This is a genomic window from Mesorhizobium sp. WSM4829, from assembly GCF_055811475.1.
Genome location: NZ_JBVVQJ010000038.1, coordinates 1 through 56,546, shown reverse-complemented (window position 1 = coordinate 56,546; position 56,546 = coordinate 1). Strand labels below are relative to the sequence as shown.

The following is a 56,546-nucleotide window of genomic DNA, read 5'->3' as shown; positions in this document are numbered from 1 at the left end:
CCTGGGTGTCGGTGATCGACCGCAGCGCCAATGTCAGGCGATCCGCCATCTGCTGGGCGACGGTGATGATTTCCGCCTGCTGCGGTGTCAGTTCCAGCGTCGCGGTCTGGCCGACCCTGGTCCGCTTGCCTTCCTCGTCCTCCTGGATGGTCTGGTCGATCGCCAGGACGCGAATGTTCTTGAGGATGGTCTCGGTGGTAAAGCCGCTGCCGCCGGCTGCCGGATCGGCCCTGCGGGTCATGATGACGTCGACGAAATCATTGGGAAGAATGAAGCCGCCGGCCGACGTGTCGGCCGATACGGCTGTGGCGACGGCCCGCATGCCGGAGGGCAGGATCGACGACATGAAGCTCTGTCCCTCGCCGATCAGCTTGGAGCGCCGCAACGGCTCACCGGCATACATCGCCACACGGGCGACGCCGCCTTTCAGCTTCTCCAGCGCATCGGGCTCCGCGGCGCGGGTTATGAAATTCGCGTTGATGCCGTCGGCCGGCCAGGACTGCCAACTGATGTTGTTCTCCAGCGGACTGCCCATCGGAACGTCGCCGGACAGGACAAGCACGTCCTGCAGCGCGATTGCCGGCGCCTGGGGGCCGGAATCGACGATTTGAGGCGGCGGCGTCGCCACCATGTTTTTTGCGACATATCCTGCGCCACCCGCCGCGGCGACCGCCACGCCCAGAATGATCAGTCGGGATGCTGGCATCTGTCCGAACCTCGTCCTTGGCAAACAAACTAGCCAAGCCGGACCATGCAGCGGCAATCGTCAAAACAAGGTTAATTTAATACTTACGATCGTGATTAATTTAAGGTTTACATAAATTTGAGGCATCGGTCCGGACCGCAAAAAAGGCGGCCAAAGCCGCCTGTTTAAACGCCAAATCGAATGTGAAAGGCAGGCCTGACGCGGGAAGAATCAGGCCGTCAGGCTTGCGAGCGCCCATGCCATCAACGGGGAAGCCGGAAAGGTGAGCAGGCCGCCAATGCCAAGCGCAATGCCATAGGGAACGCCTGATGTCTCGTCGGCGAAATGGCGTAAAAACGGATTGTGGCTTGTGACGGCCGCAAGCGGCGATTTCCGATAGACGAGGATGGCGAGCGTCAGCAGGCCACCGATGACGGTCGAAACCAGGAGGTATTCGACGAGGTGGATGTTCAGCCCCATCCAGACGGCGCTGGCGGCCAGCAGCTTGGCGTCGCCGCCGCCCATGCCGCCGAGCGCGAACAGCCCGAAGGTCACGGCGAGGACCAGGCCGCCGGCGGCAAAATGCCAGCCATAGCTTGCCCAGTCCATGCCAGTCAGCGGCGCGACCAGGGCGAAGACGGCGACAAGCAGCACCGGCACGCGATTGGCGATCGTCATCGACAGCATGTCGGAGATCGCGGCGAAAAGCATGCAGAACGGAAAGACAACGAAGATCAGGGCTTCAAGCATGGGCGCGGCGCCTGTGGTCGAACTGTGCCTGGCCCCAGCCTAGGCATGTCCGATTAACGATTGGTGAGGCCGAAATTTCAAATGGTCCGATACGATTAGATAAGGGCCGCCAGTGCGGCGGCCCTTATCTGGAAACAGCTGAACGCAGTTAGGGGGCGACGGGGGCGTTGGTCACCGCGTTTCCGATCACGTTGAACTTGGTGTTCAGGGCAGTGCCGAGCTGGCCGGCGCCGACCATGATGGCGAGCGCGATGAGAGCGGCGATTAGACCGTATTCGATAGCGGTCGCGCCGGATTCGTCTTTCACAAAACGTGCAATAAGATTAGACATTCGAGAGCTCCTACTCCAGGTGTTACAGCACTTCCGTCAACTTCTCTGTTGGTTGATCGGATGCTGACAATCTATCGAGAAGCTCTTTCGATCGACTTAATAAACAGCCTTACCGATTCCTTTCCGGCTTCGATGACATTGCGTGGTTAACCGCAGACTAAGTGACGCCTATGGACCCGACAGGCGCGGCAGGCTGCGAAAGGCGCAACTTGGCGACGGTGCAGAACCGTTGATGGCGGAGCGAGGCGCCCCCCTCTGTCCTGCCGGACATCTCCCCCACTTGGGGGAAGATCGGCCGTCATGGCGGCTTTCGCCAATGTCCAACGTTGATAAAAAGGCGCGGTCAGCGAAGCTGCCGATCTCCCCCCTCGTGGGGGAGATGCCCGGCAGGACAGAGGGGGGCGCGAAGGATCGCTACATTTATCCTGGGCCGTTGCATTCCTCGGCTGAGGTAACGGCATGGATCCCAGGGTCTCCGCGACGTCGCTTCGCTCCTGCTCCGCCCTGGGATGACGAAGGGAGGGGTGTTTCGGCTAATCCTGGAGGTTTGCGATTGCCACTGAGATTCGCCGCTGAAAGTGCTGTGGACCTTCGCTGCGGTCCGGGCCGTGAGCGAAGGACGGCTGCATCAAAATTCCTGTGTGCGCGCAAAATACGGGATGATCGTGGCAGCAAAACATTGATGAAACGTATCGGCACCACTTGCCGAATCGATGATCGTTCGATTGGCGCGCGGCTGCCGGTTCAGTGAACCCGGTAGAGGACGAGTGGCTGGTCCAGCGTCTCCGATATCGGCTCAAGCCAGGACGGAGCGTCCCCCTTGACGATATCCGCCATCAGGCCGTTGGGCGCCCAATCCACCAGCGACCCGGTCTCGTCATTTCCGGGACAGAAGGCGAGCAGTCCGATCTTCTCGCGTCGCATGACTGCATGCGCCTGATCAGGCGTTCCCATGAAGGCATCGAGCACCGCGATATTGCCAGCATTGTTGCGGTGATAAGGCCCTGCGAGAACCCGGTGAGGCGTCGTCGCGATCATCGGTGCGCCAAGGTTCGAGATCGTCAGCACCGTGGTCGGCGGCTGTTGGGCCAGCAAGGCATAAGTTGCATCGGCGGTACAGGACAGTTTGCCCTTGCCGGCGGTTGTGGCGCCAGCGTTCTGCTTCGGCGCGATGGCATTGGCGATCGCATGCGAACCGGCGCTCCATACCAGCGTCAGCGAAATCAGCCAGGCGAAGACCATTTTGAGCGTCGCCTTGGCGGTGCGCCCCTGCGCATCGCGCCTCGCGGCCGCCACCATTGCGGCTAGCGGGATGATGGCGAACGGCAGCGAGAAACTCGTACCGCGTATCTGCCAGACGCTGACGGCGGTGGCTGCCACCAGGAAGCCGAGAAGCATCACTTCAGGCCGTCGCACGCCGTGCCGCAGCGTCGCCGTGACAAGTATCCCCACAGCAATGGCCGGCGTCGCATAATTCTGGGCGACATTCTCGGGTTGCAACGCGACTATGTTCCATAGCGGTTGCGCCTCGGCCACAGAATTCAGCCAAAAATCGCGCATCCTTGGATCGAGTCCGACAAAAGGGTCGCCCAAGCATTGCGGGGCGATCAGGATCGCGGCGGCGCCGACGGCGATCACCAGGATCAGGAGACCGGCAAGCCGCGCCGGCATCCCCTTCGAAATAGTGACGGTGGCAGTGGCGGCAAGCCCAAGCCCGCCCAGCAGGGCGACCACAGCCAGCCGTGCCGAATAGGCGTCGCACTGCGCGATCCACCATGACGATGGCGGCACGGTCGCAACGAGCGCGAGAGCGGCCGCGCCGGCGAAGCCAAGGCCGAAACCGATCGCATCGCCGGGACCGTCCTTGCGTGAAAACAACAGCGCCGCCGCCACGCAAGCGCCTGCCACCGCGACATAAGGCGCGGTCTCCATGCCGATCGCCAGCATCAGGGCAGCGCAAACGCCGCTGCCCGCTGCCCTGCGCCATCCGGGCGCCAGCAGCAGCGTCACCATGGCCAGGGCGAACACGACCTGGAGGTTGTGATGGTCCAGCGCCCGCGCGGTAAACAGGCCCATGGCATTCAGCGTTATGGCGCCGATCACCAGCGCCGGAAGCATTGTGTGCGGACCGGCCAGCAACCGCGCCGCCCGGACGATGAGAAACAGCGCCGCGATGCTGAGCAAGGCCGGCCAAAGTATCTCGGCAACCACCTCGCCCGCGGCCATGCTGCCGGTCAGCGCCGCCACTGCCAAAACGATCGCCGCGATCGGCACATCGACGATGCGCGACCAGTGCATGACGAAGCCGCCGTCCGGCCCCATGCGGTACTGGTGGAGGTCGAACCACGATTGTCCGCCCAGCCAGTCGCGGATCTGCGCCAGCCGCATCATGCTGTCGTTATCGCCGCCAGAATCGAACAATGTTGGGAAACCGGTCGCGGCCTGCGCACAGACCATCACCAGCGCCGCGAGCAGGCTCGCGGCGAGGTCGGCCTTCCAACCTTCAAGACGCGACGGCCGCGCGATAGCGAGCGTGGTGGCGTTGGACATGTCGATGGTTCCGGTGAATTCGTCCCAACTTAAACCTAGCCTTAACGGCTTCAATAAATAGTAAACCTCCAGGTGCGGAGCGGACGCGGACCGGTCGCGGCCCATTCCACCCCGCCGGAGTTCCACGATGCCACACAGCACGCGTCCCGACCTGACAATCGCGATCCTGATTCCTTGCTACAATGAGGAACAAACCATTGGCGACGTCGTGCGTCGCTTTCGCGAGACGCTGCCGGCCGCAACAGTCTACGTCTACGACAACAATTCGCGCGATCTCACCGCGCTCAAGGCGCGCTCCGCCGGCGCCATCGTGATCCGCGAAGCGCGGCAAGGAAAAGGCAATGTCGTACGGCGCATGTTCGCCGATATAGACGCCGATATCTATCTCATGGCCGATGGCGACGGCACCTATGCGCCGGAAGACACGCCGCTTCTCATCAACACGCTGATCACCGAGCGCTGCGACATGGTGGTCGGCACGCGTCGCGGCGTGACCGCGGATGCTGGCCGATCCGGACATGCCTTCGGAAACCGCATCTTCAACAGCCTCTACAAACGCCTTTTCGGACGCGACTTTACCGATATCTTCTCCGGCTATCGCGCTTTTACGCGACGTTTTGTGAAGAGCTTTCCGGCCGTCTCCGGCGGATTCGAGATCGAGACAGAAATATCCGTCCACGCCTCGCAGCTCAAACTGCCGGTCGTCGAAATCCTGCTCGACTATGGCCGCCGGCCGGAAGGGTCGTCGTCGAAACTGTCCACCGTCCGCGATGGCGCCAAAATCCTGCTGATGTTCGCGATGCTGATGAAGGAGACACAGCCTTTCCGTTTCTTCGGAGCCATCGCCGCCGTACTCCTGGTTGCCAGCCTGATCCTGATGGCGCCGGTGTTGGTCGAATATTTCGAGACCGGCCTGGTCCCGCGCATGCCGACCTGGGTGCTGTCCATCGGCTTGCTGCTGCTCTCGGTACTGATGGCCGTGACCGGGCTCATTCTCGACTCGGTGTCGCGCGGCCGGGCGGAACAGAAGCGTATCTTTTATCTCTCCCTTCCGACTTTCGGCGCGGGCAAACCCGACGCGATCATCCGCGCCAACCGCCGCGACGTAGCCTGACGTCCACCATCGGAGCCGCACCCGTGAATAGAGAAACCACAAACCGCATCCGCTTCGTCCTCGAGGATGTGCTGCCGCCGATCGTGCGGGACTCCGCCCTGTTCCGGGGCGTCGCCAGTATGGCCTGGGGCAGCCACATCACCCGGCTTGCGGCCTTCCGTGAGCGTGCGCCGTTCCTGACGGCCGATGAATACGAAACGCTCTATCGCGAGCATCCGCGCGTGCATGAGGGCACGGACAATTCCGAAGCCTGCATCGAGCGCATCATCGCCGACACGGTCGGCGACAGCGTCTGCGATGTCGGCTGCGGCACCGGCGTATTGATCAAGCGCATCCGCGAGGCGCGGGATGGCGCCGGCCATTATACCGGCGTCGACTTCGTGGTGGCGGACGCGGCGGCGATCCCCGGCGTCGACTACGTTGCCGCTCGTATAGAATATCTGCCCTTTCCAGATGCGGCCTTCGACACGGTCATTTGCACGCATGTCATCGAACACGTTCTGGAATACCGGCAGGCGATCGCCGAACTGCGCCGCATCTGCCGCACGCGCCTGATCATCGTCGTGCCGCGCGAGCGCGAATACCGCTATTCGTTCAACCCGCATTTCAACTTCTTCCCCTACACGCATTCCTTCCTGCGGGCCGTGCATCCGGTGCCGCGGAATCATGCGTGCGTGGATATCGGCCGCGATATCTATTACTCTGAAGACCGGCTGGAAGCCTGAAGCCGTGGGAGTCTATTCGTTTCCCGTTCTCGCAGGGCTCGTGCTGACGCCTCTGCTGATCTCGGCGGGTCAGGTGCTGTTCAAACTGACCAGCGCGCGGGCCGGCGGCACGGACGTTCCGAGTGTGCTCGCGCTGTTCGCCGACCCTTACCTGATCGCCGCCTTCGCCATATACGGCTTTGGCACCATCGTCTGGATCTATGTGCTGAAATCTGTTCCGCTGACGGTCGCCTATCCGTTCATGGCGCTGACCTTTTGCGCCGTGCCGCTGCTCGCCTGGTCGCTGCTCGGCGAACAACTCAGCCTGCGCTACGGGCTCGGTGCCGCGCTGATCATCGCCGGACTGCTCGTCGTCAACGGTTGACGCCCCTTTACCTAATCCCCAGCGTCAGACATGGCGGCTGCAGGCCGGCCGGCAGCGCGACCGTCAGTCAAAGAACCTAATTCCCTGTGCAGAGGAACCAGGAGAGGGCGGGCCGCTCCAGGCGATCAAACTGCCGACCCGACATCATCACGGCTCCCCTCCGCTTAACCCTTGCTTCACCAATCTCGTTCATGTTCCGTTGAGCAAATTGCCGCCGTGGAGCGCTTCAATGACCGGGCCGAGATCGTCCTTTCCGATTGCCGCGCTGCTTGCCGCCACCGCCTTCGTCGTGACGGCCAAGGCCGGCGCCGGCATCGAGGTCACCATGAACCAGGCGAAGATCGTCAAATTGTCGCGCGCCGCCGATACGATCGTCGTCGGCAATCCGGCGATCGCCGACGCCTCGGTGCAGGATGCTTCGACGATCGTACTGACGGGCAAGGGCTTCGGCGTCACCAATCTCGTCGTCCTCGATCAGGAGGGCCGTCCGATCGTCGACGAGCAGATCACCGTCGTGCGACAGGACGCATCCTCGGTGCGCATCTATCGACGCGCCGAAATACAGACCATGTCGTGCACGCCGTATTGCGAAAGCTCATATAAAAGCGAGGCGGAGAAGACCTCGGAAGCCGAGATGAGCGCCGGCCAGTAAGCGACCCGACCGTTTCGTCTCGCTGAAAAAGGCCGCTTCGGTTATCGGCCTGTTAAAACCTCCCCTTCGAATTTAACGATCATCAAAACCGCACTTCAATGGGTTTGCGCTAATGTTGCCCGACACCCCCTAAGGGATCGGCAGGCACGGGACATGAGCAAAGCAGGACAATCAAGCCTTTCAGCGCGCTTCCTTGGCGACCGGCACGGCAGCACCGCTTTGGAGTTCGCGATGCTTGCGGTGCCATTTGCGCTCCTCGTCTTTGCCATACTGGAGAGCTGCATTTCATTTGCCGGGCAAGAGGTGATGGCCAATATCACCGACGATGTCGCGCGCCAGCTGCGGACTGGCCAGATAAGGCAGGCCAACCTGACCGAGGCGACGCTGAAGTCCATGATCTGCAGCCGGCTGGAGATCATGGTCGCCAAGGACTGCCCGGGATTGGAGGTGGATCTGCGCGCGTATACGAGCTTCGCCGCCGCAGCCCAGGCAGGCTTCAATATCCAAGACGGCGAAATCGCGTTGACCGGCACGACCCCCTCGACTTTTACGGTATCCCCGGGCTTGGCTGAATCAATAAACATGCTGCGGGTTTTTTACAAATGGCCCGTCATGACCGATTTCATGGCCAAGTCGATGGCCAATCTGAAAGACGGCAACACGCTGCATTTCGCATCGATGACCTGGAAGAACGAGCCGTTCGACGACTGAAAATGCAAACCGCTGCGTGGGAAAGGACGATAGCATGGGGCGTGCGGGGGCACAAATGAGGACCGCTGGGATATGCTCGAAAGCCATACGGTTCTGCCGTGATCGCCGCGGTGTCGCGGCGGTTGAGTTTGCCTTCATCGTGCCCGTCCTGCTGATGATGTACTTCTTGACCATGGAAGCCTCGCAAGCCATCGAGACCAACAAGAAGGTCAGTCGCATCGGCAGCATGGTGGCGGATCTCGTCACCCAGCAGCAGACCGTCACGCCGGCCGAACTCGATGCGATCATGCAGATCGGCAACTCCACCCTTCAGCCGTACAACCGATCGGACCCGGAAATCATCATCACCGCGATCCAGGTGACGAACGAACCGACGCCGCGGGTGCTGGTCGCCTGGTCACGCAAGATGGTCGGCGACGCCTTCAGCGCCGGCGCCGCCAAGGAATCCATCACCACGGTTCCACCGCAGCTTGGGGTCAAGGGCACGTTTCTCGTTCGCGTCGAAAGCAATCTGGCATACGAGCCGATCATCACCTGGTCGGCGGATAGTGAAAAGCGGCTTGGCTTCAGTTCGGCTTTCAACTCGATATCGATGGGCGAAACTTATTATCTCAGGCCCCGCAGGAGCCCGACGATTACCTGCGACACCTGCTGAACGACGGCGCCCGATCGCCATTGCTATCGGCCTGACACCAGGCGCTCGATAGCCGCGGGATGCCTTGCATGTCGCATGTGAGTTCCCTCTCGTTTCCGTCGATCCACGCCGATGCCGGCGACAATTCCACCATCGCGCCCGGATGTGCACACAGCCGTCTGGTTCCGAATTGCCAATGGCGGCGCGGCCGCCTATGTCTGGGCGGACAGACAAACGATAATAATGATCCCCTGCAATGGCGCGCGCCTTCCTTTTTGTTCTCGATTCCTTCGGCATCGGCGGCGCGGCCGACGCCGAGCGCTATGGCGACACCGGTTCCAACACGTTCGGACACATCGCTCGAGCCTGCGCGGATGGCCGGGCGGATCGCGAGGGGCTGCGCAAAGGCCCGCTTTTCGTACCCAACATGCTCTCGCTCGGCCTGGCGCACGCGGCGAAAACCGCGACAGGATTCTGCTTCGACAGCGGCGGCCTGCTTGCCTCCGCCTTCCACGGCGCGGCGCAGGAGATTTCCAGCGGCAAGGACACGCCGTCAGGCCATTGGGAAATCGCCGCCTTGCCGGTCCGCTTCGACTGGGGCTATTTCCCGGACACGGTTCCCGCCTTTCCAGCCGACCTGACCGAAGCGATCATTCGCGAAGGAAAGGTGCCGGGCATTCTCGGCAATTGCCATGCTCCGGGCACCGAGATCATCGAGCGGTACGGCGAGGAGCATGTCCGCACCAGCAAGCCGATCTGCTACACTTCGGTCGACTCCGTCCTGCAGATCGCCGCGCATGAAGTTCACTTCGGCCTGGAGCGGCTCTACGAATTCTGCAAGGTGGTGCGCAGGCTGGTCGATCCGCTGAACATCGGACGGGTGATCGCACGGCCTTTCATTGGCGAATCCGCCGCCAGCTTCGAACGGACGCACAACCGCCGGGACTATTCGGTGCCGCCACCCGAACCGACCCTGCTCGACCGGCTGACGGCGCGCGGCAGCCGGGTGATCGCGGTCGGCAAGATCGGCGACATCTTCGCCCATCGCGGCATTTCGGAAGTGCGCAAGGCCGCCGGCAACATGGCGATGTTCGACAAGGCGCTCGGCGCGATGGACGACACGGGCGACGGCGATCTCGTCTTCGCCAATTTCGTCGATTTCGACACCGAGTTCGGCCATCGGCGCGACGTTGCCGGCTATGCCGCCGCGCTCGAGGCCTTCGACCGGCGGCTGCCGGAGGCGCTTGCACGGCTGAGGGAAGGCGACCTTCTCATCCTCACGGCCGACCATGGCAACGATCCGACCTGGCACGGCACCGATCATACGCGCGAACGCATTCCGGTGATCGGTGCCGGACCAGGCTTAGGCGGCGACATCGGGTTGAGAGCGACGTTCGCCGACATCGGTGAAACCGTCGCCGAGCATCTTGGGTTGGCACGCGGCCGTCACGGCACCTCCTTCTACACAGCGATAGGCGGCCATGCCTGAGTTGCCTGAGGTCGAAACGGTGCGGCGGGGCCTGCAGCCGGTTCTGGAAGGCGCCCGCATCGCCCGCGTCGAGGCGCGCCGGCCCGACCTGCGCTTTCCATTTCCCGAGAATTTTTTGGAGAGGCTGACCGGCAAGACGATTACGGCGCTCGGCCGCCGGGCCAAATACCTGACGATGCACCTGGAAGGCGGTCCGGTGCTGATCTGCCATCTCGGCATGTCCGGCTCGTTCCGCATCGAAACCTCCGATGGCGGCGAAATGCCCGACAGCAGCGAAATGCTGCGCGCGTTCTATCATGAGCGCCCGAAAAGCGCGGTGCACGACCATGTCGTCTTCCATGTCGTCTCTCCCCAAGGCGCCCGGTCCCGGGTGACCTTCAACGATCCGCGCCGTTTCGGCTTCATGCTGTTTTCCGAAGGAGCGCCTGACACGCATCCGATGCTGGCGGGGCTTGGCGTCGAGCCGACAGGCAATGCGTTGGACGGCGAGCTGCTCGCCTCGCTGCTGAAAGGCCGGAAATCGCCGCTAAAGGCAGCACTTCTCGATCAGCGGCTGATCGCCGGGCTCGGCAATATCTATGTGTCGGAGGCGTTGTGGCGCGCCGGCCTGTCGCCGTTGCGCGAGGCGGGCACCATCGCAAAGCCTGGAAAGAAGGCCAAACAGCAGCGCGACGCCCTGGCCGAAGCAATCCGGGCGGTGATCGCCGATGCGATCGCCGCCGGTGGATCGTCGCTGCGCGACTATGTGCAGACCGACGGGTCGCTGGGCTATTTCCAGCATTCGTTCGCGGTCTATGATCGCGAGGGCGAGCCCTGCTCCAAGCGCGGCTGCAGCGGCCATATAGAACGCATCGTGCAAAGCGGGCGTTCCACCTTCTATTGCCGGACCTGTCAGTTGTGACTTAGGTGGGGGTGTAAGCCAGGTGCCGGGTGTGAGTTGGACGCCTGATGCAAGGAGATGACCGAGTGAGGAGATACAGTCATGGCCTATGAAACGATTATCGTCGAAACCCGCGGCAAGGTCGGGCTGATCACGCTGAACCGGCCGAAGGCGCTCAATGCGCTGAACTCGCAGGTCCTGGCGGACGTGGTCGCGGCCGTGAACGGCTTCTGCGCGAATGCCGACATCGGCGCGATGGTCATCACCGGCTCCGAAAAAGCCTTCGCGGCAGGTGCCGACATCAAGGAAATGCAGGCGATCTCCTTTGTCGACGCCTATGTGCAGGATTTCTTTATCGGCTGGGAAGAGCTCACCCGGGTGCGCAAGCCTGTCATCGCGGCGGTGGCCGGCTATGCGCTCGGCGGCGGCTGCGAACTGGCGATGATGTGCGATTTCATCATCGCCGCCGACAACGCCAAGTTCGGCCAGCCCGAGATCACGCTCGGCGTGATGCCCGGCATGGGCGGATCGCAGCGCCTGACCCGTTTCGTCGGCAAGTCGAAGGCGATGGACATGTGCCTGACCGGACGGATGATGGATGCGGCGGAAGCCGAGCGTTGCGGCCTGGTGTCGCGTGTCGTGCCCGCCGGCGAATTGCTCGAGGAGGCGTTGAAGGCGGCGGCCAAGATAGCCGATTTTTCGCTGCCGTCGGTGATGATGGCGAAAGAGGCCGTCAACCGCGCCTATGAAACGACACTGGCCGAGGGGCTGCGGTTCGAGCGCCGGCTGTTTCACTCACTGTTTGCGCTCGATGACCAGAAGGAAGGCATGGCGGCCTTTGTCGAGAAGCGGAAGCCAAATTTCTCGAACCGGTAGCCAAATTTCTCGAACTGGTAGATGGCGACGACATCAGCCGGGAGCGAGCGACAGCAGCGGCCCAAAAAGAAGGCGAAGCAGCGTTGACGCGCCGGAAAAGCTGAACTATAAGCCGCACCAACCGAGGCGGCCCTGTGGCTGCCCGTTTGTTTTTTGCGCCTTGCGGCATCCCGCATGCGCCCACCAGATCAGAAGAGAGGCATCATGGCCAATACCTCCTCGGCCAAAAAGGCAACGCGCAAGATCGCCCGCCGCACGGCGATCAACAAGAACCGCCGCTCGCGCGTGCGGACCTACATCCGCCAGGTCGAAGAGGCGCTCGCCTCGGGCGACAAGGCGGCCGCGCAGGCTGCTTTCAAGGTGGCTGAGCCGGAATTGATGCGCGCCGCGAGCAAGGGCGTGGTGCACAAGAATACGGCATCCCGCAAGGTGTCGCGCCTGGCCCAGCGCCTCAAGGTGTTGTCGGCCTAACCCGGATAGCCGGGCTGATATACCTTTACTAAACTTGTCCTTTTCAGACCCGGCCGCTCGTGCCGGGTTTTTTCGTTTGCCGGCAAGTACTTAAAAAGAAAGCCCGCAAGCAACACCCCGCACGATTTCGAAGTTCGAATTGCTTTGCCGGCATATACATGCCGGCTGACAGGCGCAGCCGCTGAAAGCGTTCACGGCGAAAATATCAACTGTCGAAAATCACCTTTATTTTTCAAACGGTTGCGGACGGTCATCCACAGCTTGTTCACATCGGGTGCGGGGGATGGGGGACAATTGCCTGTCAAGAAAATTATTTGATAAAATTTCGCGCGACGCGGCCTTTTTCACATTCGCCGGAAAAGGGTTTGAATCACAATGGGTTTGTCAAAACAAGCCAGTGCAACGCAGGCTCCGAACACGTTTGCGCTAACCACATTCCTTAAAAATCCGTTAGTCATGGCCTTGCCCTATCCACAGCGATTTCGCTAAGGTCTGTCTATCGAGAGGGACGGGCCGTTGGCCCTTAACCCAGCCTGAATCGGCCAGCACAAAATGGCAGAATTCATGACGCGGATCATCTCCGCGTACGGGTTTGGTTTGCCTTTTCGATACGGTAGGGGAATGGCGTAATTGTACATGGCAGATCAATGACGCGCCGGCGTTTCGCCGGGCGGAATTGTATTGCCCTGACATGACCAAAGCGGGCTGGCTCCGAGGAGCTGGCGCCGGTTCCCCGACAATGAGGCGACATCAGCTGCCGGCGGCGGCGATGGTGTCGCTGTGAGGACACGGTCGCCGGAAACATGGATGCAGGAGGCGCATTCCCGGCGGAAAAAGGTACAAAAGGACAAGGAACTCGATCATGCAGAGCGGCATCGAAAGGGAGCTTACGGGCGACCTCCCATTCCCTGGGACCTTAACCGGAGGGGACGCTATGTCGGCTTCCATCGACGCGGAACAAAAGTTCGACCGGGTCAAGGCCCAGTTGAAGGCGCGTCTGGGAACCGAAGTCTATTCGAGCTGGTTCGGGCGCATGAAGGTCGCCGAGGCGTCCCGGGGCATTGTCCGCATCTCGGTGCCCACCGCCTTCCTGCGCTCGTGGATCAACGGCCACTACCTCGACCTCATCGCCGAGCTGTGGAAACACGAGGATCCTGAAATCCTCAAGATCGAGATCGTCGTGCGCACCGCTACCCGCCCGGGGCGCAACGGCGTCGAGCCCGAAGTGGCCCCGGCGCGCAAGATGACCAGGCAGGCGCAAACGGCGCTGGCCGCGGGAACAGCGGCCCCCGGCAGGGTGGAGCGGGTACCGGCACCTCGCCCGGGAATGCCTGCCGAGACCGAGTTCCGGCACAATGTGCTCGGTTCGCCGCTTGACCCGCGCTACACGTTCGGCTCCTTCATCGAAGGACCGTCGAACCGGGTGGCCTTCGCCGCCGCCAAGGCGGTGGCGGAATCGCAGTCGAGCGCGGTGCGCTTCAATCCGCTGTTTCTGCACGCGACGGTGGGGCTGGGCAAGACGCACCTGCTGCAGGCGATCGCGGCGGAATCGCTGAAGCAGAATCCGAAATCGCGCGTCGTCTATCTCACGGCCGAATATTTCATGTGGCGGTTTGCCACCGCGATCCGCGACAACAACGCGCTGACGCTGAAGGAACAATTGCGCGACATCGACCTCCTCATCATCGACGACATGCAGTTCCTGCAAGGCAAGTCGATCCAGCATGAATTCTGCCATCTGATCAACATGCTGCTCGACAGCGCCAAGCAGGTGGTGGTCGCCGCCGACCGGCCGCCGTCGGAACTGGAATCGCTGGAGCCCCGAGTCCGCTCGCGCCTCAACGGCGGCGTCGCGCTCGAAATGTCGGCGCCGGATTTCGCCATGCGGATCGGCATGCTCAAGCTGCGCCTTGCCACCGCCAAGGCCGACGATCAATCGCTCGACATTTCGGAGGAGATCCTCAACCATGTCGCCCGCACGGTGACCGGCAGCGGGCGTGAACTCGAAGGTGCGTTCAACCAGCTTCTGTTCCGCCAGTCGTTCGAACCGCAGATCACCATCGACCGCATCGATGAGATCCTCGGCCACATCTATCGTTCGGGCGAGCCGAAGCGGGTGCGCATCGAGGACATCCAGCGCATCGTCGCGCGCCACTACAATGTGTCGAAGACGGAACTTCTGTCCAACCGGCGCACCCGCACCATCGTCAAGCCGCGGCAGGTCGCCATGTACCTGTCGAAGGTGATGACACCGCGCTCCTTGCCGGAGATCGGCCGGCGTTTCGGTGGCCGCGATCACACGACGGTACTGCATGCCGTGCGCAAGATCGAGGATCTTTCAGGCGTCGACAACACGCTGGCGCAGGAGCTCGAATTGCTGAGAAGACTGATCAACGATCAGGCCTGACCGGCCCGAAAAAAACAAAAGCGTGTCGCGTCTGGATGGCCGCGACGCGCTCGTTATCTTCGTCCTTATGCACGTCGTTGCCGCAAAACCGCTGCGCACCCTCGGGCCTGACTCGGGCCTGACCCGAGGGCATACTTTTGGGCGACGAGCATTGGCTTGCGGGCTTCGCCGGTTTTATCCCAAGAAAGCCCGCGTAACCGGCCCGAACCGTCAGCGCGGGCTTGCGTTCACCGGTTTTTTCCTGTCAGTTTGTGGAGATTCTGACCTGTTCAGACCTTTCGCGGGTTGCCGCTTGCCGGAGACCCGCTCATTCATTCAAGCGAGCCTGTTTCGTCATGCGTGTTATCCTGGAACGGTCAAATCTCCTGAAGTCGCTCAACCACGTTCATCGCGTGGTCGAGCGGCGCAACACCATACCGATCCTGTCGAACGTGCTGCTGAGCGCCGAAGGCGCCACCCTTGAAATGAAGGCGACCGACCTCGACCTGGAAGTGACCGAAGCCACGCCCGCCAAGGTCGAGCGCGGCGGCGCGACGACGGTTCCGGCGCACCTGCTCTACGACATCGTGCGCAAGCTCACCGACGGCGCCGAGGTCATGCTGAAGACTGACGAGGACGGCAACGCCATGACGGTGACCTCGGGCCGCTCGAGCTTTCGCCTCCAATGCCTGCCGCAATCCGATTTCCCGGAGCTTTCGGCCGGATCGTTCTCGCATATCTTCCGGCTCGATTCGGTCGCGCTCAAGGGCCTGATCGAGAAGACCCAATTCGCTATCTCCACCGAAGAGACCCGCTACTACCTGAACGGCATCTACCTGCACACGCATGACGCCGACGGCAAGCTGAAGCTGCGCTCGGTAGCGACCGACGGCCATCGGCTGGCGCGCGCCGAGATCGACGCGCCGGCAGGATCGGAAGGCATGCCGGGCATCATCATTCCGCGCAAGACGGTCAGCGAATTGCAAAAGCTCGTCGATGACCCGGATATCGCGGTGACCACCGAATTGTCCGACACCAAGATCCGCTTCACCATCGGCAGCGTCGTCTTGACCTCGAAGCTGATCGACGGCACCTTCCCGGACTATCAGCGGGTGATCCCGACCGGCAACGACAAGAAACTGATCATCGACCGCCAGAGTTTCGCCGCCGCCGTCGACCGCGTCTCGACCATTTCGTCCGAACGCGGCCGGGCGGTGAAGCTTTCGATTGGAGAAGGCCAGGTCACGCTTGCTGTCAACAATCCGGATTCGGGCAGCGCCACCGAAGAACTGGCCGCGGATTATTCGTCCGACGCGATCGAAATCGGCTTCAACGCCAAATATCTGCTCGACGTCGCCGCCCAGTTGACCGGCACCGAGGCAAAATTCATGCTGGCGGATGCCGGCTCGCCAACGCTGATCCACGACATGGCCGACGAAACCACGCTCTACGTGCTGATGCCGATGCGGGTCTGATGTCGCGCAAAGCATGCCCTCGGGCTTGACCCGAGGGTGCGCCGCGGTTTTGCGATAACGACGTGCATAAAACAACAACCTAAAGCGCCTCGCGTGAGGCCGGTCAAACGCGGCGCGCTTTAGGCCCGAACGAGGCCATCTTGCTGTCATGACCGGAGTTGCGAAGCAGCCTGAGCGCGATCAGCAGACTCATATAAGTAAGCTTTCGCTTACCAATTTCCGCAATTACACAACACTGTCGATCGATCTCGATCCCGGCCCGGTGGTTTTTTCCGGTGACAATGGTGCCGGCAAAACCAATCTGCTGGAGGCGATTTCCCTGTTGACGCCGGGGCGCGGCCTGCGCCGTGCGCCTTATGCCGAATTGGCGCGCGAAGGCGGCGACGGCGGCTTTGCCATCCATGCCCGGCTCGATGGGCCGGACGGCCCGGTCGAGATCGGCACCGGCATCGCAGGCGGCGACGCCACTGAGGGCGGCCGGCGGGTGCGGATCAACGGCGCGGCGGCGCGCTCGGCCGAGGACATGCTGGAATGGCTGCGCGTCGTCTGGCTGACACCGGCAATGGATGCATTGTTCACCGGACCGGCCGCAGATCGGCGGCGCTTTCTCGACCGGCAGGTGCTGGCGATCGATCCGGGCCACGGCCAGCGCGCGCTCGACTACGAAAAAGCGATGCGCGGCCGTAATCGACTGCTTGCCGAAGGCTCGCGCGACGGCGCCTGGTTCGATGCGATCGAGACGCAAATGGCCGAAACCGGTGTGGCGATTGCCGCGGCGCGTGCCGAACTGGTGCGCCTGCTCACCGCCATGATCGACAGGCTGCCAAGCTCCGGTCCGTTTCCGCAAGCCGACATCGGCCTGTCCGGCGGGCTGGAAAGCGAGGTCGGCACCTCCGCGGCTGTCGATGTCGAGGAGCGGTTCCGCCGCGCTCTTGCCGAAGGCCGCGATCGCGACCGCGCCGCCGGGCGCACGCTCGACGGCCCGCACCGGTCGGATCTCGTGGTGCGGCACCGGCCAAAGGCGATGGCGGCCGAACTCTGTTCGACCGGCGAGCAGAAGGCGTTGCTGGTCGGCATGGTCCTGTCGCACGCCCGGCTGACCGGCGAGATGTCTGGCATGACGCCGATCCTGCTGCTCGACGAAATCGCCGCCCATCTCGACGCGGGCCGACGCGCCGCGCTGTTCTCGATCCTCGAAGAGCTGAATTGCCAAGCTTTCATGACCGGAACCGATGCGGCGCTGTTTTCCAGTCTCAGCGGACGCGCGCAGTTTTTGACGGTCGATCATGGCACGGTTCGGTGAATGGTGAACGGTGAATGGTGAATGGTGAATGGTGAATGGTGAATGGTGAATGGTAGTGAGAAGCGCCCTCACTTCACTGTCCACTGTCCACTGTCCACTGTCCACTGTCCCCCGCCACCCATTACCCATTACTCACTATTCACTATTCACTATTCACCATTCACCATCCACCGCTATATGGTCCGGCGATGATCACCACCGCGCTCACCAACGAAGAACTCGAACGCTACGCCCGCCACATCGTGCTGCCCGAGATCGGCGGCGCCGGCCAGCAGCGACTGAAGCGGGCTCGCGTCGTGGTCATCGGCGCCGGCGGGCTGGGAGCGCCGGTGCTTGAATATCTTGCCGCAGCCGGCGTCGGCACACTCGGTATCGTCGACGACGACAGCGTCTCGCTGTCGAATCTGCAAAGGCAGGTGATCCACGGCACCGGCGCTGTCGGCATGGCGAAGACCGACAGCGCCAAGGCGGCGATCGCCCGCATCAACCCCAACGTCGCCGTGGAACTGCACAATCTCAGGCTGACGGCGGACAACGCCCCTGCCCTTGTCGCCGGTTATGACATCGTCGTCGACGGCTCCGACAATTTCGAAACCCGTTATGCGGTGGCCGACGCCTGCGCTGCGGAAAAGCGGCCGCTGGTCCATGCCGCCGTCGGCCGCTTCGACGGCTCGGTGACCGTGCTGAAACCGTTCGAGACGGGCACGGATGGCAGGCCGAATCCGAGTTATCGCGATCTGTTTCCGGAACCGCCGCCCCCGGGCCTGGTGCCATCCTGCGCCGTGGCCGGCGTGCTCGGCGTGCTGACCGGCGTCGTCGGCACGCTGCAGGCCATGGAGGCGATCAAGCTGATCGCCGGCATCGGCGAGCCGCTGGTCGGCCGGCTGCTTCTTTACGATGCGTTGGCAGCGCGCTTCGACACGATCCGCTACGGGCGCAGCTAGATTTTGGGCAGCCTGGATTCCGTCGCGCAGCTTCCGGCCGATTTCGACCGTTGGGACGAGGTGCTGGCGCTGATTATGCGCGCCTTCGCTGCCATGGATGGCGTCATCGATCCGCCATCCTCGACGCATCGGCTCACGGTCGAAAATCTCCGGGACAAGGACCGGCAAGAGACGGGCTTTGCGGCGCTGAAGGGCGGCAGGATTGTCGGCTGCGTTTTTGTCCTGGAGCGGGCCAACGATTTCTATGTCGGAAAGCTCGCGGTCGAACCGGACTTTCAGGGACAAGGCATTGCCAGGCGGCTGATGCAAGCTGTCGAGAATTTTGCCCGCAACCGCGGTAAGCCTGCGATCGAGCTTCAGACGCGGATCGAATTGACCGCGAATCACGCGGCCTTTGCCCGCCTCGGCTTTCGCGAAACGGAACGGACGGCGCACAGTGGCTATGACCGACCGACCTCGATCACCATGCGCAAGGTGCTTTCGTAAGCCTACGCTAACTTACGATGGTAGCCGGTCACGTCCGCAGCGGCAGCACGCGATCCGGCGGCCGATGGCCATCGAAGAAGGCGCGGATGTTGATGATCACCTTCTCGCCCATGTCGATGCGGCCTTCGAGCGTCGCCGACCCCATATGCGGCAACAGCACGACCTTGCCCTTGGCGGCGAGCTTCAGTAATTTGCTGTTCAGCGCCGGCTCATGCTCGTAGACGTCGAGCCCGGCGCCGGCGATCTTGCCGTCCTGGATCAGCTTGACCAGAGAGTCCTCGTCGATGATGTCGCCGCGCGCCGTGTTGACGATGTAAGCGGACGGTTGCAGAAGCGCCAGCCGCCGCGCCGAAAGCAGATGGAAGGTCGCCGGCGTCGACGGACAATTGACCGAAATGATGTCCATGCGGGCAAGCATCTGGTCGAGGCTTTCCCAATAGGTCGCCTCCAGTTCGTCCTCGACCGCGGCAAGCACGCGATGGCGGTTGTGATAGTGGATCGACAGGCCAAAGGCCTTGGCTCGCCGGGCGACGGCGGTGCCGATGCGGCCCATGCCGACAATGCCGAGGCGTTTGCCCCAGATACGCCGGCCGAGCATCCAGGTCGGCGACCAGCCGGCCCATTTCTTGTCGCCGGTCAGCACATTGGCGCCTTCCGCCAGCCGCCGCGGCACCGCCAGCATCAGCGCCATGGTCATGTCGGCGGTATCTTCGGTCAGCACGTTCGGCGTGTTGGTGACGGTAATGCCCTTCTTCGCTGCTGCTGACACGTCGATCTTGTCGACGCCGTTGCCGAAATTGGCGATCAGCTTGAGGTTGTCACCGGCCTGGGCGATTAGCGCCGCGTCGATTTGATCGGTTATGGTCGGCACCAGCACGTCGGCTTCCTTGACCGCCGCGACCAGTTCCGGCTGCGTCATCGGCCGGTCTTCGACATTCAGCCGGGCGTCGAACAGCTCACGCATGCGGGTCTCGACCGGGTCGGGCAGCTTGCGCGTGATGACGACGAGGGGCCTTTTTCTGCCTACCATTGTTTCCTCGAACCCGACCTCGTTGAGACCTCTTTAACCAAGACAGGCGAAACTGCAGGCCGGTCGCGGTGCCAGTTCTCCATGTAACAAGAGGTTCCGCCGAAGACAAAGAAAAAGGGGCGCCAGGGCCGATGAGCCGGCGCCGAAAGGGAACGAAAGTGTCTGGTTTCGCGTCGCTCCGCCTGGCCCTCAGCGCAGCATTTCTCGGCGCTCTGCTTTATTCCCCGGATGTGGCGGCACAGAATGCGGCAGCACCGACCCAGAGCGTCACGCTCGGGCCGAGCGGTCTGCCGCTGCCGCGCTTCGTCAGCCTGAAAGCCGGCCGCGTCAACTCCCGCGTCGGACCAGGCGTCAACTATTCCGTCGACTGGATGTATATGAAGCCCGGCCTGCCGATGGAGATCATCCAGGAATTCGATACCTGGCGTCGTGTGCGCGATGCCGACGGCTCGGAAGGCTGGATCAACCAGTCGCTGCTTTCCGGTCGCCGCACGGCGATCGTGGCACCCTGGCAGCGCGGCAAGGATGCCCGAATCAACCTGCTCGACGACCCGCAAAAGGACGCCGGCATCGTCGCAATCGTCGAGCCGGGCGCCATGGGCACGATCAAGTCCTGTGACGGCCAGTGGTGCGAAATGACCTTCAATGGCCACACCGGCTGGCTCGCCCAGTCGCTGGTCTGGGGCGCCTATCCGGGCGAACGGGTCAAGGACTGACCTCTTCTTGCCGGCTGATGGTCCAGAGGTTGCTAAAGGCGAGACGGTATCTCGCGGCCTTATGACGAGCCGATCACTCGCAGCGTTTGGGGCGCAGCCTCACGACGATATCGACATTGGCGATCTCCATCCCCTCCGGTGGCTCCGGCAGGTTGGAAACCGTGACAGGACCGCTGGCGATGTCGAAAATCCTGTTTTCGCCCTCAATGTAGAAATGATGGTGATCGGAGGTGTTGGTGTCGAAGTAGGTCTTCGACCCCTCGACGGCCAGGATGCGCAGAAGGCCCGCCTGGGTGAATTGATGAAGGGCGTTGTAGACGGTGGCGAGCGATACCGGCACGCCGGCGGCGATCGCCTCCTCGTGCAGTTCCTCGGCCGACAGATGGCGGTCGCCTTTGGCAAAAAGCAGATCGGCCAGCGCAATGCGCTGACGCGTCGGCCTCAGGCCAGCTTCGCGAACCCGCTTGTCCACAGCGACATTTTCCTTCCGGCAGCCCAGATCCATCTATCCGTCCAAGCTCAAGTTTCGCCTCAAGACCTGCCCAGAACGGCAAAAAACCAACATTGACCGAACCTGGACATAACCCGACATATATTCTGTCGGCCGAATACGATCAATAGCGCGCATTGACCCCGGCAGGCGGGCGGGTTAAGCGCAAACGCCGGTTTCCGGCCTGAAATAGATTGTGTTAGGAAACCAACGACAAGGGCGCGCTACCGCCCGGACGATTATTGGGGACGGAGACTGATGGCGGTTTCGAAATCCAGCTACGATTACGAGGAACTGCTTGCCTGCGCCCGCGGCGAGCTGTTCGGACCTGGAAACGCCCAGCTCCCCTATCCGCCGATGCTGATGTTCGACCGCATCACCGAAATCAGCGAGACCGGCGGCGCCTTCGACAAGGGCTTCATCCGCGCCGAGTTCGACATCAAGCCGGACCTGTGGTTTTTCGCCTGCCACTTCATCGGCAACCCGATCATGCCGGGATGCCTGGGCCTCGACGCCATGTGGCAATTGACGGGATTCTACCTCGGCTGGCTCGGCGAGCCGGGCAAGGGCATGGCGCTGTCGACCGGCGAAGTGAAATTCAAAGGCATGGTGACGCCGTCGGTCAAGAAGGTAGAATATGGCGTGGATTTCAAGCGCGTGATGCGCGGCCGGCTGGTGCTGGGTATCGCCGATGGCTGGCTGAAGGCGGATGGCGAACCCATATACGCAGCAACGGATCTCAAGGTGGGTCTGTCCAAGCAATCGGCCGCCGCCTGACCGGCGCCTGCGCAGCGCGGCGAGTCCGCGGGAGGCGCAAAGGAAGCTGTAGAACTTAATTTGCGCATCCTTGTCCGGCAGGTTTCGGTCCGGCAGGTTTCGGGTTCATGCGCTGGAAGGAGTTGCGAATGAGACGGGTCGTAGTGACAGGCCTCGGCATCGTGTCGTCGATCGGCAACAATGCCAACGAGGTGCAGGCCTCGCTGCATGATGCCAGATCCGGCATCAGCTTCTCCGATTCCTTCGCCGAACACGGCTTCCGCTGCCAGGTCTGGGGAGCGCCGACGCTCGACCCCTCGGCGCTGATCGATCGCCGCGCCATGCGCTTCCTGTCGCAAGGTGCGGCCTGGAACCATGTCGCCATGGACCAGGCGATCGTGGACGCTGGACTTGGCGAGAACGACATCACCAATGAGCGCACCGGCATCGTCATGGGATCGGGCGGACCATCGACCAGAACCATCGTCGAAGCCGCTGAAACCACGCTCAAGAACGGCAGCCCCAAGCGAATCGGCCCGTTCGCGGTGCCGAAGGCGATGTCGTCGACCGCTTCGGCGACGCTCGCCACCTGGTTCAAGATCCACGGCGTCAATTATTCGATCTCTTCGGCCTGCTCGACCTCGGCGCATTGCATCGGCAATGGCTACGAACTGATCCAGTGGGGCAAGCAGGACATGGTCTTCGCCGGCGGCCATGAGGACCTCGACTGGACGATGTCGGACCTGTTCGATGCGATGGGCGCCATGTCCTCCAAGTTCAACGACCGGGCATCGGCTGCCTCGCGCGCCTATGACGTCGATCGCGACGGCTTCGTCATTGCCGGCGGCGCCGGCGTGCTGGTGCTGGAAGAGCTCGAGCACGCCAAGGCGCGCGGCGCCAAGATCTACGCCGAGGTCGTCGGCTATGGCGCGACCTCCGACGGCTTCGACATGGTGGCGCCCTCGGGCGAAGGCGCGGTGCGCTGCATGCGGCAGGCGCTGGCGACCGTCTCTTCGCCGGTCGACTACATCAACACGCACGGCACCTCGACGCCGGTCGGCGACTCCAGGGAAATGGGCGCGATCCGCGAGGTGTTCGGCGAAAACATGCCGTTCATCACCTCGACGAAATCGCTGACCGGCCACTCGCTGGGTGCGGCCGGCGTGCAGGAATCGATCTACTCGATCCTGATGATGCAAGGCGGCTTCATCGGCGAGAGCGCCCACATCGAGCAGCTCGATCCGGAATTCGAGGGTATGCCGATCGTGAGAGAGCGCATCGACGATGCCAGGATCGACACCGTCCTGTCCAACTCGTTCGGTTTCGGCGGCACCAACGCAACGCTGATTTTCCAGCGCTATTCCGCATAAGGACAGCCGACCATGGACGGATTGATGAAGGGCAAGCGCGGGCTTGTCATGGGTGTCGCCAACGACCATTCGATCGCCTGGGGCATCGCCCGGAAACTGTCCGAACATGGGGCGGAACTCGCCTTCACCTATCAGGGCGAAGCCTTCGGCCGCCGGGTCAAGCCGCTCGCCGACAAGCTAGGCTCCTCGCTGGTCGTGCCTTGCGACGTCGAGGACAGCGCATCGGTTGCCGCCACCTTCGAGACCTTGGGCGAGGCCTGGGGCGGCCTGGACTTCGTCGTCCACGCCATCGGCTTTTCCGACAAGAACGAGCTGAAAGGCCTTTACGCCGACACCAGCCGCGACAATTTCATCCGCACCATGGTCATCTCCTGCTACTCCTTCACCGAGGTCGCCCGTCATGCGGCCGCGCTGATGAAGGACGGCGGCTCGATGATCACGCTGACCTATGCCGGTTCCGTCCGCGTCATGCCGAACTACAACGTCATGGGCGTCGCCAAGGCCGGGCTTGAAGCCAGCGTCCGCTATCTCGCCAACGACTACGGCCCGCGCGGCATCAGGGTGAACGGCATATCCGCCGGACCGGTGCGGACACTGGCCGGCGCCGGGATTTCCGACGCACGCCACATGTTTTCCTACCAGCAGCGCAACTCGCCGCTGCGCCGCACAGTGACCATCGACGAAGTCGGTGGTTCCGCGCTCTATCTGCTGTCCGACCTGTCGTCGGGCGTCACCGGCGAAATCCACTATGTCGATTCCGGCTACCACATCGTCTCGATGCCGGCGCTCGACGAGCTGAAGCGGACCGACAGCGGACGAGAGTAATTTAATTTCGGCCGCAGAAGATGCCTTAAAGCGCGTCGCGTTTGAATGGATTCATGCGGCGCGCTTTAAGTTCTTGTTTATGCATGTCGTTATCGCAAAACCGCTGCGCACTTTTGCGCGACATGCATTGGTCCGCGTGAACCAGCCTTCAGCGGCGCGCCGCGAAAACCTTGAACATGCCGTCGCGGGCAATCTCGGCATGGCTGGAGAAGGCGGCCGCCAGCACCGGCTCGTAGGGAAGCTGGCGGTTCGCCACCACGAACAGCCGACCGCCCGGCTTCAGCGCCTTTGCCGCGGCGCGGATCATGCCGGCGCCGATCTCGGGCTCGGCCGCCCGGCTGCGATGGAAGGGCGGGTTCATGGCGATGGCGTCATAGCGCCGCTCGACCGGCTCGCTCAAAAGATCGATCCAGAAGAAGTTGGGTTCCGCCGCTGTGTTGCCGATATTGAATTTCGCCGCCTCCAGCGCATCGAACTCGGCCTCGTAGAGATCAAGCGCCGACATGCCAGGTGAGCGGGCGGCGACCTCGGCCGCCACATAGCCCCAGCCGGCGCAGAAATCGGCAACGCTGCCACGCAGGTCGCCGGGGAGATTGTCGACCAGCAATCTCGAACCTGCATCGACCTTATCGAAAGAAAACATGCCTGGTGCGGTGCGGAACCGATCCTCGACCAGAAGGGCGGGATTGGCAGCGCGAAGCGCTGCCGCGACCGCAGCATCGGCAGGTCGATGAAACCAGAAGGCGATGCCGTGATGTTTCGGCAAATGGCCGTCGAGCGGCACAAGCTCGTCGATGCGCTTGCGCAGGCTGGCAATGCCATCGTCCTTGGCGCCGGCAACGACAATCGATCCGCCCGGCCGCACACGCTCAATCGCCTCGGCGATGCGCAATTCGTTCTGCCCGCGATGGCGGCCGGCAAGCACCAATGCCGCATCGAAACCTTCGCCCTCCAGGCGCGGCGTGACGGTGAAACCGGGCGCCTGCAGCGCGCGAAAGTGCGGCCGGAAGCCTTGCACAAGATGCAGTGCTGCATCAAAACCTTCGGGCAGGCGGAAGCCCGGCTCAGCGCCCAGAAAGAGGACAGGCTCGCCCTTACGCGGCAAGGAAACAGCCTCCGCCTCGAACGGATGGAACAGTGTCTTCAGCGGCTCAGCGGACATTTTTCGATCTCGAAGTGCAGCTGGCTTGACCAGAAAATGAAAGCGGGCGCGACCTGTCGGCGCGCCCGTTTCGATTGTTCGGTCAGATCGCTCAGGCGGCGTCTTCTTCGCCGTCGGCCTTCTTGTCGCGGGCGATTTCCTTGCCGGTGGCCTGGTCGACGACCTTCATCGACAGGCGGACCTTGCCGCGCTCATCGAAGCCCATCAGCTTGACCCAGACCTTGTCGCCTTCCTTGACGACGTCCGAAGTCTTGGCGACGCGATCATTGGCAAGCTGCGAGATGTGGACGAGGCCGTCACGCGGACCGAAGAAGTTGACGAAAGCGCCGAAGTCGGCGGTCTTGACGACCGTGCCCTCGTAGATTTCGCCGACTTCCGGCTCGGCGACGATGGTGTGGATCCACTTCTTCGCCGCCTCGATCTCCTTGGCGTTGGACGAAGCGATCTTGACCGTGCCGTCGTCCTCGATGTTGATCTTGGCGCCGGTCTTTTCGACGATCTCGCGGATGACCTTGCCGCCCGAGCCAATCACGTCGCGGATCTTGTCGGTCGGGATGTGCATGACCTCGATGCGCGGCGCGAATTCGCCGAGTTCGGAGCGCGCGCCGGACAGCGCATGGCCCATTTCGCCGAGGATATGCTGGCGGCCGTCCTTGGCCTGATCCAGCGCGATCTTCATGATCTCCTCGGTTATGCCCTCGATCTTGATGTCCATCTGCAGCGAGGTGATGCCGTTGGCGGTGCCGGCAACCTTGAAGTCCATGTCGCCGAGATGGTCCTCGTCGCCGAGGATGTCGGAGAGCACCGCGAAGCGCTCGCCTTCCTTGATCAGACCCATAGCGATGCCGGCGACCGGCTTGGCCAGCGGCACACCGGCATCCATCAGCGCCAGCGAGGTGCCGCAGACGGTAGCCATCGACGACGAGCCGTTGGACTCGGTGATCTCCGAGACGACGCGCAGCGTGTAGGGGAACTGGTCCGATGTCGGCAGCATCGGGCGGATCGCGCGCCAGGCGAGCTTGCCGTGGCCGATTTCGCGGCGGCCGGGCGAACCCATGCGACCGGTTTCACCGACCGAGTAGGGAGGGAAGTTGTAGTGAAGGAGGAACTTTTCCTTGTACATGCCGGTCAGCGAATCGACATACTGCTCGTCCTCGCCGGTGCCGAGCGTGGCGACGACCAGCGCCTGGGTCTCGCCGCGGGTGAACAGCGCCGAGCCGTGGGTGCGCGGCAGGACGCCGACTTCGGAGACGATCTTGCGAACCGTCTTCAGATCGCGGCCGTCGATGCGCGAACCGGTGTCGAGGATGTTCCAGCGCACAACCTTGGCCTGGAGCTCCTTGAACACGGTGCCGATCTGCTCGGACGTATACTTGGCTTCTTCGCCTTCGGCGGGCGCGAACGCAGCCTTGACCTTCGCCTTGACGGCGTCGACGGCGGCATAGCGCTTCTGCTTGTCGGTGATCTTGTAGGCATCGCGAAGCTCGCCTTCGACGATCTTCAGCATCTCGGCTTCAAGCGCCGAATAATCCGGCGCGGTGAAGTCACGCGGATCCTTGGCGGCGACTTCTGCCAGCTTGATGATGGCGTCGATCACCGGCTGGAAGCCGCGATGGCCGAACATGACGGCGCCGAGCATCAGATCCTCGCCGAGTTCCTTGGCTTCGGACTCGACCATCAGCACGGCGTCGGAGGTGCCGGCGACGATCAGGTCAAGCTTGGATTCCTGCATCTCGTCGACATGCGGATTGAGCACATATTCGCCGTTGATGTAGCCGACGCGGGCGCCGCCGATCGGACCCATGAAAGGGACGCCGGACAGCGTCAAAGCCGCCGAGGTGGCGACGATCGACAGGATGTCCGGGTCGTTTTCGAGATCATGCTGGACGACGGTGACAACGATCTGCGTGTCGTTCTTGTAACCGTCAGCGAAGAGTGGGCGGATCGGACGGTCGATGAGACGGGAAACCAGCGTTTCCTTTTCGCTCGGACGGCCTTCGCGCTTGAAATAGCCGCCCGGGATCTTGCCGGCGGCATAGGTCTTTTCCTGGTAGTTGACGGTCAGCGGGAAGAAATCGAGGCCGGGTTTTGGTTCCTTCATCGAAACGACGGTGGCGAGAACCTTGGTTTCGCCGTAGGTGGCGAGCACCGCGCCGTCAGCCTGGCGCGCAATCTTGCCGGTTTCGAGGATGAGCGGACGGCCGCCCCATTCGATTTCCACTTTGTGGTGATTGAACATGTCTTGTCCTTCATATGCGGAAAGGGCCGCGCCATTTCATCGTGCGCGAGTGCCCCTTTCCCTTGGCTTCGTTTCTCGGGCAGCCACGGGCAAGACAACGGGAAGCTCGGGTAAATCCGGCGCGGGTGCCGCGCGAGCGTCCTGCAATCCTGCCCCATGACCGTCCATGGGCGGTTTCGAATGGCCCTGTGCTATATCGAAACCGGGTCTGGCCAATCGATCCGACTGGCCTTGCGCATGACCCGAAAACCGCGGCTCTCGGAAATGCCTTGCGCAAATTCAAAGTTTCAGAGCGTCCCATGTGCGCGTCCAAATCGAAGCGCGGCGCTCTACTTCCTTCATTGGAGCAATGGACTGCTCCAATGCGCGACCGGCGGGCTCTCGAAAGAACCCGCCGGTCAATTCGTCAGCGGCGCAGACCGAGCTTCTCGATCAGCGTCTGATAGCGCGCGTCGTCCTTGCGCTTGAGATAATCAAGCAGGCTGCGGCGCTGGGAGACGAGAGCGAGCAGACCACGGCGGGAATGGTTATCCTTCTTGTGGTCCTTGAAATGGTCGGTCAGGTTCTTGATGCGCTCGGAAAGGATGGCCACCTGGACTTCCGGAGACCCGGTATCGCCCTTGGCGGTTGCGAATTCACCCATCAATTCCTTCTTGCGCTCGGCAGTAATCGACATCGTGTTTTTCCTTATCTGTTTGAGGAAACGGGACGCCCTCGGCCGGGATGTCGTCCAGCAGGGGCCGGTACAAGCAACGTGGCATTGCACGATGCTGCGGCGCATATAGGGCAATTCAGGCAAAAACACCAGCCCAATTCACAAGCCGGCTTTTTGCTGCACAAACGAAGATTTCGCCTCGGCTAAAGCCACTTCTTCCATCTGAAGAAGGCGACAAGCCCGAGCGCGACAACGGCCATGAACACCAGCGCTGCCGGATAGCCGTATTGGGCCTTCAGCTCCGGCATGTTCCATGGCGAGGCTTCGGGATCGAAGTTCATGCCCCACACGCCAGCGAGAAAGGTGAGCGGGATGAAGATCACCGAGACGATCGTCAGATAGCTGATGACGTCGCTGGTGCGTGCCTGACTCAGCGACAGATGCATCTCGATCAGACCGGTTAGCATGTCGCGCTGGGTTTCGACCAGTTCGATGAGCCGAAGCGAGTGATCGAGCGTGTCGTTCAGGAAAATCTTGGTCTCGGGCTTGACGTAGGGCACGTCGTTGCGGATCAGCGTCGCCAGCGCGTCGCGCATCGGCCAAAGCACCCCCTTCAGCACGTTGGCGTCGCGCCGCAACTCGTGAAGCCGCCGCATCTGGTGCCTGTCCGCCGCGCGCAGCATCTGGTCCTCGATGCTGTCGACCAAGTCGCCGGCGGTCTCGATCGGCGGGAAATAACTGTCGACAATGGCGTCGATCAGCGCATAGGCGAGATAGTCGGCGCCGCGTGAGCGCAGCCGGTTGGGCATCGAGCTTTCGATGCGCTTGCGCACGGGATCGAACGGATCGCCTTCGCGCTCCTGGAAGGTGACGACGAAGTTCCTGCCGAAGAAGACCGCGATCTGCTCGTAGCGATGCGCGGTGACGTCGTCGATCATCCTGACGACGACGAAGGCATGGTCCTCGAAGAAGTCCACCTTCGGCCGCTGGCCGGTGTTGACGACGTCTTCCAGCGCCAGCGGATGCAGGCTGAAAATCCGGCCGATCTCCTCGATCAGCGGGATGTTGGCGAGACCGGTGCAATCGAGCCAGATGACCGGCCATGCGTTGCAATGAGCATTCAGGTCGTTGATGCTGGCATCTTCGATTGTCTCGAATTTGTCGGGCGACATCAGTGTCAGTCGCAGTTCGCTGCGCCGCGCCGCAGGGTCGGCGATCAGTGTGCCTGGTGATGCGCCGATCGGCGGCCGCCGTGCTGTCACCGGCGCCCGCTTCCTGATCGTCTCGGCCTTTGCCATGTGCCCCTCGAATGTACCTCTGATCGAGATTAGACGAGGGGGCTCAGCCGGCAAAGACCCGCTTCGGCTTGAACATGCCTTGCTCGATGGCGCCGATGGCGACCAGCTTGCCGCGCGCCGTGGCGCAGGCTTCCTCGGCTTCCACCGGCGCGTCGCGGCCACGGATGATGACCGGGTTGCCGAGGCGGATTTTTGTTGCCGCGTCGTCGCTGATCGCGATCTGCGGCAGGCAGTCGAGCGCGGCTGACGTGTCGACCAGAAACGCGTCGATGGCGTCGAAGTCGACCGGCACCGTGTCCGCTGAATCCGAACCCTCATCGGGCTGTTCGCCGAAGCGGGCGGCTTCCAGCTCGGCGATGGTGACGAAGTCTTCCTGCGTGAACGGCTCGACCTCGATCCGGCGCAGTTCGGCGATGTGGCCGAAACAGCCGAGATCGCGGCCCATGTCGCGGGCCAGCGAGCGGACATAGGTGCCCTTGCCGCATTCGACCTCGAAAATGGTGCTGTCAGCACTGTGCTCGATCAGGTCGAGGCGGCCGATCTCGACTTCCCGCGCCGGAATGTCGACCGTCGCGCCGTCGCGGGCAAGATCATAGGCGCGCTCGCCTGCGATCTTGATGGCCGAAAATTGCGGCGGCGTCTGCATGATGACTCCGGTGTATTTCGGCATCAGCAAAAGCACATCGGCTTCAGCCGGACGCTGGTCGGAGCTTTTCGTCACCGGCCCTTCGAGGTCATCGGTCGAACGCTCCTCACCCCAGGCAACCGTGAAGCGGTAGACCTTGGCGCCATCCTGGACATAGGGGACGGTCTTGGTCGCTTCGCCGAGCGCGATCGGCAGCATGCCGGAAGCGAGCGGGTCGAGCGTGCCGGCATGGCCGGCCTTTTCCGCCTGGAACAGCCATTTGATCTTGGAGACGGCTTCGGTCGAACCCATGCCGACGGGTTTGTCCAGCACCAGCCAGCCGGAGATCGGCCGACCCTTCTTCTTGCCGCGACGCGCCACTATTTTTCGTCCTTGTCGTTGTCTTTGTTCTGGTCGCCGATCTGGGCGTCTGGGCCGAGATCGCGCGCCACTTCGGGCGAGTGCAACAATTCGTTGATCTTCTGGAAATTGTCGTAGCTGGTGTCGAGCCGGAAGCGGAATTCCGGCATGTACTTCATCTGCCGGAGCGCGCCGGAAACGCGGCCGCGCACGAATTTCGCATGCTTGTTGAGCGCCTCGACCACCGCATCGGCATCACTGGCGCCAAGCGGCGAGACGAAAGCGGTGGCGATCTTCAGATCGGGCGACATGCGCACCTCCGAGACCGAAACCACCGAATTCTCGATCAGCGGATCGAGGATCTCGCCGCGTTGCAAGGTTTCCGACAGCGCATGACGCACCTGCTCGCCGACGCGAAGCATGCGCTGGGATGGACCTGACGTGGTTGAACGGGGCATTTTTCTCTATCCTGAAATCGTGAGGCACGGGATGGGACCGCGCCGCATGTCTCATATGCTTTAAAGCCTGATCCATCCCGATAGAAATCGGAATGGATCAGGCTCTATTTTTTGTTGACCATGATCTTCTCCGAAAACCGGATACCACTTTTCGGGATCATGGTTTAGGCGGCAGCCTTTCGACCACCGCCCGGTCTGTAAATGCTCGAACTCAAGTTGCTCGAACTCAGAGCGTCCTGGTCACCATCTCGACGCGGAAGCACTCGATGACGTCGCCGACGCGCATGTCTTCGTAGTTCTGGAAGGCCATGCCGCATTCCTGGCCACCCGGAACCTCCGCAACTTCGTCCTTGAAGCGCTTCAGCGTCTTCAGCGTGCCTTCGTGGATGACGACGTTGTCGCGGATCAGGCGAACGCCCGCACCGCGCTCGACCTTGCCTTCGGTGACACGGCAGCCGGCGATCTTGCCGACCTTGGTGATGTCGAAGATCTCAAGGATCTCGGCATTGCCAATGAAGGTCTCGCGACGCTCCGGCGACAGCAGGCCCGACAGCGCCGCCTTCACGTCATCCACAAGGTTGTAGATGATCGAGTAGTAGCGGATCTCGATGCCTGCAGCCGCGGCCGCCGCACGCGCCTGCACATTGGCGCGAACGTTGAAGCCGATGATTGCGGCGCCCGAGGTTTCCGCCAGCGAGACATCGCTTTCGGTGATGCCGCCGGCGCCCGCATGAACGATGCGCGCACGCACCTCGTCGGTGCCGAGCTTGTCCAGCGCCGCGCTGATCGCCTCGATCGAGCCCTGCACGTCGCCCTTGATGACCAGCGGGAATTCCTTCAGCCCGCTCGTCTGCAGTTGCGACATCATCTGTTCGAGCGAACCACGCTGGCCGGCATGCTTGGCCACCGCCTTCTCACGCGCCAGACGCTGGCGATATTCGGTGATCTCGCGGGCGCGGGCCTCGTTGTTGACGACGGCGAAGCGGTCGCCCGCCTGCGGGGTTCCCTGCAGTCCGAGCACTTCCACGGGCATCGCCGGCGGCGCTTCCTTGATCTGCCCGCCGCGGTCGTTGACCAGCGCGCGCACCCGGCCCCATTCGTTACCGGCAACAAGGATGTCGCCAGGCATCAGCGTGCCGGTCTGGACCAGCACCGTGGCGACGGGGCCGCGGCCCTTGTCGAGCTGGGCTTCGATGACGACGCCCTCGGCGGTGCGGTCCGGATTGGCCTTCAGGTCGAGGATTTCGGCCTGCAGCAGGATCGCTTCGAGTAGCTTGTCGAGATTGGTGCCCTTGGTCGCCGACACTTCGACGTCCAGCACCTCGCCGCCCATCGATTCGACGAAGACTTCGTGGCGCAGCAGTTCCGAGCGCACCTTCTGCGGGTCGGCGTCATGCTTGTCGATCTTGTTGATCGCCACAATGATCGGAACGCCGGCCGCCTTGGCATGGCTGATCGATTCGATCGTCTGCGGCATCACGCTGTCGTCGGCCGCCACTACCAGGATGGCGATGTCGGTCGCCTGAGCGCCACGGGCGCGCATCGCCGTGAAGGCGGCGTGGCCAGGCGTGTCGATGAAGGTGATCTTGTTACCGTTCTTCTCGACCTGATAGGCGCCGATATGCTGGGTGATGCCGCCGGCCTCGCCGGACACAACATTGGCATTGCGGATGGCATCGAGCAGCGACGTCTTGCCGTGATCGACATGGCCCATGATGGTCACCACCGGCGGACGCGGCTCGAGATCCTCGGGACGATCGGCGATGTTGAAGAGGCCTTCCTCGATGTCGGACTCGGCGACGCGGCGAACCGTGTGGCCGAATTCGGTAGCGACCAGTTCGGCCGTGTCGGCGTCGATGACGTCGCCCGGCTTCAGGATCTGGCCCTGTTTCATGAAGAACTTGACCACATCGACGGCGCGCTCGGACATGCGCTGCGCCAGTTCCTGGATGGTGATGGTTTCGGGAAGTATCACTTCGCGCATGACTTTCTCGCGCGGTTCGTTATGCAGCGCGCGCTTGAATTTCTCCTGGCGCCGACGCATCGACGACAGCGAACGCGCACGCGCATCCTCATCGGAAAGTGCGGCATTCAGCGTCAGCTTGCCGCGGCGGCGATCTTCCTCGCCCTTGGTCGGCTTGGCCGGACGCGCCACTTCCGGCGTGACCGGACGGCGCACCGGGGCGCCGGCGCCGGTCCGCTTCGGCTTGATGTCCTCGTCGTCGACTGTCGCCAGTTCGGCGGTCAGCGGCGCGCGGCGGCGCGCCTCTTCCTCGGCACGCCGGCGGGACTCGGCCTCGGCCTGCAGCCGGGCTTCTTCCTCGGCCTGGCGGCGCGCGGATTCCTCGCGCTCGCGACGGCGGCGCTCTTCATCCTCGGCGCGGCGCTTGGCCTCGTCGATGGCGCGCTGGCGATCCTCGACGTCGCGCACCTTCGAACCCTCAAGAGCCCGGCGGCGCGCCTCCATTTCATCGCGTGACAATTGGTTCAGCACCATGCCGCCGCGTTCGACCGGCGGCGGAGGCGGCGGCGCCTTGGGCGCTTCCTGCACAACCGGCGCTGCCGCGGCCGGTGGCTTCGGCGTGAAGACGGACACAGGGGCAGCAGCCGGCTCCGGCTTGTCACCGGGCAGCGAGAACTTGCGCTTCTTGGTCTCGACCACGACCGCCTTGGTGCGGCCATGCGAGAAGCTCTGGCGCACGGTGCCCTGTTCCGTACCGGGGCGCTTCAGCGTCAAAGTCTTCTTCGGCGTAACACTCAACGTCTTGTCGTCGCCCGATTTCGTATCGCTCATTCCATATCCTCTGCGGCATCATCTTCGTCAGCAACGGCCGCAAGCATTGCCAGATCGTCCGGGGAACCGCCCCGATACCGGTCGAGCGCAACCATGCGCTTCTGGACCGCCCTGCCCGCGTCTCCCGCGAGAACGGCAGCATGTATCACATTTGTACCCCCCAATGCCAAGCTCAACTCGGCCTCGGAGAAAAGTTTGTAGGCAAGGATGGCGGGGCCACCGAGGTGGACGGTTGCCCGTCGCGCCTGGCTGATCTTGCGGACGCCGTCATCTGACGCCTCGGTCGCATGCAACACGAAAAGCGCCAGCCCGCCACGCACCGCGCTCTCAACCTTGGTGGCGCCGAGCGCGATCGCGCCTGCCTTGCGGGCAAGACCGAGCATGCCCAGAGCGTATCTGGAAAGCAGCCCGTCGACCATGTCGCCGAGATCGGTCGGCACGGTCACCTGCGCCTTGAAGGCGCGAGCGAACAGGTTTTTCGCTGCCGCCTTGTCGATATGTAGGCGGTCGGCAGTCACCCAGCAACCGCGTCCGGGCAGGTTTTTCTTGATATCCGGAACGACGGCCGAATCCGGGCCGACGACGAAACGGATCAGTTCATCCGGTTCGGCCTGTTTGCGCGTGACGATGCAAGTGCGATCGTTCATCTCGTCCAAGGGCGGCTTGTGTGCGATGCGGTTTCACCTCACGCACCAACGGCTTCGTCAGCCGGCACGTCTTCGGCTGCAAGCTCGTCTTCGGTGATCCAGCCGGCCTTGAGGCGAGCCGCCAGAACCATCTGTTCAGCATCGGCCCGCGACACGCCGTGATTGGCGAGCACGCCCGGGAATACCTTCGTCTCGCCGTCCTTGCGTTCCTTCCAGCCGGTCAGATCATCGGCCGCATAGCCGGCGAAATCCTCGATCGTCTTCACGCCGTCCTCGCCGAGCGTCACCATCATGGCGGTGGTCACGCCTGGAATCTCACGCAACTCGTCCTTGACGCCCAGCGCCTTGCGCTTCTCGTCATGCTCGGCTTCGATCTTCTCCAGATATTCGCGGGCGCGAGCCTGGATTTCCGAGGCGGTGTCCTCGTCGAAGCCGTCGATCGACGCGATCTCGTCGGCATCGACATAGGCGACTTCCTCGACGCTGGTGAAGCCTTCGGAGGCGAGCACCTGGCCGACCATCTCGTCGACGTTGAGCGCATCCATGAACAGAGCCGAGCGTTCGACGAACTCCTTCTGGCGGCGTTCGCTCTCTTCCTGCTCGGTCAAGATGTCGATATCCCAGCCGGTGAGCTGCGAGGCGAGCCGGACGTTCTGGCCGCGGCGACCGATGGCCAGCGACAGCTGGTCGTCCGGCACCACCACCTCGATGCGTTCGGCGTCCTCGTCGAGCACGACCTTGGCGACTTCCGCCGGCTGCAGCGCGTTGACGATGAAGGAAGCGGCCGAAGGAGACCATGGAATGATGTCGATCTTCTCGCCCTGCAATTCGCCGACCACCGCCTGAACGCGGCTGCCGCGCATGCCGACGCAGGCGCCAACCGGATCGATGGAACTGTCACGCGAGATGACGGCGATCTTGGCGCGCGAACCCGGATCGCGGGCGACCGACTTGATCTCGATAATGCCGTCGTAGATTTCCGGCACTTCCATGGTGAACAGCTTCGCCATGAACTGCGGATGGGTGCGAGACAGGAATATCTGCGGACCGCGCTGCTCGCGGCGCACGTCATAGACATAGGCGCGGACGCGATCGCCATATTTGTAATTTTCACGCGGGATCAGCTCGTCGCGACGGATGATCGCCTCACCGCGGCCGAGATCGACGATGACGTTGCCGTATTCGACGCGTTTGACAGTACCGTTGACGATCTCGCCGATACGGTCCTTGTACTCGTCGTACTGGCGGTCACGCTCGGCCTCGCGCACCTTCTGCACGATGACCTGCTTGGCCGACTGGGCGGCGATGCGGCCGAAATCCATCGGCGGCAGCTGTTCGGCAATGAAGTCGCCGAGCTGGGCGTCGGGATTGCGCTCACGCGCCGAGGATATGGCGATCTGCGTCGCATAGTCGTCGACCTTCTCGACCACTTCCATCAGCCGCTGCAGCTTCATCTCGCCGGTATTCGAATTGATGTCGGCACGGATGTTGGTTTCCTGGCCATAGCGCGAGCGCGCCGCCTTCTGGATCGCATCGGCCATGGCGGCGATGACGATCGACTTGTCGATCGACTTCTCACGCGCGACCGCATCGGCGATCTGCAGCAGTTCAAGCCTGTTGGCGCTTACAACCATCTCTTTTCTCCCGAGCTTGTTGCCGAGGCTTTGCGCCCGGCAGCCCAATCACATTTCCTGTTCGGTTTCATCTTCTACGCCCGCTTCCACGCTCTCTGGCGCGTCTTCGGGCTCGCCGCGGCGCTTCTTGGCTTCCTTGCGCGCCCTGTTGTCCTTCGACAGTGCGTCGCGGATAAGGTCGTCGGTCAGGATCAGCCGTGCTTCGGCAATCGCATCGTAGGGCACACGCACCGTCGGCTGTTCGCCATAGGCCGCCTTGTCGCGCTCGATCAGCACGCCGTCCGCGTCGCTCTCGGCGATCTTGCCCTTGAAGCGCTTGCGGTCGGCGACGAGGACCGAGGTTTCCATCTTCACCAGATGACCCGTCCAGGTCGCGAAATCCGACTTGCGGACCAGCGGCCGGTCGATTCCCGGCGACGACACTTCGAGATGATACGCCTTTTCGATCGGATCATCGACATCGAGCGCCGGCGACACTGCCCGGCTGACCTCTTCGCAATCCTCGACGGTCATGGTGCCGTCCTCGCGTTCGGCCATGATCTGCAGCGTCAGCCCGTTCTGGCCCGTCAGATGCACCCTGACAAGGCGGAAGCCAATGGCACGCAGAACCGGCTGCACGATCAGCGCGATGCGCGCATCGATGCCGCTTTCGCGGATGATGCGGTCGTCGCTGTCGGGTACCGTTGCCGTCATTCTATTCCTGTCGCTTCGTCGGCGGTCGGAAGGTAACAAAAAAGAGCGGGACCGGGTGGACCCACTCTTCGCCATACCGACCAAGAATTTGAGCCTGATATAGACGATCGCAGCCGTCGTTTCAAGTCCGCATGCAGTCCGTGTCGGTAAGCAGATGAATTGTCCGCATGCAGGGTGGGCGAAACTGTTGGGGCGGCAGCGTTGCACAGAGCGCATGGCGGCCATGCGCCAACGTCCCTGTGATATCAGGCAGTACGCGCCTATCTATGTTGCGTTGCACAAAATCAATCACGCATTGCAGCAGGCGAAAGGGCATAATCATGACCAACCGCAAGGTTTTCTCGGCCATCGGCGATTTCTTCACCGTGTTCGGCAGCGCCGTCGCCGCTTCGCACGCCGTCGAAGCCGGCCGCAAGCCGCGCGCACGCGATCTGCGCAATCTCGGCATGGATCCGGCCGCCTTCAACAAGATCGGCCGCTTCTAAGTCCGGCGACGCAGGGACGAGGACATCTCTGGTCCTCGTCGACGGCAAAGTGCGCTAGGCGCGCTTTGAATAGGACTATCTTCGGACGAAGGTGAGGTAGGCTGGCCGCCGGCCTTCGCGAACGGCCTTCGCCTCGTAGCGTGTACCCGGCCAACCCTTATAGGGCCGCTGCCAGTCGGCTGCCTCTTCAGCCTGCCACGCAAACGCTTCATGTGCCCGGCAGTGCAGCAGCGTCCAGTTCACATAGCTATCGATATCGGACGCAAAGCGGAATGTTCCGCCTGACTTCAGCACGCGCGCGAAACGGTCGAGATTGACCGGACTGACGAAGCGGCGCTTCCAGTGTTTCTTCTTCGGCCAGGGATCGGGATAGAGAAGGTCGATGCCGTCGAGCGAGGCTTGCGGGAGCCAGTCGAGCAGGCGCGTGGCGTCGTCGTCATAGACCCGAAGATTGGCAAGCGGCCGTTGCCTGACCGCCATCATCATCTTGGCCATGCCGTTGACGAAAGGCTCGACGCCGACAAAACCGGTCTCAGGAGCCGCCGTCGCCCGATGCAGCAGGTGCTCGCCGCCACCAAAACCAATTTCGACATGAATGGCGCGGACATCGGCTTCGAACAGGCTGCGCAAGTCGGCCGGCGGTCCGGCCGTCAGATCAAGCCGGTAGGTGCTGAAACCGCTTTCCAGTGCCGCTGCCTGCTGCGGACGGATGGCCTTGCCGCGCCGGCGACCGAAAAATGCTTCGGTCGCACGGCTTGGCCGGTCTTTCGGATCCATGTCTTCCGGATCTATGGACGCCGCGGCTAGGCCGCGACTGCTTCGGCAGGCGCTTCGGCGAGTGCGTCCTTGAGAGCCTTGGCGAGGTCGGTCTTTTCCCAGGAGAAGGACCCATCGCGGCCGGCCTTGCGGCCGAAATGACCATAAGACGACGTCTTGGCATAAATCGGCTTGTTGAGATCGAGATGGCGGCGGATGCCGGACGGCGACAGATCCATCACGGTGCGCAGCGCCTGCTCGAGCTTTGCCTCATCGACCCTGCCGGTGCCGTGCAGGTCGACATAGACCGACAGCGGCTGGGCCACGCCAATGGCATAGGAAAGCTGGATGGTGCAGCGATCGGCGAGCTTCGCCGCCACCACGTTCTTGGCGAGGTAGCGGGCCGCATAGGCCGCGGAACGGTCGACCTTGGTGGTGTCCTTGCCGGAAAAAGCCCCGCCGCCATGAGGCGCAGCACCGCCGTAAGTGTCGACGATGATCTTGCGCCCGGTCAGGCCGGCGTCGCCGTCGGGCCCGCCGATGACGAACTTGCCTGTCGGGTTGATGTACCAGTTGCAGCTGTCGGCGATCTTAAGGTCGCCCAGCGCCTCGCGAATATAGGGTTCGACGACGTTGCGGACCTTCTTCGAATCCCAGCTGGCGTCGAGATGCTGGGTGGACAGCACGATCTGCGTCACTTCCGCCGCCTTGCCGTCGATATAGCGGACGGTGACCTGGCTCTTGGCGTCCGGCCCGAGCCGGCCGGCATCGCCGTTGCCTTCATGGCGCGCGGCGGCCAGCAGTTCGAGGATCTTGTGGCTGTAGTAGATCGGCGCTGGCATCAGATCCGGCGTCTCGCGGCAGGCATAGCCGAACATGATGCCCTGGTCGCCGGCCCCTTCCTCGCCTTGCCGGTCGGAGGCATTGTCGACGCCCTGGCCGATATCCGGTGACTGGCCGTGCAGCAGAACCTCGATCTTTGCCGTCTTCCAGTGGAAACCGGCCTGTTCATAGCCAATTTCGCGGATCGCCTTGCGGGCGGCCGACTTGAACTTCGCCGGATTGACGAGCGGATGACCGGCGGCATCCATCAGGATGTTGCCGGCCTTGTCCTTCTTGAGCAGGGTCTCGGGGACGCGCACCTCGCCAGCGATGACGACGCGATTCGTGGTCGCCAGCGTTTCGCAGGCGACGCGGACCTTCCAGGGGTCCATGCCGGTCTTTCTGGCCTCGCGATAGACCAGATCGACGATCTCGTCGGAGATACGGTCGCAGACCTTGTCGGGATGACCCTCGGCAACGGATTCCGAGGTGAATAGATAGTTTTGCCGCGTCACGGGTGTCCCCTCTTGAAAAATCATCGGCACGCTGCCGATTGGCGCGCCACGTGTTAGCTGTGTCGAGCAGCGCTCGTCAAGCGGTGGGCACCATTATCTTGTACCACTTTGACCGCCGGCAGGATGCCGCCAGCCTGCCTGGCTCCAGCATGCCTGCGGGATGTAAATTCCACGATGCGCGAGATCGCAAGAAATTGCCTGCCCGCAATGACGGCTTCGCTATCTTCGACTTTTCAACGGCTACCCAATCAATCGACCCAGACCAATCTGCGTAATCAATCGACTGCGTCGGAGGAAAGGGCCTTCACAAGCTCGATAACCTTGCGGCGTATCTTCACGTCGGTGATCTTGACGAAGGCCCGGTTGAGTTGAAGACCTTCAGGACTGCCGCAGAATTCGACGGCAGAAGCCATTGATGCATCCTCGGCAAATCCGCGGTTGCCCACGGCCTCCTGGCCCGGCGCGTCCTCGAAAAAGAAAGCGACAGGCACACCCAGTATCGAGGCGATTGCCTGCAAACGGCTGGCGCCAACGCGATTGGTACCCTTTTCGTATTTCTGTATCTGCTGAAACGTTATACCGAGGTTCTCGCCCAGCTTTTCCTGGCTCATTCCCAACATATTGCGACGAAGCCTGATGCGACTTCCGACATGGATGTCGATAGGATTCGGCTTCTTCTTGTTTTCTTCTGCCATTTTTTCCTCGCCGAATTTTTCCGGCTTTTTGTGTTTTTTCTGCCCAAAACGAAGCCGGCGGCCAGTGCCCCAACAGAACCGACGTGCTGACTTCGAGAAATTTCAGGCGGTTACAGTATGAGTTTCTAATGTGTCGACTGTCAATTCGCCCGTAGCCGTTGCCTTACATTCATTGTGAAAGCGGCGAGAGCGAACAGCAACATGATCATCAGTCCATTAATGCGTCTTTGGCTGGAAGAAACGATGGCTCGATTGGAAATCGGCACGTGGACATCGATGGCTCCGCGGGCGTCGATTGCCAGCGCGTCGAGGATGTGTCCGCGCGGATCGACGACAGCGGAAATGCCGTTATTGGCTGCACGCAACAATGGCACCCCGTTCTCCACCGCACGAATCTGCGCCTGCCTGAAATGCTGGTACGGACCCGGCGTGTCACCAAACCACGCGTCGTTCGTGACATTCACAATAAGCTCAGCTGACGTTGCGTCAACCGCTACCAGATCGGGAAAAATGACTTCGTAGCAAATGAACGGAAGCACGCTGATGCCGCCGGGCAACGCGATCGGGTGCCGCTCATTGCCCGCCGCGTAGGTTGTCGGCCCGGCGACGAGTTGTTTGAGCCCCAAGCGGCCAAGCAGGTCGGCAAAAGGCAGATATTCGCCAAAGGGCACCAGATGAACCTTGTCGACTGCATCGGCGATTTGACCCTTGTCGTCGATTGCCACCACCGAATTGTAGTACCGCCTGTCGGCATCTTCCGCCGACCCGCCTTCCTCCCGGACGACGCCGGCGATCAGCGTCTGGCCGTCGCCAAGCATCTCTCCCAGCGCGGTCAGCGCATCGGGACGTTCGGCGAAAAAAAACGGCACGGAGGTTTCCGGCCACAGGATCAATTGCGGCTTGGCATGACCAGTCTCTGGCGCCTTGGCCGAAAGCCCCATCAGTGTAGCGAAAATCCGGTCGGGCACTGAAGGGTCCCACTTTTCGCTGAGGTCGACGGCCGGCTGCACGATGCGGACGTCGATTGAGCGGGTTGCGGGTTCGACCTTGGCAGCAAGCCTGACATAGCCGAAGCCGACATGGGCCGCGACGAGAACGGCAGCCAGTGCACCCCCAAGGCGGATATGCCGGCGCGCCGCAAGCAGGGCCGGCAAGGCAAAGACGAAGACCGCCAGCGCGTTGATGCCGACCATGCCGGTCACCGACACGCTCTGCATAAGCAAGGGCACCGGCATCGCCGCGTAGCCGACGGCATTCCAGGGAAAGCCGGTGAACAGAAAGTCGCGCAGCCATTCCGCCAAGCCGAAGCCGAAGGCAAGGGCGGCGATGCGGCCGATGTCGTTGCTCCACAGCAGCCGGGCAACCGCTGTCGCGAAGCCATAGAAAAAAGCGAGCGCCAGCGGAATTCCGACCACTGCGAAGGGAAGCGCCCAGGCGAAACTGTCGGCCTCGACCAGAAGTGCTGAGCCGATCCACCATAGGCCGGCTAGAAAATAGCCGAAGCCGAACCACCAGCCGACGGCGAAGGCCGGCCGCAAATGCCGGAACCAGCCATCGGAGGCTTCGCCGGTGGCGCCGTCGAGGAGCCAGACCAGCAGCGGAAACGAAACGAAACAGACGGCGAAGAAATCGTATGGCGCCTGGGCAAGAACCGCCAGCGCACCGGCAAGAAACGCCACAAGCGCGCGGCGCCAGCCCCACAGCAGAATTATCCGGCCGGCCAGGCGCTTCATCGATGCTTCCGAGTCGTGCGAATCACGGCAGAAGATTTATCAGGCCACGGTCCGCGCTCCAAACGGCCATGCTTCAGCCAGACTGCCGGATTAGGTCTGCTGGATAGGTGGGGCGACTGACGCCGGCAAGATAAGTGTCGCATGTGAATTGTCGCGCAGACCGCACGTGCCGGTGTATCACTATAATGCGCGTGATAGAAATGCGTTCAGCCGCTCCAGCACGAGATCCGGGGCTTCGAGCTGAGGCAAGTGACCCACGCCAGGTAATGTTTCGAACGATGCCTGCGGGATCAGCGTATGAAGCGCTTTGCCTCGCTCCAGCGGGATCCATGGATCGTCCTTGCCCCAAATTATCTTTACCGGACACCTGATATCCCCGAACGCCGGCTCGACTTCGGCGGTATATTTTTCGTCGGCTTGCGCGAATTGCCGATAGAAGCTTCCTCGTCCCTCTTCGGCAAGCCACGGCTCGACAAGCCTCTCGAAATCTCCGGGCGCGATGTCATTTACGATCGCCCCCTTGATATATGCTTCCACGACCGCTCTGTGGATATGCGGCGGCAGGCCCAGAAAGGCATCCACATGGCGACCGACATGATCGAAGAACTCCGATCCCCAAGGGCGCATGGCGACGACATTCATCAGGACATACCGCTCGAAGTCGCAGCCATGCAGCAAATGCGCCCGTAGCGTCGTCGCTCCGCCGAAATCATGGGCAACAACGATGGGCTGCTCCAGGTCCCAATGCGCGAGCATCTCGGCGAATACTTCTCCTTGCACGTCGAGTGAGGTGCGTTGCTCCGCGCCTTTGTCCGATCGCCCGTATCCGGGCATATCGTACCAGTGGACACGATACCGCCTTGCAAGATCTGGAATAATCCGATGCCATGAGAACGAAGACCACGGCCAGCCGTGCGCCAGCACAAGCGCGGGTCCACTACCAAATTGACCCGCTGCCACAGCGCCCGCGGATGTTTCCACGGTCTCATCGAGTTTCCACGACATCAGACATTCTCCTAGTACTCAGGACAGCGTCCGAATGGTTCGCAAACCATGTAGTTCGAGACCGCTTCCCACCCATTGCTGAAATTCAGCCCGAGGATTCTAGTCGGTGCCAGCCTTCAATCTGCAGATCGCCCAGCCGTTCAGCCTCCTCGCGTGGAACAAAGCGCACGGTCTGGGAAAATGTCCAGACGTGACCTTCAGGATCGCGCGCCCTGTACTGCCGTTCACCGTAAAACTGGTCAGCCGGCTCCTGGACGATCTCGGCTCCCGCCGCCCTTGCACGATCGCAGTGGGAATCTAGGCCGTCCTTGAGGCGCACATAAACCGACTGCGTGTTCTTGCCGGCGACCGACGCGGGACTGGCTACATGGTCGGCCCATTCGGAATCGACGATGATATAGCCGTCACCGAACCGCATCTCGGAATGGACGAGCCTGCCATCAGCGTCGCTGACCACCATGCTCGGCTCGAAGCCGAAAGCCTTTTCAAGCCAGATCAAGGCGCCGCGCGGATTCCTGTAGAATATGCCGGAGCCCAAGGTTGAGCGCTTGAACGGATCGTCGACCGTCATCGGGCGAGCGGCGTCTTTCACGCCTGCTCGGCGCGGACGGCGCGCCGGCGGCGCTCGCTTTTCTGGGTCTCCACGATGCGCACCCGCTTGACGCGGCGTGGATCGGCGTCGAGCACATGGAATTCGAAGCCGGGGATGGCCTGCACCACTTCGCCGCGTGCCGGGACCCGGCCAAGCGTGTTGAAGATCATGCCGCCGATCGTGTCGACATATTCGCCATGCTCGCCGGCGGCAAAATCCTCGCCGATCATCTTGGCGACATCGTCGATCTCGGCCTTGCCGTCGACGACGAACACGCCCTCGCCGGTCTGGGTGATCATCGGCTCGTCCTCGTCGTGCTCGTCCTCGATGTCGCCGACCACCATCTCGACGATATCCTCGAGCGAGACCAGGCCATCGGTGCCGCCATATTCGTCGATGACCAGCGCCATCTGGGTGCGCATCGCCTGCATCCGCCCCATCAGGTCGGAGGCGAGCATCGACGGCGGCACGAAAAGCACCGGGCGGATCAGGGTCAGGTCGCCGATGGTGCGCGTGAGATCGACCTTGGCGAGATCGAGAAGCGTGGCAGGGGCGGCTTTCCTGGTCGTCCTGCTCTTTCTGACGCGGGCCAGCTTGGTGATGTGAGCGAGCACGTCGCGGATGTGGACCATGCCACGCGGGTCGTCGAGCGTCTCCGAATAGACCGGCATGCGGGAATGGCCGGACTGCTCGAACAGTCCCAGAAGATCGCCCAGGTTCGTCGTGATCTCGACCGCCTCGATGTCGGCGCGCGGCACCATGACATCCTCGACGCGAACCTCGCGCAGGCGCAGAATGTTGTTGAGCATGGCCCGTTCGCCGGGCGAAAAGGCGCCGGCATCGCTCGCCGTTTCGGCAAGCGCGTCGGCGATCTCCTCGCGCAGGCTGGTGCCGTTGCGCTGCCTGAACAGGCCGAGCACGCGATCGAACAGGGAAGGACCGGCAGGCGATGGCTCGCTGGCGAAGCTGCCGGTCGTGGTACTCGGACTAGAGTCCTCTTCCGTCTGTTCGGATGGCTTGGTCGCACTGCCGGCGTCTGGGTGGGCGGCAGTCTCTGGTTTGTCGTTCATCGTCGTCCGGTCATTTGATCTTTTTAGTTACGCGTAGGGATCGGGAATGGCAAGCCTTGCAAGTGCTGCGCGTTCGACGGCTTCCATTTCTTCGGCCTCGGCGTCGGTCTCGTGATCGTAGCCCAGCAAATGCAGCAGGCCGTGGATGACGAGATGGGTGATATGGTTGTCGACAGGCTTGTCTTCCAGTGCGGCTTCGCGCGCAACCGTCTCGGCGGCCAGCACAATGTCGCCCAGCATGGGCGGAAGCGGACCGCCCTTGGCGAGCGGAAAAGCCGGGAAAGACAGGACGTTGGTCGGTTTGTCCTTGCCGCGCCATCCCGCATTGAGACTGCGGATATGGACATCGTCAGAAAAAACGATGCTGAGCTCGGAAAGGCCGGCCGCGCCGGTTTCGGCAAACGCGGCGGCAACGGCGCGATCGACCAGCCGCGTCAGCGCGGCCTCATCGGGCCAGTCGCCCGCTTCGACTGCTATATCGATGTCGACGGGGACCGGAAGATCCCCGCCTACAGATTTTTTGTCCTCAGCCATAAGGCTGCATCATCGTGTTTTCTTGTTTGAGCATCGGATTGCCCCAAAACCGGTTCCCACTTTTGGGTCCGATGCTCTAGCCTTCGGCGCCCAGGCCCCGGGCCAGCTTGCCGTCGCGGTCGTAGGCCTTGACGATCTCGGCGACCAGCGGATGCCTGACGACATCGCCTTCGTTGAAGCGCACCGTCACCATGCCGGTGACGCCGTCGAGGATCCTGAGCGCCTCGACCAGACCGGATTTGGTGTTTTGCGGCAGGTCGATCTGGGTCGGATCGCCGGTGACGATCATGCGCGAATTCTCGCCGAGACGGGTCAGGAACATCTTCATCTGCATCGGCGTGGTGTTCTGCGCCTCGTCGAGGATGACGGCGGAGTGCGCCAGCGTGCGGCCGCGCATGAAGGCCAGCGGCGCGATCTCGATCACCTCGGCGGCAATCGCCCGCTCGACCTTGTCGGCCGGCATCATCTCGTAAAGCGCGTCATAGAGCGGCCGCAGATAGGGATCGACCTTCTCCTTCATGTCGCCGGGCAGGAAGCCGAGCCGCTCGCCGGCCTCGACGGCAGGCCGCGACAGCACGATGCGCTCGACCATGCCACGTTCGAGCAGCATCGCCGCATGCGCCACCGCCAGGAAGGTTTTTCCAGTGCCAGCCGGGCCGATGCCGAAGACGAGCTCGGACCGCTCCAGCGCGCGCATATAGGCGTCCTGGTTGAGCGAGCGGGCATAGATCGTCTTCTTGCGCGTCGATATCTGGGCGGCTGACACCTTGCCCTTGCGCTCCAGCGTCGGCAGCGTCAGCTGGTCGTCGGCGGCGATCGCCATGCGCACGGCGCCGTCGACGTCCGACTGGCCGATGTCAGCGCCTTTCTGGAGAATGCCGTAGAGATTATCCAGGGCGCGGCGCGCCTGCTCGGCGGCCGAGGCGGAGCCCTTGATGGTCAGCTGGTTACCGCGCGAGCGGATATCGACGCCAAGCTTCTGCTCGAGCCTGGCCAGATTCTCGTCGAACTGGCCATAAAGGGCGCTGGCAAGCTTGTTGTTGTCGAAAGTCAGAACGATGTGCGCCATATCCGAAGCCCCCGATGGTAGGTTCTGGGGCAGGTTCTTCACTTCCGCAGCGCTCAACCGTCTCTCCTCATCTGCCGAGACCTTCAGGCCAATTCGGCGAACAGGCTGTTGTAACCCGTCTTCGTGATTCGTACCTGGATAATCTCACCGATTTCGCCGGACTTTTCATCAACAATAACCGGCTGCAGCCACGGTGAGCGGCCGACCTTCTGGCCAGCCTGGCGGCCCGGCTTCTCGATCAGCGTGTCGATGGTGCTGCCGACCAGGCTGGCGCCGAACTCCTGCTGCTGGGTCAGCAACAGCGCCTGCAGTCGCTGCAGGCGCTCGTCCTTGACCGCTTCCGGCACATGATCGGCCATTTCCGCGCCCGGCGTGCCGGGGCGCGGCGAATATTTGAACGAGAAGGCCGAGGCATAGTTCACCTGGCGGACAAGGTCCATCGTCGCCTCGAAATCCGCATCCGTCTCGCCGGGAAAGCCGACAATGAAGTCGCCCGAAAGCGCGATATCGCTCCGTGCGGCGCGGATCCGGTCGAGCAGCGTCAAATAATCTTTTGCCGTATGCCTGCGGTTCATCGCCTTGAGGATGCGGTCGGAGCCGGATTGCACAGGCAAATGCAGATAGGGCATCAGCGCCGGCAAGTCACGGTGAGCGGCGATCAATTCGTCGTCCATGTCGCGCGGGTGGCTGGTGGTGTAGCGCAACCGCGCCAGCCCGGGAATCTCGGCCAGCCGGAACAGCAGGCGGCCAAGACCCCATTCCTCGGTCTTGCCCCCTTTGGCTTCGCCTTCGCCGTGCCAGGCATTGACGTTCTGTCCAAGCAGCGTCACCTCGCGCACGCCGGCTTGCGCCAGCCGCTCGGCCTCGGCGACGATCTGCGCCACCGGCCGCGACACTTCCGAGCCTCTGGTATAGGGCACCACGCAGAAGGTGCAGAACTTGTCGCAGCCTTCCTGCACCGTCAGGAACGCGGTGACGCCGCGCCTGATGATCTCGGCGCGCTTCGGCTGCGGCAGATGCTCGAACTTGTCTTCGATGGCGTAGTCCGTCTCGACGATCTTTTCGCCGCCGCGCACCCGTGCCAGCACGTCGGGCAGCCGATGATAGGTCTGCGGGCCGATGACCAGATCGACAGAAGGCGAGCGGCGGATGATCTCGGAGCCCTCGGCCTGCGCCACGCAGCCGGCGACGCCGACCAGCATCTCGCGGCCGGCCCGAGCCCGTTCGGCCTTCATCTCACGAATGCGGCCGAGTTCGGAATAGACCTTTTCGGCGGCTTTCTCGCGGATATGGCAGGTGTTGAGCAGCACCAGATCGGCCTCGCCGATCGCATCCGTCGCAGTATAGCCGTCGGCGGCCAGCGCGTCGGTCATGCGCTGCGAATCGTAGACGTTCATCTGGCAGCCATAGGTCTTGACGAAGACCTTCCGGCTCGCGGCAGGCGGCGCGACCGCAGTTTCGGTCGCAGTATCGATGTCGTCCCGTTCGATCGTGTTCAATTCCATCTGGCGGCTTCTAACGCCTTTCCCCGACAAAAAACAGACGATTCTGCCTTACAGCGCCGCGCCTCCTTTGGACGCGCAAAGCGCTGGAGCTTTTCCGGCTTACCGGCTCGGGCGCGGATCGGCGAGCGCCGCCTGCACCATATCACGCACCTGACTTTCCATCAGCCTGGCCGTTTCCTTGCGCCTGGAGCCCTTGGAGAAGGCGACCGGCTCGCCGAAATGCACCTCTACATCGAGCCCGCCCTCCGCCATCAGCACCTTGAGATGCGGCATCAAATCCTCGTCGCCGATCCAGGCGGCAATCGGCCGGTGCCTGCGGCCGAGCGGCACGCCGTGCAGGCGCGTATAGACGATCGCCACCGGCTGGATGAAGACCGTTTCGGCCGCCCCTTCCGAAATCGCCATCGAGGCGGCGCCGAACAGCGTGCTCTTGAACGGCAAGATCATGTTGCCGTCGCTGGTCGAACCTTCGGCAAACAGCACCATGGCGTCGCCCTTGGCCATGCGGCTGGCGATCTCGCTCGCCTGGTCGCCCGACGAACGTTTGCGCTCGCGCTCGATGAAAACGGTGCGCTGCAGCTTCGACAACATGCCGATCAACGGCCAGCCGGCCATGTCGGCCCTGGCGATGAACGTCACGTCGGCCATCGACCCCAGCACCATGATGTCGGTCCATGAAACGTGGTTCGACGCAACCAGTAACGGACGCTGATTGGACAAGGTCCCCTTGACGTGGATGCGCATGCCGAGCGCCCGGATGATGAGCCGGTGCCAGATCTTCAGGATGAACGTCTCGCGCCACAGGCCGGTCTTCATCGACAGGATCTGCAACGGCACGAGGATCAACGAGCCTGCGACAACGAGGCCCAACGCCAGGAAAATCCTGATTTTTCCGATCATTCGCTCTTGGCCCTGTCCCGAGTTCTGGCTAGAGCGACGCGTCCAACTGGACGTCCAAGCACGCTCTAGCGCTTTTTAATCTACGCATCTCAACCTGCGCATCGTGCTTTCCGAGAATCGGTTCCGATTTGCGGGCCGATGCGCTAGCGAAGATCGCGGCGCATGACAAGCGCTCCGGTCGGGCCGTGCTCGGGCGATCTGTAGTAGTTGGCACGTTTGCCGACCTCGCGGAATCCCAGCCGCCGATAGAGCGCGATCGCGGCGACGTTCGTCTCGTCGACCTCGAGGAAAAGCGCCTCGGCGCGTTGCGCATGCAGTTCGCGCAGCACCGCATCCATCAGTTGCCAGCCAAGGCCCTGGCGGCGATGGGAGCGCGCCACCGCGACAGTCAGGACCTCGCCTTCGCCGGCCGCCAGGCGCGCCAGCACGAAACCGACCGGCGGCTTGGCACCCTGGCCGGTCTCGCGCGCGGCATAGCCGAACACCGTGTCCTGCTCGATCAGCGCGGCGAATTCGTCATCACTCCACGGCCGGACGAAATCCTCGCGATGCAGCACCGACAGGGCCGCACTGTCGGCGACCGTCAGCGGCTCGAGCGCAAAGTCCCTGCGGCGCGGCTGGAGGAAAGGAATGCGCATCAGTTTTTCTTCCCGGCTTTCTTCCTGGACAGGATAAACCCGGCCTGCGGCTTGGCGTCAGCTCCGCGCAGATAAAGCGGTTTCGGCTTTTCGCCTTCACCCTTGGCAGCGGCCAGCCGGGCATAGATTGCGATATCCGTAGTGGCGCTTGTCGGGCCGACGTCGAAGGCGCGCCCGGCCGATGCAGCAATTTGCGTGGCCGCGGTGCCGGCCAGAACCGGAAACCCGTCAACCGCCATGGCGGCGGCTTGCGAAAGCGTGGCCACCGCGGGACCATAAATCAAAACGGATGCTTCGTCGTAAAGCGCTGCATGGATCTCCTCGCGGCCGGCGTCGAGCGCGGCCAGCACGGCGCGGCCGGGAAATGTCTCTTTCGCCTGCGCCGCCAGCGCTTCCAGCGTCGTCACCCCGATTGCCGGGATTTTCAGCGCCAGCGCCAGGCCCCGCGCCGCCGAGACGCCGACGCGCAGGCCGGTGAAGGAGCCCGGGCCGGTGGAGACAGCGATGGCGCCAAGACCGGCATAGTCGGTGCCGCCGATCGTCAACGCCTCTTCGATCACTGCCATCAGATGTTCGGCATGGCCCTTGCCGAGATCGAGCACCGAGCGGCCGAGTTCCTTCCCGGCCGCCGCGTCGTAGACACAGGCGGCGCAGAGATTGGCGGCACAATCGACGGCAAGCAACTTCATGAGACGGCCGGTTGGCAGCGCCCGCTTGGGGCACAGGGGGTTCGAAAGACAATTTCCCTGTGCCTGCCATGGCACGTCCCTGCAAGGGGATAATGCATAAATCGTTTGGCGGCTTCGCTTCGACCTCGCCCAAAAAGAGGTAACTCTCGGCGACCACAACCGTCAATGAACCAGTGCCGCACTATGCGGCCTGGTCGATGCGCAGCATGTGATTGTCCCAGACATAGTCCGGCTCGGACCGTGTCGCGCCGCCGGCTTGGGCTATCTGCCCCGTGCCGGTCGTCGCCATGAAGCTCGCCCCGTCGGGCGCCACGCCGCAGACCTCGGCCAGTGCGCTGGTGGCGACGATCCGGCCGCTGGCCGCATCGATGATGGCAAGCGAGTTGCCTTCCGGCGAGGACACCGCGACGGTACCGGCAGCAGGGTTGGCGGCGACCGAGCCGATGTAATTCCTGAAGCCGGACAGCACGTCCTGCGGCATGTCGAGCAGTTGCAGATCCTTGCCGCGCGCGGCGCGGCCGACCAGCAACGGACGATCGCCGCCCGGCCCCCTGTACTGGCAGCCGAACCAGACCGCGCCGGATTTGTCGGTATCCATGTGCCGGATCGAAAGCTGGTGCAGCGCCGGCGGCAATTCGTGCTTTTCGACAAGGTCGCCGGTAAGGCGGTCGACCAGCACATAAGATGGCTTCATCGACGCGATGTTGAGCTCGGCGCGGCCATAATCGGGATGCGTCTCGATGCCGCCATTGGCGACGGAAATCGTCCTGCCGTCGCCGAGCAGCAGCAGCTCGTGCGGACCCATGCCATAGGTCGGGAACTCGCCAACGCGCTTGAATTTCGCACGCGTGTCATAGACGCCTACCACGCCGGCGGCATTGTCGAAATCGTTCTCGGTGGCGTAGAGCAGCGCACCGTCGGTCGAATACACGCCGTGGCCGAAGAAATGCCGGCCACTGATGCTGGCAATGGTCAGCGGCTCGTCACGGCCGGTATGGTCGAACACAACCGCGAAAGTGCCGGGCTGCCTGGCAAAGACCACCGAGCGTTTCGACAGCGGATCGAAGGTGACGTCGTGACCGCGGGCGGGCAGGTCGATGGCATGCAGCACCTTGCCGGCCTCGGACAGGATCGCCGCGCCATAGCTGCCGTCGCGCTTGACGAAAGCGGTGGCGAAGACGGCGTCCGTGCTAAGCGTCTTCGCCCATGCCGACGGCGCCATCGCCGCAACAAAGCCTACCCCGGCAGCCCTCAGGAAGTCGCGGCGGTCGATCAGCGACGTTTTCAGAATCAGTCTCCGTCGAGCGACGAGAACCCGGCGGTCAGGCCGAATTCGGCGGTTAGCCTGGTGCCGATGAGGGTCGACAGGCTGGATGTCACCAGCGAGAAGTGGTCGAGCTTCTGGCGCAGCGCCGGATCGGCAAGCGCCTTGTCGATCGGGCCTCTGATGGCGGTGGCGTCGGCGGCGCCGTTGACGAGCTGGATGTGGATCGATTCCGCCATCCAGCGCGCATCGGGCGACAGCGCGTCGCCAAGCTGCGAAGCCTGGAACAGAGCGTCCATCCCCGAAAGATTTCCGGTCAGCGAACGCGCGGTGTTTTGTGAACGCCAGTAGATCGCCTGTTTCGGCTTGTCGGCCTGCGGGCTACTGCCCAGAAAACCTTTCAGGCGCACGTCACGGACCATCTCCAGTTCGTTGATGAAGACGCCGACCAATTCGGTCACCGCTTCCGTGCCGTCGCGGTAGAGTGGGTTTTGCGGCCCCGGATTGGCCCAAAGTGCAGCAAAGCCGTCGGGCTTGTTCCAGGCGTCGCTGACCTCGGCGGCAATCGTTTCGATGTTGCCGGCGACGGCCGCGCCGTAAGCGCAGCGATAGGGATCGTCCCTGCCGGCGAGCCGCTCGGCGCCATCGCCGTAAAGCACGAATTCCAGCGCGCCGAGGCCTTGCATGGCGACGCTCTTTGTCGCCAGATGGGCCGGATCGGCGGCGGTCCGGTCTTTACTGGCCAATGCCGCCTGCACCTGCCTCAGGCCGATGCTCTTGCGGTCCGGCCAAAACAGCATGCGTTCCAGCCGGTTGTTCTGCGTGATCGGTCCGATGCGGATGATCTCGACGACCGACCAGGCATCCACGGTGCCGGAGAATTCGGCGCGCGCCGCATCGAGATGGTCCTGCGAAGGCGCGTCGCACAGCGTCCGCACTGCCTTGCTCAGGCTGTCGGCATGGTCTTGCAGGCGTGCATAGGCCGGGCGGACAAAGCCGTCGATCGATCGCTGGATCACGTCGGAAGCCTTCACCGCTGCGGACGCCGGCAATGCGCCGGCGAGGACCAGCGGGAGAACCAGGACAAACGCCAGACGCTTCGACATCACAAAGACTCCAGGAATTTGACCAGTGCGGCGCGATCGGGCGCGGCGGCGGCGGCAAAGCGGTCGCGCGCCTTCTGCCCCTCGCCGCCATGCCACAGGATCGCCTCGGTCAGGGTGCGCGCCCGCCCGTCGTGCAGGAAGAAGGTGTTGCCGTTGACGGTCTGGGTAAGACCGATGCCCCACAGCGGCGGCGTGCGCCATTCGCTCCCGCTGGCATCGCCCACCGCTTGCCCGTCGGCGAGGCCCGGCCCCATGTCGTGCAGCAGAAAATCGGAATAGGGCCAGATCAGCTGGAAGGCCTGCGCCTTGTTGGGCGTGCCGCGGCGGGTGACGAATTTCGGCGTATGGCAGGCAATGCAGCCCATGTCGTAGAACAGCTTCTTGCCGGCCAGCACATCGGGCTTGTCGAGATCGCGCCGCGCCGGCACGGCGAGGTTTTGCGAATAGAAGGTGACCAGGTCCATCACCGGCGGCGGCGCCTCGACCGGGCCGAGCCGCTCCTGGACGCCGTTGGCCATGGCAAGGCAGTTCTTTTCGGCCGCGGTGCAATCGCCCCAGTGGTTCGGCACTTCCGGCGTCGAAATGCCGATGTCGCCGGCGAATGCGTCCGCCGCCTGCTGGCGGATCGAAGGGGTCTGCGCCTTCCAGCCAAAGCGGCCGAGCGTCGGCTCGCCGCTGTGGCCGTCGCGCACAATATTGGGCTTTCCGGAGATGCCGTCACTGTTGCGATCGTCCGGATCGGCACTGGCGAGAATGTCGGCCGGCGCGATTTGCTCGACCAGGCCGAGGCCGATCATCGGCGGCGTCAAGCGCGGCGAAAGCGTGGTGTGCGGATTGAGCGGCCCGTTGGCAAGATCATCGACCGAATAGCTCGGCTTGCGCAGCCAAACCACGGTGCCGTCCGGCAGCGCGACTTTTTGCTCCTGGTAGACGACACGCATCCTGCCTTCGCCGCGAAGGCCCGGAACGGCCAGTTCCTGCAATTGCGAGCCGTAGACCGGATCAGGGAAGTTGAGCATCTTGCCGGCGACGAGCGCTGCTTTCTCCTCCTCGGTGCTCGCCTGCCGCGCCAGCCGCAAAAACATCGAGGTGGTGCCGCTGTCGGCTTGCGGCGGATGACCGCGACCGTCCTTCAGATGGCAATTCTGGCACGCCCGCTCGTTGAACAGCGGACCAAGCCCGTCCGATGCCTGCGTCGACGAGGGCGACGACACCCAGTTCTTGCGGAAAAGAGCATTGCCGAGCTTGAAGGTGCCTTGTTCCTCGAAAGTGATATTGGCGGAAGATTGCGAGAAAGCGTCCTTGTTGGCGCCTTTCCGCGACGTGCCGGCGCCACCCTGCATCGGCTCGAACTGCTCGGGCTTGGAGAAATCCCTGGTCGGCCTGGTGATGGCAATGACGCGCGCCAGATCCTTCGGCGTCAGATCGGCACGGCCGGTGGCGAGACCCGCCGGTTCGGGCGCGCCGGCCAGCGCCGTGGCGGTCAGCGCGACCACTACGGCAGGCGAAAGCCCACGAAGCCAGCTGTATCGCGGGTTGTGGTGGGACGACAGGCCGCAATCCTCGGCCCGCCGCAAGCGGCGCAAGTAGTCTAAGCGGCGCCGCATTCCGGCATGTCCCTAATCCGCCTCGTCGGCCGATGCGGCGTTGAGCTGGCCGTATTTTTCCTCGCCGATCGAGGCGAGCAGGTCGAGCTGCGTCTCGAGGAAGTCGATGTGACCTTCCTCGTCGGACAACAAATCCTCGAACAGCTTCATCGTCACATAGTCACCTGCTTCGTCACAAATCTCGCGCGACCGTTTGTAGGCAGTGCGCGCGTCATACTCGCCGGCAAGATCCGATTCGAGCACTTCCTTGACATTCTGTCCGATGCGCAGCGGCGCTACGGACTGCAGGTTCGGATGGCCTTCAAGGAAGATGATGCGGGCCACGAGCCGGTCGGCATGGTGCATCTCCTCGATCGATTCCGCGCGTTCCTTCTTTGCCAGCTTGGCGTATCCCCAGTCTTCCAGCAGGCGGAAATGCACCCAGTACTGATTGACTGCTCCAAGTTCCAGAAACAGAGCCTCGTTAAGCCGCTCTATGATCTGTTGTTCGCCTTTCATGGGTTCTGCTCCCGTATTGAACGCGCAGGCCTCTGACGCGATCCAGGTGTGAAACGACATCCACGCCGCTCGCCTCCGAGCGGGCGTGGTAATTTTCGGTTACCCGAATGATCGTTTCGACCACATTTGGGAAGCAGCCGCAACAGCGACCACGCTTCTGCATGGCATGATAGATCTTCGCCGGCACGATAAGCTGCCAGGGGTCCTGATCCAGCAGCCCGACGATCGTCTGCTCAATCTCCTTCTCGGTGATGATGTTGCAATGGCAGATCAGCATTATTTGCTCTGTGTGGCTGACGGCGCGTGCTCGGCGCCATGTGGCTTATTTTCTTAGTGGAGCCTGGGCTTTCGGTTCGGGCTCCGGGCATCGACGCCTTACTGAAACACCTTGTCCGGCGCATCGAGGCTGTCCGAGCCCTCGAAGGCGATGGCATTGAGTTTCAGGGTGCCGACGGCGCGTTCGATCGACTTGGTCTGGTCGACCAGCGAGTCGATCGCCGCCTGCACGGTGGCGTTGCCTTGCGTACTGCCTTCGCCGATCTGCTGGTCATAGGCCTCGCCGCCAAGCGCCCGCGCCTTGATCGCTTCCATCTTGGCGACGGTGACATCAAGCTTGTCCGACAGTTCCTTGTCGACCGCCGGATCGGCCTCCTTGACCATGTCGGATACCGACGGTCCTTTGACGACGGTGCCGTCGAGGCGGGTGTAGTTGCCCTTATAGGCGGCGCGAATGCCGACGGCATCGTAGAGATGGGAATCGTAGGTGTTGTCGGAGAAGCAGTCATGCTCCTCTTCCGGGTCGTGCAGCAGCAGGCCGAGCTTCATGCGCTCGCCGGCGAGTTCGCCGTAGGACAGCGAGCCCATGCCGGTGAGGATGGTCGAGATGCCGGCTTTCGGCTCGCCATCGACAAGGTTCTTGCGGGCGGCGCCGCCTTCCTTCCAGTCGTTGACCATGTCCTGCAGATCGGAAACCAGAAGCTCGCTCGCCGACTTCAGGTACTGCGCGCGACGATCGCAATTGCCGCCGGTGCAGTTGGCGAGGTCGTAGTCCGTATAGGGCCGTTCGCCAGTGCCCGGGCCGGTGCCGTGCAGGTCCTGGCCCCACAGCAGGAATTCGATGGCGTGATAACCGGTCGCCACATTGGCCTCGATGCCGCCGGCCTCCTGCAGCGTGCCGGAGAGGAACTCGGGAGTAAGATTGGTGGCGTCGATCTTCTTGCCGTCGATCTCGATCGACTTGTTGGCGATCACATTGGCGGTATACAGCGCATTCGCGTCCGACTCGGTGCCGTAGTTCTCGGCGACATAATCGATCAGGCCTTCGTCCAGCGGCCAGGCGTTCACCTTGCCTTCCCAGTCGTCGACGATGGCGTTGCCGAAGCGATAGACTTCGGTCTGCTGATAGGGAACGCGCGACGCTTTCCAGGCCTCGCGGGCGGCGGTGAGCGTTTCCACCGAAGGCTTGGCGAGCAGCGCGTCGACGGCCTTGCCGAGCGCCTGCGCCGCGGTCAGCGAATCCTCATATTTGGCGAGCGCAATATCGGAATAGGTCTTGATGACCGCCTTGGCATCGGTTTCCGCCTTGGCGGGCAGCACGAATATCGCCGCCGTCAAGGCCACCGTGGCGCCGATCGCTGCAAGCCTGCTGCCATATCGCGCCGTGATCATCGCTCTCATGATTGTCATCTCCCTCGGGAATTCAGTGAAAATGCCGGCGCCAAAGGCGCGTCGGCAGGCAATCGGCGCCAAGGCAGGTCCATGCCATTGAGCGAGATACAGGCCGCGGCATAGCGCGGTTTGCGGAAGAAAGACATCGAAATGCCTCCAATCGAAAGGGTTCAAGGCCCAGACATCAAAGGGATGCGCTTGACGCGCACGCTTCCATAAAGCGATGAAGGTGCCGGAAGTCAACCAATTTCAGAGAGAAAAGCCAATTGAAACAACAGTTTAGAATTATTCTAAACTGCAAGTATCAACTTTAGCCGTATTTGCCGCGCCGTCGTGGAACGAACGATTGACAGACCGCCATTCCGGGTGCGACCCGCAAGGGTGGTCTTGCGGCGGCGTCAGACAATCGCCACTTGGCGAGACGTCCTAGACTTGGATAACGCCTAGGAGAGATGAGGAATTGGGGCTGCGATGAAAAACGGTGTGGTCATTGTCGGTGCGGGTCATGCGGGCGTGCAAGCGGCCGCCAGCCTGCGCGAGGACGGCTACGACGAACCCGTGATCCTCATCAGCGATGAGGACGAACTGCCCTACCACAAGCCGCCGCTGTCGAAGACCTTCATCAAGGATCAGGAGGCCAGACCGCAGCCGCTGCGCGGCGAGGCTTTTTATACCGGCAGCGCGATCGACTACCGGCCGGGCGTGGGGGGGGGGGGGGGGGGAGGGGGGCCGCCGCGGGGGGGGGGGGGGGGTATCGGGCCCCACCCCGGTGGGCCGCGGCTTGCAGCCGCCCGGGACCCGCCGCGGCCGCAGGGGG

Annotated in this window: 56 protein-coding genes (1 of these 56 running past the window's edge); 21 read left to right on the top strand and 35 right to left on the bottom strand. The window is 62.7% G+C overall.

Annotated elements, in window-relative coordinates; genetic code table 11:
- From cpaB to AC0L17_RS27790, 4 genes are all read right to left on the bottom strand, one after another.
- Positions 1-706, bottom strand: the 5' portion of a protein-coding gene (gene cpaB, locus AC0L17_RS27805) for a Flp pilus assembly protein CpaB (RefSeq protein ID WP_091600308.1). Its footprint begins 107 nt before the window's first position; the window shows 706 of its 813 coding nt (coding positions 1-706); it begins with the start codon at positions 704-706; its stop codon lies beyond the left edge, outside the window.
- Positions 707-916: 210 nt separating this feature from the next.
- Positions 917-1,435, bottom strand: a complete 519-nt coding sequence (locus AC0L17_RS27800; protein WP_473518138.1) for an A24 family peptidase — start codon at positions 1,433-1,435, stop codon at positions 917-919.
- 148 nt (positions 1,436-1,583) lie between these two features.
- Positions 1,584-1,766 (bottom strand): Flp family type IVb pilin, encoded by a 183-nt coding sequence (locus tag AC0L17_RS27795; RefSeq protein ID WP_091600306.1) that lies wholly within the window; start codon positions 1,764-1,766, stop codon positions 1,584-1,586.
- 744 nt (positions 1,767-2,510) lie between these two features.
- On the bottom strand, positions 2,511-4,316 hold the full coding sequence (locus AC0L17_RS27790; RefSeq protein WP_473518137.1) for a GtrA family protein: 1,806 nt from the start codon (positions 4,314-4,316) through the stop codon (positions 2,511-2,513).
- Between the two features lie 127 nt (positions 4,317-4,443).
- Here AC0L17_RS27790 and AC0L17_RS27785 point away from each other — a divergent pair, with 127 nt between their 5' ends.
- From AC0L17_RS27785 to AC0L17_RS27715, 15 genes are all read left to right on the top strand, one after another.
- A complete protein-coding gene (locus AC0L17_RS27785; protein ID WP_473518136.1) occupies positions 4,444-5,430 on the top strand; it encodes a glycosyltransferase in 987 nt (328 codons plus the stop codon).
- A 23-nt stretch (positions 5,431-5,453) separates the two neighbouring features.
- Positions 5,454-6,155 carry a class I SAM-dependent methyltransferase gene (locus AC0L17_RS27780; protein ID WP_473518135.1) on the top strand — a complete coding sequence of 234 codons (702 nt, stop codon included), beginning with the start codon at positions 5,454-5,456 and terminating at the stop codon, positions 6,153-6,155.
- A 4-nt stretch (positions 6,156-6,159) separates the two neighbouring features.
- Complete coding sequence (locus AC0L17_RS27775; RefSeq protein WP_091599962.1) at positions 6,160-6,519, top strand: DMT family transporter; 360 nt, start codon at positions 6,160-6,162, stop codon at positions 6,517-6,519.
- 229 nt (positions 6,520-6,748) lie between these two features.
- Positions 6,749-7,171, top strand: coding sequence for a pilus assembly protein N-terminal domain-containing protein (locus tag AC0L17_RS27770; protein ID WP_236391884.1), 423 nt, complete (start codon positions 6,749-6,751; stop codon positions 7,169-7,171).
- A 153-nt stretch (positions 7,172-7,324) separates the two neighbouring features.
- The gene (locus AC0L17_RS27765; RefSeq protein ID WP_473518134.1) at positions 7,325-7,882 is read left to right on the top strand and encodes a TadE/TadG family type IV pilus assembly protein; all 558 of its coding nucleotides are present in this window, start codon (positions 7,325-7,327) and stop codon (positions 7,880-7,882) included.
- A 34-nt stretch (positions 7,883-7,916) separates the two neighbouring features.
- Positions 7,917-8,537, top strand: a complete 621-nt coding sequence (locus AC0L17_RS27760) for a TadE/TadG family type IV pilus assembly protein (RefSeq protein WP_473518133.1) — start codon at positions 7,917-7,919, stop codon at positions 8,535-8,537.
- A gap of 235 nt (positions 8,538-8,772) precedes the next feature.
- The gene (locus AC0L17_RS27755) at positions 8,773-10,005 is read left to right on the top strand and encodes a phosphopentomutase (protein ID WP_473518132.1); all 1,233 of its coding nucleotides are present in this window, start codon (positions 8,773-8,775) and stop codon (positions 10,003-10,005) included.
- On the top strand, positions 9,998-10,906 hold the full coding sequence (gene mutM / locus AC0L17_RS27750; RefSeq protein WP_473518131.1) for a bifunctional DNA-formamidopyrimidine glycosylase/DNA-(apurinic or apyrimidinic site) lyase: 909 nt from the start codon (positions 9,998-10,000) through the stop codon (positions 10,904-10,906). The genes AC0L17_RS27755 and mutM overlap by 8 nt, the downstream gene beginning before the upstream one ends.
- Before the next feature lie 81 nt (positions 10,907-10,987).
- Positions 10,988-11,761, top strand: a complete 774-nt coding sequence (locus AC0L17_RS27745; RefSeq protein ID WP_287281042.1) for an enoyl-CoA hydratase — start codon at positions 10,988-10,990, stop codon at positions 11,759-11,761.
- A 204-nt stretch (positions 11,762-11,965) separates the two neighbouring features.
- Positions 11,966-12,232 carry a 30S ribosomal protein S20 gene (rpsT, locus tag AC0L17_RS27740; RefSeq protein WP_023802137.1) on the top strand — a complete coding sequence of 89 codons (267 nt, stop codon included), beginning with the start codon at positions 11,966-11,968 and terminating at the stop codon, positions 12,230-12,232.
- Positions 12,233-13,166: 934 nt separating this feature from the next.
- On the top strand, positions 13,167-14,639 hold the full coding sequence (dnaA, locus tag AC0L17_RS27735; protein ID WP_023802135.1) for a chromosomal replication initiator protein DnaA: 1,473 nt from the start codon (positions 13,167-13,169) through the stop codon (positions 14,637-14,639).
- A 335-nt stretch (positions 14,640-14,974) separates the two neighbouring features.
- Positions 14,975-16,093: a DNA polymerase III subunit beta gene (gene dnaN, locus AC0L17_RS27730; protein ID WP_473518130.1), complete on the top strand. Its 1,119-nt coding sequence runs from the start codon at positions 14,975-14,977 to the stop codon at positions 16,091-16,093.
- Positions 16,094-16,241: 148 nt separating this feature from the next.
- Positions 16,242-17,396, top strand: coding sequence for a DNA replication/repair protein RecF (gene recF / locus AC0L17_RS27725; RefSeq protein WP_473518129.1), 1,155 nt, complete (start codon positions 16,242-16,244; stop codon positions 17,394-17,396).
- A 188-nt stretch (positions 17,397-17,584) separates the two neighbouring features.
- Positions 17,585-18,340 (top strand): molybdopterin-synthase adenylyltransferase MoeB, encoded by a 756-nt coding sequence (locus tag AC0L17_RS27720; RefSeq protein ID WP_473518128.1) that lies wholly within the window; start codon positions 17,585-17,587, stop codon positions 18,338-18,340.
- Positions 18,341-18,343: 3 nt separating this feature from the next.
- Positions 18,344-18,826 (top strand): GNAT family N-acetyltransferase, encoded by a 483-nt coding sequence (locus AC0L17_RS27715; protein WP_473518127.1) that lies wholly within the window; start codon positions 18,344-18,346, stop codon positions 18,824-18,826.
- Positions 18,827-18,854: 28 nt separating this feature from the next.
- Here AC0L17_RS27715 and AC0L17_RS27710 read toward each other — a convergent pair whose 3' ends face one another.
- Positions 18,855-19,856, bottom strand: a complete 1,002-nt coding sequence (locus AC0L17_RS27710; protein ID WP_023802130.1) for a 2-hydroxyacid dehydrogenase — start codon at positions 19,854-19,856, stop codon at positions 18,855-18,857.
- Between the two features lie 158 nt (positions 19,857-20,014).
- On the opposite strand from AC0L17_RS27710, the gene AC0L17_RS27705 reads away from it, so the two are divergent.
- Positions 20,015-20,572: an SH3 domain-containing protein gene (locus tag AC0L17_RS27705; protein WP_287123109.1), complete on the top strand. Its 558-nt coding sequence runs from the start codon at positions 20,015-20,017 to the stop codon at positions 20,570-20,572.
- 73 nt (positions 20,573-20,645) lie between these two features.
- Here AC0L17_RS27705 and irrA read toward each other — a convergent pair whose 3' ends face one another.
- The gene (irrA, locus tag AC0L17_RS27700; protein ID WP_023802128.1) at positions 20,646-21,077 is read right to left on the bottom strand and encodes an iron response transcriptional regulator IrrA; all 432 of its coding nucleotides are present in this window, start codon (positions 21,075-21,077) and stop codon (positions 20,646-20,648) included.
- A gap of 243 nt (positions 21,078-21,320) precedes the next feature.
- Here irrA and fabA point away from each other — a divergent pair, with 243 nt between their 5' ends.
- The 3 genes from fabA to fabI all read left to right on the top strand — a co-directional run bounded on the left by fabA (position 21,321) and on the right by fabI (position 24,013).
- On the top strand, positions 21,321-21,839 hold the full coding sequence (gene fabA / locus AC0L17_RS27695; protein WP_023802127.1) for a 3-hydroxyacyl-[acyl-carrier-protein] dehydratase FabA: 519 nt from the start codon (positions 21,321-21,323) through the stop codon (positions 21,837-21,839).
- Between the two features lie 128 nt (positions 21,840-21,967).
- Positions 21,968-23,188, top strand: coding sequence for a beta-ketoacyl-ACP synthase I (gene fabB, locus AC0L17_RS27690; RefSeq protein ID WP_287213731.1), 1,221 nt, complete (start codon positions 21,968-21,970; stop codon positions 23,186-23,188).
- 12 nt (positions 23,189-23,200) lie between these two features.
- The gene (gene fabI, locus AC0L17_RS27685; protein WP_473518126.1) at positions 23,201-24,013 is read left to right on the top strand and encodes an enoyl-ACP reductase FabI; all 813 of its coding nucleotides are present in this window, start codon (positions 23,201-23,203) and stop codon (positions 24,011-24,013) included.
- 148 nt (positions 24,014-24,161) lie between these two features.
- Here fabI and AC0L17_RS27680 read toward each other — a convergent pair whose 3' ends face one another.
- From AC0L17_RS27680 to rimP, 10 genes are all read right to left on the bottom strand, one after another.
- Positions 24,162-25,175, bottom strand: coding sequence for a class I SAM-dependent methyltransferase (locus tag AC0L17_RS27680; RefSeq protein WP_473518125.1), 1,014 nt, complete (start codon positions 25,173-25,175; stop codon positions 24,162-24,164).
- A 91-nt stretch (positions 25,176-25,266) separates the two neighbouring features.
- On the bottom strand, positions 25,267-27,414 hold the full coding sequence (gene pnp, locus AC0L17_RS27675; RefSeq protein ID WP_023802123.1) for a polyribonucleotide nucleotidyltransferase: 2,148 nt from the start codon (positions 27,412-27,414) through the stop codon (positions 25,267-25,269).
- A gap of 406 nt (positions 27,415-27,820) precedes the next feature.
- A complete protein-coding gene (gene rpsO, locus AC0L17_RS27670) occupies positions 27,821-28,195 on the bottom strand; it encodes a 30S ribosomal protein S15 (RefSeq protein ID WP_274609416.1) in 375 nt (124 codons plus the stop codon).
- A gap of 77 nt (positions 28,196-28,272) precedes the next feature.
- On the bottom strand, positions 28,273-29,367 hold the full coding sequence (gene corA, locus AC0L17_RS27665) for a magnesium/cobalt transporter CorA (RefSeq protein ID WP_473490521.1): 1,095 nt from the start codon (positions 29,365-29,367) through the stop codon (positions 28,273-28,275).
- Between the two features lie 43 nt (positions 29,368-29,410).
- Positions 29,411-30,373 (bottom strand): tRNA pseudouridine(55) synthase TruB, encoded by a 963-nt coding sequence (gene truB / locus AC0L17_RS27660; protein ID WP_287217761.1) that lies wholly within the window; start codon positions 30,371-30,373, stop codon positions 29,411-29,413.
- Positions 30,373-30,810 carry a 30S ribosome-binding factor RbfA gene (rbfA, locus tag AC0L17_RS27655; protein WP_128169859.1) on the bottom strand — a complete coding sequence of 146 codons (438 nt, stop codon included), beginning with the start codon at positions 30,808-30,810 and terminating at the stop codon, positions 30,373-30,375. Before rbfA ends, truB begins: the two co-directional genes overlap by 1 nt.
- A 226-nt stretch (positions 30,811-31,036) precedes the next feature.
- Positions 31,037-33,604 carry a translation initiation factor IF-2 gene (gene infB / locus AC0L17_RS27650; protein WP_473510220.1) on the bottom strand — a complete coding sequence of 856 codons (2,568 nt, stop codon included), beginning with the start codon at positions 33,602-33,604 and terminating at the stop codon, positions 31,037-31,039.
- On the bottom strand, positions 33,601-34,251 hold the full coding sequence (locus AC0L17_RS27645) for an RNA-binding protein (protein WP_091599993.1): 651 nt from the start codon (positions 34,249-34,251) through the stop codon (positions 33,601-33,603). Before AC0L17_RS27645 ends, infB begins: the two co-directional genes overlap by 4 nt.
- A gap of 38 nt (positions 34,252-34,289) precedes the next feature.
- Positions 34,290-35,885, bottom strand: coding sequence for a transcription termination factor NusA (nusA, locus tag AC0L17_RS27640; RefSeq protein ID WP_473518124.1), 1,596 nt, complete (start codon positions 35,883-35,885; stop codon positions 34,290-34,292).
- Between the two features lie 48 nt (positions 35,886-35,933).
- A complete protein-coding gene (gene rimP / locus AC0L17_RS27635) occupies positions 35,934-36,578 on the bottom strand; it encodes a ribosome maturation factor RimP (protein WP_027151689.1) in 645 nt (214 codons plus the stop codon).
- A gap of 320 nt (positions 36,579-36,898) precedes the next feature.
- On the opposite strand from rimP, the gene AC0L17_RS27630 reads away from it, so the two are divergent.
- Complete coding sequence (locus AC0L17_RS27630; RefSeq protein ID WP_095517012.1) at positions 36,899-37,063, top strand: hypothetical protein; 165 nt, start codon at positions 36,899-36,901, stop codon at positions 37,061-37,063.
- A 75-nt stretch (positions 37,064-37,138) separates the two neighbouring features.
- On the opposite strand, the gene trmB is transcribed toward AC0L17_RS27630, so the two are convergent.
- The 19 genes from trmB to AC0L17_RS27535 all read right to left on the bottom strand — a co-directional run bounded on the left by trmB (position 37,139) and on the right by AC0L17_RS27535 (position 55,729).
- Complete coding sequence (gene trmB, locus AC0L17_RS27625) at positions 37,139-37,840, bottom strand: tRNA (guanosine(46)-N7)-methyltransferase TrmB (RefSeq protein WP_473518123.1); 702 nt, start codon at positions 37,838-37,840, stop codon at positions 37,139-37,141.
- Between the two features lie 26 nt (positions 37,841-37,866).
- Positions 37,867-39,180 carry a methionine adenosyltransferase gene (gene metK / locus AC0L17_RS27620; protein WP_210163894.1) on the bottom strand — a complete coding sequence of 438 codons (1,314 nt, stop codon included), beginning with the start codon at positions 39,178-39,180 and terminating at the stop codon, positions 37,867-37,869.
- A 251-nt stretch (positions 39,181-39,431) separates the two neighbouring features.
- A complete protein-coding gene (locus AC0L17_RS27615; RefSeq protein ID WP_023802110.1) occupies positions 39,432-39,851 on the bottom strand; it encodes a helix-turn-helix domain-containing protein in 420 nt (139 codons plus the stop codon).
- Between the two features lie 140 nt (positions 39,852-39,991).
- Entirely contained in the window at positions 39,992-41,584 is a 1,593-nt protein-coding gene (gene lnt, locus AC0L17_RS27610; RefSeq protein WP_473518122.1) for an apolipoprotein N-acyltransferase, read from the bottom strand.
- A gap of 180 nt (positions 41,585-41,764) precedes the next feature.
- Entirely contained in the window at positions 41,765-42,589 is an 825-nt protein-coding gene (locus AC0L17_RS27605) for an alpha/beta fold hydrolase (protein ID WP_473518121.1), read from the bottom strand.
- An 85-nt stretch (positions 42,590-42,674) separates the two neighbouring features.
- Positions 42,675-43,160, bottom strand: coding sequence for a VOC family protein (locus AC0L17_RS27600; RefSeq protein WP_473518147.1), 486 nt, complete (start codon positions 43,158-43,160; stop codon positions 42,675-42,677).
- 17 nt (positions 43,161-43,177) lie between these two features.
- Positions 43,178-44,251, bottom strand: a complete 1,074-nt coding sequence (locus tag AC0L17_RS27595) for a hemolysin family protein (RefSeq protein ID WP_023802107.1) — start codon at positions 44,249-44,251, stop codon at positions 43,178-43,180.
- 27 nt (positions 44,252-44,278) lie between these two features.
- Positions 44,279-44,785, bottom strand: a complete 507-nt coding sequence (gene ybeY / locus AC0L17_RS27590) for an rRNA maturation RNase YbeY (RefSeq protein WP_473518120.1) — start codon at positions 44,783-44,785, stop codon at positions 44,279-44,281.
- A gap of 76 nt (positions 44,786-44,861) precedes the next feature.
- A complete protein-coding gene (locus AC0L17_RS27585; protein WP_287305617.1) occupies positions 44,862-45,854 on the bottom strand; it encodes a PhoH family protein in 993 nt (330 codons plus the stop codon).
- Between the two features lie 83 nt (positions 45,855-45,937).
- Complete coding sequence (gene miaB, locus AC0L17_RS27580) at positions 45,938-47,359, bottom strand: tRNA (N6-isopentenyl adenosine(37)-C2)-methylthiotransferase MiaB (protein WP_473518119.1); 1,422 nt, start codon at positions 47,357-47,359, stop codon at positions 45,938-45,940.
- A 99-nt stretch (positions 47,360-47,458) separates the two neighbouring features.
- Positions 47,459-48,259, bottom strand: coding sequence for a lyso-ornithine lipid O-acyltransferase (gene olsA, locus AC0L17_RS27575; protein WP_023802103.1), 801 nt, complete (start codon positions 48,257-48,259; stop codon positions 47,459-47,461).
- A gap of 143 nt (positions 48,260-48,402) precedes the next feature.
- A complete protein-coding gene (rimI, locus tag AC0L17_RS27570; RefSeq protein WP_023802102.1) occupies positions 48,403-48,897 on the bottom strand; it encodes a ribosomal protein S18-alanine N-acetyltransferase in 495 nt (164 codons plus the stop codon).
- Positions 48,897-49,586 (bottom strand): tRNA (adenosine(37)-N6)-threonylcarbamoyltransferase complex dimerization subunit type 1 TsaB, encoded by a 690-nt coding sequence (gene tsaB / locus AC0L17_RS27565; protein WP_473518118.1) that lies wholly within the window; start codon positions 49,584-49,586, stop codon positions 48,897-48,899. Before tsaB ends, rimI begins: the two co-directional genes overlap by 1 nt.
- A gap of 181 nt (positions 49,587-49,767) precedes the next feature.
- Complete coding sequence (locus tag AC0L17_RS27560) at positions 49,768-50,874, bottom strand: DUF1513 domain-containing protein (RefSeq protein ID WP_473518146.1); 1,107 nt, start codon at positions 50,872-50,874, stop codon at positions 49,768-49,770.
- 2 nt (positions 50,875-50,876) lie between these two features.
- Positions 50,877-51,956, bottom strand: coding sequence for an imelysin family protein (locus tag AC0L17_RS27555; RefSeq protein WP_473518117.1), 1,080 nt, complete (start codon positions 51,954-51,956; stop codon positions 50,877-50,879).
- The gene (locus AC0L17_RS27550; RefSeq protein WP_473518116.1) at positions 51,956-53,563 is read right to left on the bottom strand and encodes a di-heme oxidoreductase family protein; all 1,608 of its coding nucleotides are present in this window, start codon (positions 53,561-53,563) and stop codon (positions 51,956-51,958) included. Before AC0L17_RS27550 ends, AC0L17_RS27555 begins: the two co-directional genes overlap by 1 nt.
- A gap of 12 nt (positions 53,564-53,575) precedes the next feature.
- Positions 53,576-54,061 carry a bacterioferritin gene (bfr, locus tag AC0L17_RS27545; protein WP_023802097.1) on the bottom strand — a complete coding sequence of 162 codons (486 nt, stop codon included), beginning with the start codon at positions 54,059-54,061 and terminating at the stop codon, positions 53,576-53,578.
- Entirely contained in the window at positions 54,027-54,338 is a 312-nt protein-coding gene (locus AC0L17_RS27540) for a (2Fe-2S)-binding protein (RefSeq protein ID WP_023802096.1), read from the bottom strand. The genes bfr and AC0L17_RS27540 overlap by 35 nt, the downstream gene beginning before the upstream one ends.
- Before the next feature lie 98 nt (positions 54,339-54,436).
- Positions 54,437-55,729, bottom strand: coding sequence for an imelysin family protein (locus AC0L17_RS27535; protein WP_473518145.1), 1,293 nt, complete (start codon positions 55,727-55,729; stop codon positions 54,437-54,439).
- A 471-nt stretch (positions 55,730-56,200) separates the two neighbouring features.
- Here AC0L17_RS27535 and AC0L17_RS27530 point away from each other — a divergent pair.
- Positions 56,201-56,546: FAD-dependent oxidoreductase (locus tag AC0L17_RS27530; protein WP_473518115.1), on the top strand; the 346-nt coding region annotated here is incomplete at its 3' end.

Excerpts from the sequence above, each read along its gene's own strand:
- AC0L17_RS27605 (WP_473518121.1), bottom strand. The coding sequence starts at position 42,589 with ATGTCGTGGAAACTCGATGAGACCGTGGAAACATCCGCGGGCGCTGTG.
- lnt (WP_473518122.1), bottom strand. The coding sequence starts at position 41,584 with ATGAAGCGCCTGGCCGGCCGGATAATTCTGCTGTGGGGCTGGCGCCGC.
- AC0L17_RS27785 (WP_473518136.1), top strand. The coding sequence starts at position 4,444 with ATGCCACACAGCACGCGTCCCGACCTGACAATCGCGATCCTGATTCCT.
- mutM (WP_473518131.1), top strand. The coding sequence starts at position 9,998 with ATGCCTGAGTTGCCTGAGGTCGAAACGGTGCGGCGGGGCCTGCAGCCG.
- AC0L17_RS27630 (WP_095517012.1), top strand. The coding sequence starts at position 36,899 with ATGACCAACCGCAAGGTTTTCTCGGCCATCGGCGATTTCTTCACCGTG.
- AC0L17_RS27770 (WP_236391884.1), top strand. The coding sequence starts at position 6,749 with ATGACCGGGCCGAGATCGTCCTTTCCGATTGCCGCGCTGCTTGCCGCC.
- bfr (WP_023802097.1), bottom strand. The coding sequence starts at position 54,061 with ATGAAAGGCGAACAACAGATCATAGAGCGGCTTAACGAGGCTCTGTTT.
- AC0L17_RS27680 (WP_473518125.1), bottom strand. The coding sequence starts at position 25,175 with ATGTCCGCTGAGCCGCTGAAGACACTGTTCCATCCGTTCGAGGCGGAG.
- AC0L17_RS27720 (WP_473518128.1), top strand. The coding sequence starts at position 17,585 with ATGATCACCACCGCGCTCACCAACGAAGAACTCGAACGCTACGCCCGC.
- AC0L17_RS27540 (WP_023802096.1), bottom strand. The coding sequence starts at position 54,338 with ATGCTGATCTGCCATTGCAACATCATCACCGAGAAGGAGATTGAGCAG.
- ybeY (WP_473518120.1), bottom strand. The coding sequence starts at position 44,785 with ATGGCTGAGGACAAAAAATCTGTAGGCGGGGATCTTCCGGTCCCCGTC.
- fabA (WP_023802127.1), top strand. The coding sequence starts at position 21,321 with ATGGCGGTTTCGAAATCCAGCTACGATTACGAGGAACTGCTTGCCTGC.
- tsaB (WP_473518118.1), bottom strand. The coding sequence starts at position 49,586 with ATGAAGTTGCTTGCCGTCGATTGTGCCGCCAATCTCTGCGCCGCCTGT.
- rbfA (WP_128169859.1), bottom strand. The coding sequence starts at position 30,810 with ATGCCCCGTTCAACCACGTCAGGTCCATCCCAGCGCATGCTTCGCGTC.
- AC0L17_RS27550 (WP_473518116.1), bottom strand. The coding sequence starts at position 53,563 with ATGCGGCGCCGCTTAGACTACTTGCGCCGCTTGCGGCGGGCCGAGGAT.
- AC0L17_RS27595 (WP_023802107.1), bottom strand. The coding sequence starts at position 44,251 with ATGAACGACAAACCAGAGACTGCCGCCCACCCAGACGCCGGCAGTGCG.
- AC0L17_RS27755 (WP_473518132.1), top strand. The coding sequence starts at position 8,773 with ATGGCGCGCGCCTTCCTTTTTGTTCTCGATTCCTTCGGCATCGGCGGC.
- corA (WP_473490521.1), bottom strand. The coding sequence starts at position 29,367 with ATGGCAAAGGCCGAGACGATCAGGAAGCGGGCGCCGGTGACAGCACGG.
- rpsT (WP_023802137.1), top strand. The coding sequence starts at position 11,966 with ATGGCCAATACCTCCTCGGCCAAAAAGGCAACGCGCAAGATCGCCCGC.
- AC0L17_RS27600 (WP_473518147.1), bottom strand. The coding sequence starts at position 43,160 with ATGACGGTCGACGATCCGTTCAAGCGCTCAACCTTGGGCTCCGGCATA.
- trmB (WP_473518123.1), bottom strand. The coding sequence starts at position 37,840 with ATGGATCCGAAAGACCGGCCAAGCCGTGCGACCGAAGCATTTTTCGGT.
- AC0L17_RS27745 (WP_287281042.1), top strand. The coding sequence starts at position 10,988 with ATGGCCTATGAAACGATTATCGTCGAAACCCGCGGCAAGGTCGGGCTG.
- fabB (WP_287213731.1), top strand. The coding sequence starts at position 21,968 with ATGAGACGGGTCGTAGTGACAGGCCTCGGCATCGTGTCGTCGATCGGC.
- AC0L17_RS27535 (WP_473518145.1), bottom strand. The coding sequence starts at position 55,729 with ATGATCACGGCGCGATATGGCAGCAGGCTTGCAGCGATCGGCGCCACG.
- AC0L17_RS27710 (WP_023802130.1), bottom strand. The coding sequence starts at position 19,856 with ATGGTAGGCAGAAAAAGGCCCCTCGTCGTCATCACGCGCAAGCTGCCC.
- dnaN (WP_473518130.1), top strand. The coding sequence starts at position 14,975 with ATGCGTGTTATCCTGGAACGGTCAAATCTCCTGAAGTCGCTCAACCAC.
- AC0L17_RS27615 (WP_023802110.1), bottom strand. The coding sequence starts at position 39,851 with ATGGCAGAAGAAAACAAGAAGAAGCCGAATCCTATCGACATCCATGTC.
- AC0L17_RS27800 (WP_473518138.1), bottom strand. The coding sequence starts at position 1,435 with ATGCTTGAAGCCCTGATCTTCGTTGTCTTTCCGTTCTGCATGCTTTTC.
- olsA (WP_023802103.1), bottom strand. The coding sequence starts at position 48,259 with ATGATCGGAAAAATCAGGATTTTCCTGGCGTTGGGCCTCGTTGTCGCA.
- AC0L17_RS27790 (WP_473518137.1), bottom strand. The coding sequence starts at position 4,316 with ATGTCCAACGCCACCACGCTCGCTATCGCGCGGCCGTCGCGTCTTGAA.
- rpsO (WP_274609416.1), bottom strand. The coding sequence starts at position 28,195 with ATGCGCCGCAGCATCGTGCAATGCCACGTTGCTTGTACCGGCCCCTGC.
- miaB (WP_473518119.1), bottom strand. The coding sequence starts at position 47,359 with ATGGAATTGAACACGATCGAACGGGACGACATCGATACTGCGACCGAA.
- pnp (WP_023802123.1), bottom strand. The coding sequence starts at position 27,414 with ATGTTCAATCACCACAAAGTGGAAATCGAATGGGGCGGCCGTCCGCTC.
- metK (WP_210163894.1), bottom strand. The coding sequence starts at position 39,180 with ATGATTTTTCAAGAGGGGACACCCGTGACGCGGCAAAACTATCTATTC.
- rimP (WP_027151689.1), bottom strand. The coding sequence starts at position 36,578 with ATGACGGCAACGGTACCCGACAGCGACGACCGCATCATCCGCGAAAGC.
- AC0L17_RS27760 (WP_473518133.1), top strand. The coding sequence starts at position 7,917 with ATGGGGCGTGCGGGGGCACAAATGAGGACCGCTGGGATATGCTCGAAA.
- AC0L17_RS27585 (WP_287305617.1), bottom strand. The coding sequence starts at position 45,854 with ATGGCGCACATCGTTCTGACTTTCGACAACAACAAGCTTGCCAGCGCC.
- AC0L17_RS27765 (WP_473518134.1), top strand. The coding sequence starts at position 7,325 with ATGAGCAAAGCAGGACAATCAAGCCTTTCAGCGCGCTTCCTTGGCGAC.
- recF (WP_473518129.1), top strand. The coding sequence starts at position 16,242 with ATGACCGGAGTTGCGAAGCAGCCTGAGCGCGATCAGCAGACTCATATA.
- irrA (WP_023802128.1), bottom strand. The coding sequence starts at position 21,077 with ATGGATCTGGGCTGCCGGAAGGAAAATGTCGCTGTGGACAAGCGGGTT.
- fabI (WP_473518126.1), top strand. The coding sequence starts at position 23,201 with ATGGACGGATTGATGAAGGGCAAGCGCGGGCTTGTCATGGGTGTCGCC.
- AC0L17_RS27795 (WP_091600306.1), bottom strand. The coding sequence starts at position 1,766 with ATGTCTAATCTTATTGCACGTTTTGTGAAAGACGAATCCGGCGCGACC.
- AC0L17_RS27645 (WP_091599993.1), bottom strand. The coding sequence starts at position 34,251 with ATGAACGATCGCACTTGCATCGTCACGCGCAAACAGGCCGAACCGGAT.
- infB (WP_473510220.1), bottom strand. The coding sequence starts at position 33,604 with ATGAGCGATACGAAATCGGGCGACGACAAGACGTTGAGTGTTACGCCG.
- AC0L17_RS27555 (WP_473518117.1), bottom strand. The coding sequence starts at position 51,956 with ATGTCGAAGCGTCTGGCGTTTGTCCTGGTTCTCCCGCTGGTCCTCGCC.
- dnaA (WP_023802135.1), top strand. The coding sequence starts at position 13,167 with ATGTCGGCTTCCATCGACGCGGAACAAAAGTTCGACCGGGTCAAGGCC.
- nusA (WP_473518124.1), bottom strand. The coding sequence starts at position 35,885 with ATGGTTGTAAGCGCCAACAGGCTTGAACTGCTGCAGATCGCCGATGCG.
- rimI (WP_023802102.1), bottom strand. The coding sequence starts at position 48,897 with ATGCGCATTCCTTTCCTCCAGCCGCGCCGCAGGGACTTTGCGCTCGAG.